Here is a 55,913-nt window from a genome sequence, read left to right on the forward strand (position 1 = left end):
TCCAGATGGACCCGGGAGTCCGCCGAGTTGGAGCGGTGATCACCCATCACGAAGATCCGCCCCTCGGGGACGGTCACCTTGAACTGACGCTGCGAAGGCTCGTTCCCCGGGTGCAGATACGGTTCGTTCAGCGGCGTGCCGTTGACCGTCACCTTGCCGCCCGAGTCACAGCACGCGACGGTGTCACCGCCGACCCCGACCACCCGCTTGATCAGGTCCTGTTCGTCGTCCGACGGCAGCAGACCGATGAAGGTCAGGAACTGCTTGCCCTGCTTGATGACCGGCGGATCGTCCTTGGGCGGCTTGCGCTCGTCCTCCAGCCAGCCGCCGGGGTCCTTGAACACCACCACGTCACCGCGCTCCGGCTTCGAGCCGAACCACGGGGTGAACTTGTCGACCAGCACCCGGTCACCGATGCGGATCGTCTGCTCCATCGACCCGGACGGAATCACGAACGCCTGCACCAGGAAGGTCTTCAGCACCAGCGCGATCACCAGTGCCACACCCACCAGGATCGGTATCTCCTTGGCCTTGGAGCGGCGGCGCCTGCGCTTGATACGGCGCTGGATCTTGCGCCGCTCGGCACGCCCGCCCAGGGGACGCTCCCCCGGACGCGACTCATCCGCCCCCGGCGGCGCGCCCGCGCGGCGCTTTCCGTACCGGGGCCGTCCGCGGCTACCCATGCGCGCCGCCCGGTTCCGCGCCGGGCCCGGGGACCGCCGAGAAGGTCTCCGGCCGCTCCAGCCGGGACCAGCGGCCGACCGGCCAGGCGATCCAGTCGGCCCGGCCGATCACCCGGTCCAGGGGGACGGTGCCCCCGCCGGGTGCGCCGAGGTGGTCCCGTGAATCGCGGGAGGCGGATCGGTGGTCCCCCATCACCCACAGCCGCCCTTCCGGCACCACGATGTCGAACGGCACGCGCGAGGGGCTGTCCCCCGGGTGCAGATAGCGCTCGTCCACCGGTTGACCGTTCACCTCGATCCTCCCCCGCTTGTCGCAGCAGGTGACCCGGTCACCGCCGACGCCCACCACACGCTTGATGTAGTCGGTTTCGGCCGGGGCGGCCAGTCCGACCGCGGCGGCGGCCTTGCGCAGTGCTCCGGTCACAGGGTTCCCCGACGGCTGCTCGCCGCGGAAGGAACCGTTTCCGTCGAACACCACAACGTCGCCGCGCCGCGGATCGTCCCCGAAGCGGTAGGCGAGCTTGTTCACCAGCACCCGGTCCCCGGGTCGCAGGGTGTTCTCCATCGAGCCGCTGGGGATCAGGAACGGCTGGACCACCCAGCCGCTCACCAACAGGACCAGTACGGCGCTGAGCGCCGTGACCACTCCCGCCCTCCGCCAGCGCCCGCCTCCGGTCAGCCACCCGAGCGCCCGCCGGGCGGGCCGGGGCGCGGCGGCGGTCTCTTCCGCGGCGTCACCCGGCGCATGCGAAGAGCGCGACCGGTCCTCCGGCTCCGTGGTGGAGCGGGAGGAGCGATCGCGCTCCGCGAGCTGTCCTTCGGTGTCCATCGGGCCAGAGCCTATCCGCCCCGGCCGGATGATCCGGCGGTAGCTCAGTAGTCGCGCAAAACTCAGTTCTCGCGCTTCTCCTTGATCTTCGCGGCCTTGCCGCGGAGGTCACGCAGGTAGTACAGCTTCGCACGGCGCACATCACCGCGGGTGACGACCTCGATCTTCTCCACGATCGGGGTGTGCACCGGGAAGGTGCGCTCGACGCCGACGCTGAAGCTCACCTTGCGGACGGTGAAGGTCTCACGCACGCCGGAACCCTGGCGGCGGATGACCACGCCCTTGAACTGCTGCACACGGGAGCGGTTGCCCTCGATGACGCGCACGTGCACGTTGACCGTGTCACCCGGGCGGAAGGTGGGGAGGTCGCTGCGCAGCGACGCGGTGTCGACGGTGTCGAGCAGGTGAGACATGATCGTCTGCTTTCCTCGCTGATGCCACAGGTCATCAGCGGCATATTCGGATGCTGATTCGGAGTGCCGCCCTCATCGGGTGGGCGTCGATCCCCCTGTGGCAGGGGCGCCGCGCCCGGACGTACGGCAGCGGCCTATTCTTCCACGGCCCGGTCGCGGCGCCCAAATCCGCCCCCGGGCAGCTCCTCCCAGCCCAGTTCCGCCAGGGTCTTCCGGTCGTGCTTGTCCAGCGCCGCGGGGTCGCAGCGCTCGATCAGATCGGGGCGGTTGGCGCTGGTGCGGCGGAACGCCTCGTCCCGCCGCCAGCGGGCGATCTTGCCGTGGTGCCCGCTGACCAGCACCTCCGGGATGTCACGGCCACGCCATTCGGGGGGCTTGGTGTACACCGGCCCCTCCAGCAGATCGGCCATGGCGCCGGGCGCGAAGGAGTCGTCGCGGTGCGATTCGGCGTTCCCCAGCACTCCGGGCAGCAGCCGGGCGACCGCCTCGGTGATCACCAGCACCGCGGCCTCGCCGCCGGCCAGGACGTAGTCGCCGATGGAGACCTCGTGGACCTCCAGCCGCTCGCCGTACTCCTCGATCACCCGCCGGTCGATGCCCTCGTAGCGGGCGGGCGCGAAGACCAGCCAGGGGCGCTCGGCCAGCTCCACGGCCAGCGCCTGGGTGAACGGGCGGCCGCTCGGCGTCGGCACCACCAGCACCGGCGCGGCCAGCCCCTCGGCCTCCCCCGAGGCGAGGACGGAGTCCAGTGCCTCGCCCCACGGCCCGGGCTTCATCACCATGCCCGGTCCGCCGCCGTAGGGGGTGTCGTCCACCGTGTTGTGCCGGTCGTGCGTCCAGGAACGGAGGTCGTGGACCCGGACGTCGAGCCGCCCGCGGGCGCGGGCCTTGCCGACCAGCGAGACGTTCAGCGGTTCGAGGTACTCGGGGAAGATCGTGACGACATCGAGCCTCATGACGACGCGTCCCCGTCCCGGGAGGCGTCCCCGTCCCGGGAGGCGTCCTCGCGGCCACTGGCGATCTCGGCCTCGGCCTCGTCCAGCAGTCCCGGCGGCGGGTCGATCACCGCGCGCTGCGCCTCGAGGTCGATCTCGGGCACCACCTCGGAGACGAACGGGATCATCGCCTCGCTGCCGTCCGGACGCCGGACGATCAGCAGGTCGTGGTAGGGCAGATGGGAGATCTCGGAGATCCGGCCGACCTCGGTGCCGTCCACGGTCACCACATCGAGGTCGATCAGCTGGTGGTCGTAGAACTCCTCGGGGTCCTCGGGGACTTCCTCCGGATCGACCTCGGCGATCAGCAGGATGTTGCGCAGCGCCTCCGCGCCCGTACGGTCCCGGACGCCCTCGAAGCGCAGCAGCAGCCGGCCGCTGTGGACCCGGCCGGTCTCGATGGTCAGCGGCCCGGCCGAGGCCGGTTCGGTGGCCAGCACGGCGCCCGGGGCGAGCCTCAGTTCCGGCTCGTCGGTACGCACCTCGACGGTGACCTCACCCTTGATGCCATGGGCTCGGCCGATCCTCGCCACAACCAACTGCACGTGTCCGATGTCCCTTCACGACACACGGGCCGGGGACGGCCCCATGGCCCTCCCCGGCCCGTGCCGGTGCTCTCTTTGATCGCCTCAGCGGATCTGGTCCACGTCGACCAGGTCGACGCGGATCCCACGGCCGCCGATGGCGCCCACGACGGTCCGCAGGGCACGCGCGGTCCGGCCGTTGCGGCCGATCACCTTGCCGAGGTCATCGGGGTGCACCCGGACCTCCAGCACGCGCCCACGACGCAGGTTGCGCGAGGCGACCTGCACTTCGTCGGGATTGTCGACGATGCCCTTCACCAGGTGCTCGAGGGCCTCCTCGAGCATCCTCAGGCCTCGGTCGACGCGGTGGACTCGGCGGCCTCGGCAGCGTCGTCCGACTTCTTCTCGGCCTTCTTCGCCTTCTGGGTGATCGCCTCACCCTTCGGCTCGTCACCGGCGTCCTTGGCGGCAGCCTCGAACAGCGCGCGGTGGTCGGCCTTCGGCTCGGCGACCTGCATCGGAGCCGGGGCGGGCAGACCCTTGAACTTCTGCCAGTCGCCGGTGACCTTCAGGATGGCCAGCACCGGCTCGGTCGGCTGCGCGCCGACCTTCAGCCAGTACTGCGCGCGCTCCGAGTCGACCTCGATGCGCGACGGGTTCTGCACCGGGTGGTACAGGCCGATCTCCTCGATGGCCCGGCCGTCACGGCGGGTACGGGAGTCGGCGATGACGATGCGGTAGTGAGGCGAACGGATCTTGCCCAGACGCTTCAGCTTGATCTTGACTGCCACGGGAGTGGTGTCTCCTGGTCTTGACGTGGTTGAGCACGCGAAGTGCCACGTGGGGTTGTGGTACCCGAGTGCCCGATGGACGCGCCAGCCGGAGGAGAGAGGGGTCCTGGTCGACTGTCGAGTACAGCGGACCATTGTGCCACACCGTCGCCGGTCAGCCGACCGCGGCCACCGCCTCCGGGATGCGGAACGGCTTGCCGCAGCCACCGCACATGATCGGCGCCTGCGCCAGCACCGACGGGACGACGCGGACGTTGCGCCCGCAGTCGCACACGGCCTTGACCCGGACGCCGCCGCCGGAGGAACCGTGCCGCGCGGCGGGCCCGCGGAAGGTGCGGGAGGTGTCGGCGGTGGTCGCGACGGTGTGTGCCTTGAGGGCGCGCTGGAGTCTCTCGATCGTGTTCCGGTAGCGCTTTCTCGCCTCGGTACTCAGCGTGACCAGGGAGAAACCACTGCTGGGATGTGGCTCCTCGGGATGGTCCAGCCCGAGCTCCTCGGCGATCGCCAGGAACCGGCGGTTGTGGTAGCGGCCGGCGCGCGAGGTGTCACGGACACCGCGGGCGGCGGCGATGCCATGGACGGCCTCGTGCAGCAGCCGTTCGAAGGAGAGCTCGGCGCCACATGCGGACGACGACTCTCCGATCAGCGATTCGGGCGCGGCGAGATCCGGCAGCTCGGGGTGGTGCCGTTGAATATCGGCCCACGCCTGCGCCAGCTCTGCGGCGAGAACAGGTGGTGTCGTGCTCACGTCGTGCTAACGAGCCGGAGCGGCCCGGTGTTCCGATTCCGGGGCATCCCAAATAATTTGCACGTACCAGTCAGTTCACGATGAGTGCCGCGACGAGGGCGGGTGCGCCGATCTGCGGAGGAGCCGCCCAGCGGGCACCAACCCGGTACGTACCGGTTCCGCGGCACCGGCCCGGCCTCAGTAGGCCCGCGCGACGTAGGCGACGTTACCCGGAGTGTCGTCCGCGTCCGGCACCGACCCGTCCTCGGCGACCAGACAGCGTACGGACACCGCCTGCGCGGCGAGCGCGGCCTCGCCCTCGGGCCCCAGGTCCGCCCACCGGATCCGGGCCCAGCCGCCCGCGGTCGCGGCCTCGGCCGCCTCGGCGATCGTCGCCACGTCCGTGGTCCGCGCCTCACGGCGGTCCCGCGCCTGGCGCAGCAGCAGCGCCTGGTCCTCCTCGAGGATGCCCGGCACCAGCCCGGCGAGCCGCTCGACGGGCACCGGCTCCTTGCCGCCCGGGATCCGGCGCGCCAGCGTCGCGGTGCCGGCCTCCAGGTCGCGCGGACCGATCTCGACCCGGACCGGTACGCCCTTGAGCTCCCAGTCGACCGCGCGGCGGCCGAACGGGGTGTCCGTGCGGTCGTCGACGCGCACCCGCACCCCGGCCGCGGTCAGCCGGTCGCCGACCTCCCGGACCCGCGCGACCACCGCGTCATCGCCCTTGACGGCCATGACGACGGCCTGGACGGGAGCGAGCCGGGGCGGGATCCGCAGGCCCTGATCGTCGCCGTGCATCATCACCAGCGCGCCGATCATCCGGGTGGTGCTGCCCCAGGAGGTCTGCCACACCAGCTCCTGCTCACCCTCCCGGGACAGGTAACGGGTGTTGAAGGCGCGGGAGAAGTTCTGGCCGAGCTCATGGCTGGTGCCCAGTTGCAGCGCCTTGCCGTCGCCCATCATCCCTTCCAGGGTGAGGGTGTTGAGCGCCCCGGCGAACCGCTCGGCCGCGGTCTTCCGGCCCAGCACGACGTCCATGGCGAGCACGTTCTCCATGAAGTCGGCGTAGACGTGGCGGTGGATACGGGCCGCGAAGTCCCGGGCGTCCTCGTAGGTGGCGTGGGCGGTGTGGCCCTCCTGCCAGAGGAATTCGGTCGTCCGCAGGAACAGCCGCGGCCTCAGCTCCCAACGGACCACATTGGCCCACTGGTTGATCAGCAGCGGCAGGTCGCGATAGCTCTGCACCCATTTGGAGAAGTACTCGTTGACGATCGTCTCGGAGGTCGGCCGGACGACGACCGGCTCCTCCAGCTCCTTGCCGCCGCCGTGGGTGACGACGGCGAGCTCGGGCGCGAACCCCTCGACGTGATCGGCTTCCTTCGTCAGGTACGACTGCGGGATGAAAAGCGGGAAGTACGCGTTCTGCGTACCGGTCGCCTTGATACGGGCGTCCATGTCCGCCTGCATCCGCTCCCACAGCCCGTACCCGTACGGCCGGATCACCATGGTGCCGCGCACCGGGCCGTTGTCGGCCAGCTCGGCCTTGTTGATCACGTCCTGGTACCAGCGGGGGAAGTCTTCCGCCCGCGGGGTGAGTACGGGAGCTTTCGCCATGGCGCCGATCGTACGGCGGCGGCGCGCGGAACGGTGAATCGGGCGAAAAGGAACCGGGCGCCGCCGGGGTGGCCCCGGGAGCCGGGCGGGGCGCGGGGGTGCGGGGGCGCACGGAGGGGGCACGCAAGCACGGCCGTGAAACCTCTGGACGCGGGCACGGATGGGGAGTTCCCTGGCTTACGGGGGTGGGACGCCACAGCGCACGACGGCGGACGGAAACCGGATCTGACGACGGCACTTCGCTCTTCGCTGATTGGGGCCCTTTCGATGACATCAACGCTCGTCCGGCGGCACCGCCCGCACCCCTCCTCGTCGCACTCCGCGGATCCCGGCACCCGCACCCGCGACTGGACGGAGATCCAGGAGCGGATGCTGGTGCCGTTGTACGAGGCCGTGTACGAACGGCTGGACGTCGGCGCCGGGACCCGACTGCTGGGCCTGGGCTGCGGCTCGGGGCTGGCCCTCCTCATGGCGGCCGCGCGCGGTGCGGCGGTCTGCGGGACCGACACCGACCCGGACCGGCTGGACCTGGCGCGGGAGCGGCTGACGGCCGCGGGCGGAGCGCGGGGCGAGGACACGCCCCCGGCGCGGCTGAGGCTGGGCGACCCGGACTGCGCCTGGGCGCGGGAGGCCGCGGAGACGGCGGCGGACGCCAGGGCGACGGCGGGGTTCACCGTCGTGACCGCCTTCGAACCGCTGCCCGCCCTGGGGTCGGCCCCGGGAGCCGCGATGGACGCCGCGGTCTCCGCGCTCACGGCGGCCACGGCGCTCACCGAGCGCGGCGGTGCCGTGGTGCTCGCCGGATGGGGTCCACCGGAGCGGTGCGCCACCTCGGCCGTACTGCGGGTGGGCGCACGGCTCGCCGATCCGATGTGCGCGCCGGCCCGCTGGCGGCCGTGCGGCCGGGACGACCTGGAGCGGCTGGCCGAGCGGGCCGGGCTGCGGCCCGACGGCTCGGGCCGGGTGGCCTGCCCGTTCGGCTACGCGGACCTGGACAGCGCGGTGCGCGGGCTGCTGTCGACCGGGCTGTTCGACGCGGCGGAGCGGGCCACGGATCCGACGCAGGTCGCCAAGGAGATCGCCGAGGCGCTCCATCCGCACCAACGGGCGGACGGGACGGTGTGGATGCCGAACGTCTTCCGCTATCTGATCGCGCGCGTCTGACCGTTCGTTCCGCCGACCGTTCGTTCCGCCGACCGCTCGTTTCCGGCCGGGAAACACGCCGGGCCCCTGGCGTACGCGCAAGGGGCCCGGTGAACGGGGCGGTTCTCCGCCCCCATGGGACTCAGCCCATGAACTTCTTGAACTCGTCGGGCAGTTCGAAGTCCTGGTCGCCCTGGCCGTCCGGCATGCCGAACGCGCCGCCCTGCTGGCTCGCCTGCTCACGGCGCGCGGCGGCCGCCTGCTCATCGGCCTTGCGCTTCATGGGGTTGCCGCTGCGCTGCTTGCCCTTGACCTTCTTCTGCTGCTTGCCCTTGCGCTTCTGACCGCCGCCCATGCCCGGCATGCCAGGCATCCCGGGCATACCCGGCATACCGCCCTGGGCCATCTTGGACATCATCTTGCGGGCCTCGAAGAACCGCTCCACCAGATTCTTCACCGCGCTCACCTCGACACCCGAACCACGCGCGATACGGGCGCGGCGCGAGCCGTTGATGATGTTCGGGTCCTGGCGCTCACCGGGGGTCATCGACTTGATGATGGCCGCGGTGCGGTCCACGTCCCGCTCGTCCAGGTTGTTGATCTGCTCCTTCATCTGGCCCATGCCCGGCAGCATGCCGAGCAGCTTGGAGATGGAGCCCATCTTGCGGACCTGCTCCATCTGGGCCAGGAAGTCGTCGAGCGTGAACTCCTTCGGCCCCTTCGCCAGCTTGGCCGCCATCTTCTCGGCCTCTTGCTGGCTGAAGGTCTGCTCGGCCTTCTCGATCAGGCTGAGCATGTCGCCCATGCCGAGGATGCGGGACGCCATGCGGTCCGGGTGGAACGCGTCGAAGTCGTCCAGCTTCTCGCCGTTGGAGGCGAACATGATCTGGCGGCCGGTGACATGCGCGATGGACAGCGCGGCACCGCCGCGCGCGTCGCCGTCCAGCTTGGAGAGGACCACACCGTCGAAGCCGACGCCGTCACGGAACGCCTCGGCGGTGTTGACCGCGTCCTGGCCGATCATCGCGTCGACGACGAACAGGACCTCGTCCGGGCGGACCGCGTCACGGATGTCCGCCGCCTGCCGCATCAGCTCCTCGTCGATACCGAGACGGCCGGCGGTGTCGACGATCACCACGTCGTGCTGCTTGGTGCGCGCGAACTCGATCGAGTCCTGGGCCACCTTGACCGGGTCGCCCACGCCGTTGCCCGGCTCGGGGGCGAAGACCGCGACCTCCGCGCGCTCGGCGACCACCGAGAGCTGGTTGACGGCGTTGGGGCGCTGGAGGTCACAGGCGACCAGCAGCGGGGCGTGGCCCTGGCCCTTCAGCCAGCGGCCGAGCTTTCCGGCCAGCGTGGTCTTACCGGCACCCTGGAGACCCGCCAGCATGATCACGGTCGGCGGCTGCTTGGCGAAGCGCAGACGGCGGGTCTCGCCACCGAGGATGCCGATGAGCTCCTCGTTGACGATCTTGATGACCTGCTGGGCGGGGTTCAGCGCCTGGGAGACCTCGGCACCCGTCGCCCTCTCCTTGACCTGCTTGATGAAGGCCCGGACGACGGGGAGCGCGACGTCCGCCTCGAGCAGGGCGATACGGATCTCGCGCGCCGTGGCGTCGATGTCCGCCTCGGAGAGGCGGCCCTTGCCCCGGAGGTTCTTGAAAGTCGCTGCGAGGCGATCGGAGAGGGTATCGAACACGGTGGTCGCGAATCCTTCGGTCGGCTGTCGGGTCGGCGGTCGGCCTCCAAGGGTATCCGCCCGTCGCGTGAACGGTCTGCCCCCGGGCCGAGGCCGTCACCCCAGGGCCCGCTGGACCTCCCGCGCCACCTCCGCCGCGCGCATGGGCTGCAGCGGCGCCCCGGAGGCATCGGTGACATAGAACGCATCCACCGCGTTGGCGCCGAGCGTACTGACATGGGCACTGCGGACCGTCACGCCCGCGTCCTCCAGGGCGCGGCCGATGCGGTGCAGTAGGCCGGGCGCGTCCTGGGCGCGGACCTCGATCACCGTGGCGAGCTGGGAGCTGCCGGGCGCGACCGTGACGCGCGGCGGCGGGGCGTGCACACCGCGGCGCCGCGGGTACTTGCGGTACGCGGCTTCGCGCTCGGCGAGCCGGGCGACGATGTCCAGCGAACCGTCCAGCGCCCGCATCAGATCGTTGCGCAACCGGGCGGCCTGCGGCAGCGAACCGTACTCGGCCGCCACCCGCCAGCTCAGCAGCAGGACGTCACCGCCCCGGCCGGAGCCGTCCGCCGTCTCCGGCACGCCGTCCAGCTCCGGCGGCAGCTCCACGGCGCGCAGATCCGCCGCGCGCACGGTGAGCCGGTGCAGGGCCAGCACCCCGGCCGCGGTGGCCAGCACACCGGGCTGGTCGGGCACGGCGATCAGCAGCTCGACACCGATCGGCTCCGGCTCCGGCTGATCGCCGGTGTCGGCGTCGGCCGCCTCCGGCTCCGGCGGCGCCTCGGAGCGGGCGTGCAGGGCCAGCACCGGACCGCCGGTGCGCCAGGCCTCGACCGCCAGCCGCTCGTGCTCGGCCGTGGTCTCCTGCGGTGCGATCTGATCCGCGGCGGGCTCCCCGGCCAGCACCGCCGCGACCCGTTTGACCAGGTCGGCGACGAGCGAACCGCGCCAGGCGCTCCAGGCGGCGGGGCCGGTGGCCAGCGCGTCCGCCTCGGTGAGGGCGTGCAGCAGCTCCAGCGTGACGGGGCCGCCGACGGCGTCGGCGACCGACCGCACCGTGGCCGGGTCGTCCAGGTCACGGCGGGTGGCGGTCTCGACGAGCAGCAGATGGTGGCGGACCAGGGTGGCCAGCACGGTGACGTCCGCGCGGTCGAAGCCGATGCGGGCGGCCACGTCCCGCACGATCGTCTCCCCGGCCACCGAGTGGTCGCCGGGCCAGCCCTTGCCGATGTCGTGGAGCAGCGCGGCGACCAGCAGCAGATCGGGGCGGCCCACCCGGCGGCTGAGCGCACTGGCCCGGACGGCCGTCTCGACCAGGTGCCGGTCGACGGTCCAGCGGTGCACGGGGTTGCGCTGCGGACGGCAGCGCACCCGCTCCCAGTCCGGCAGCAGCCGGGTGATCAGGCCCTCGGCCTCCAGCGCCTCCCAGACCGCGACCGTGGACTCACCCGCGCCCAGCAGGGTGACCAGCTGTTCCCGGGCCTCGGGCGGCCACGGCACCGGCAGCGGGCGCGCGGCGGCGGCCAGCCGCCGTACGGCGTGCAGCGAGAGCGGAAGTCCGGCCTGGGCCGCGGCCGCGGCGGTCCGCAACGGAAGCACGGGGTCACGCTCGGGGCGCGCGGTGCGGGCGAGCACCACCTCACCGTCCTGTTCCACGACGCCCTCGGCGAGCGGGCTGCGCTCCCCCGCGTCCGAACCGGCGCCGGCGGCCCGGCCGCGTCCGCCGAGGAGGCCGCGCAGCCGGGGCCGGGACGCGGAGCGGGCGCGCAGCACCCGTTCGACCTCGCGCCAGGTGACATCGCTGGCGTAGCCGATGGTCCGCGCCGACTCGTACACCTGGCGCAGCAGGGTGTCGGCGTCGAGCAGTTGGAGGTCGGCCGCGACCTGGTCCTGTTCCTGGAGCGCGAGCCGGTCGGTGGCACGCCCGGTGGCCAGGTGGAGGGCGTCACGGACGTCCAGCAGCCGCCGCCGCGCGTCGGCGAGGCCCGCACGGGGGGCGTCGGCGAGCCAGGAGGCGGCGATGGCGCGCAGCGCGGTGGCGTCGCGCAGTCCGCCGCACGCCTCCTTCAGATCGGGCTCCAGCAGGAACTGCAGCTCGCCGTGGCGCTCGGCGCGCTCCTGGCACAGTTCGCGCAGTTCGGGCAGGCGCTTGGGGGCCTGGGCCCGCCAGTCGGCGAGGACGGCGGTGCGCAGGCCCGCGGTGAGGGCGGGGTCGCCCGCGATATGCCGGGCGTCCAGCAGGCCGAGCTGGACCTTGAGGTCCTCGCCCGCGGTCGTCCGGGCCTCCTCGGGGGTGCGCACGGAGTGGTCGAGGGCGAGCCCCATGTCCCAGACGGGGTACCAGACCTGGTCGGCGAGGGCTGCGAGGGCGGCGCGGTCCGCGGAGCCGTCGTGGAGCAGCAGCACATCGAGGTCGCTGCGCGGGGACAGCTCCCCCCGTCCATAGCCGCCGACGGCGACCAGGGAGACGCCGGTGCCGGTCCCGGCGGCCCGTGACCCGGTGGTGAGCAGCGCGGTGAGCCACTGGTCGGTGAGATCGGCGAGGGCGGAACGGCGCGGCGGCCCGGACCGCGCCCCCTCCTGGAGGAGTCGCAGCCGGGCCGCCGCGTAGCCGCCGGGCAGCGAGCCGCCGGTCCCGGTCGTGTTCTCGACGGTGCCGGTCGTGGTTCCGGTCCGGTCCGTCGTGGTCTCGACGCTGTCCGTCAACTCGGCTCCCTGTGCGCTGCGTCCGGTCGGTGCGGGCCCCCGGAGGGGCGGTCCTGACCCCTCAGAGGGCGTCCGGGCCGCGTTCTCCGGTGCGGACCCGGATCGCGGTCTCGACGGGGACGCTCCAGACCTTTCCGTCCCCGATCTTTCCGGTGCGGGCCGCCTTGACCACGACCTCGATGAGGTCATCGGCGTCCTCGTCCTCGGCCAGCACCTCGATGCGGACCTTGGGCACCAGGTCGACGGTGTACTCCGCGCCCCGGTAGACCTCGGTGTGGCCGCGCTGGCGTCCGTAGCCACTGGCCTCGGTGACGGTCAGGCCCTGGACGCCGAACGCCTGGAGGGCTTCCTTGATCTCGTCGAGCCGGTGCGGCTTGACCACTGCGGTGATGAGCTTCACGCGTCCACCTTCTTGTCCTGCGACTTCTTGTCCTGCGGCGCGGTGGCGCCGCTCATGGCGTGGCTGACGGCGGGAACCGTACTGCGGGGCGAGCCGCCGACTCCGCTGAAGTCGTAGGCGGTCTCGGCGTGGAACGCCTGGTCGATCCCGCTGACCTCGTCGTCCTCGTCGGCCCGGAGTCCCATGGTCGCGTGGATGAGCTTGGCGAGGACGTAGGAGGCGACGAAGGAGTAGCCGAGCACGGTGAAGGCGCCCAGTGCCTGCTTGCCCAGCTGGGTCATACCGCCGACCCCGTCGGTGGCGAGGACGCCGACCAGGAGGGTGCCGATGAGACCGCCGATCAGGTGGACGCCCACCACGTCCAGCGAGTCGTCGAAGCCCAGCTTGTACTTGAGGCTGACCGCCCAGGAGCAGACGACGCCCGCGACGAGGCCGATCACGATGGCGCCCCAGGGGTCGACCGCCGCACCCGAGGGGGTGATGGCGACCAGGCCCGCCACGGCGCCGGAGGCGGCGCCCAGGGTGGTGAACGCGCCGTGCCGGACGCGCTCGTAGGCGAGCCAGCCGAGCATCGCGACCCCGGTGGCGATCTGGGTGTTGAAGGCCATGTTGGCGGCGGTGCCGTTGGCGGCGAGGGCCGAACCCGCGTTGAACCCGAACCAGCCGAACCACAGCAGACCGGAGCCCAGCATCACCAGCGGCAGGCTGTGCGGACGCATGGGGTCCTTCTTGAAGCCGATGCGCTTGCCGAGCACGAGGGCGAGGGCGAGTCCGGCGGCGCCCGCGTTGATGTGCACCGCGGTGCCGCCCGCGAAGTCGATGACCTCCTGCTTGAACAGCCAGCCGTCGGCCTGCCACACCCAGTGGGCGACCGGGAAGTAGACGACGGAGACCCACAGGGTGATGAACAGCGTCCACGCGCCGAACTTGACGCGGTCGGCCACGGCACCGCTGATCAGCGCGGGGGTGATCACCGCGAACATCAGCTGGAAGAGGGCGAAGGCCAGGACCGGCACGGCGTCCGGCTTCTCGCCCCACAGCGACGTCGGCTCGATGCCCTGGAAGCCGATGTGGTCGAGGTTGCCCAGCAGACCGCCGCCGATGTCATCACCGAAGGCGAGCGAGTAGCCGAACAGCACCCACAGGAGGGATACGACGCCCAGCGAGATGAAGGACATCATCAGCATGTTGAGGGTGCTCTTCACCCGCACCATGCCGCCGTAGAAGAAGGCCAGGCCAGGGGTCATCAGCATCACGAGCGCGGCGCTGATCAATACGAATGCGGTATTTGCGCCATTCAATGTGGACGTCTCCTCGAAGCAACGGCCCGTGCGGGCAGAACATCAAGTGGGCCGGTTATGCGCCACGAGATTGGCGCAGCGCCGTTTCAGTCGATGCCACGCGATGTTTCGCTGCAGTGACGAAGGACGCGGGCGTGTTACGCCCGGGTGAACTGCCGTCGTCGGGCCGGATCGCTCCGTTACCGTCCGGCCACGCGGAAGGTTCAGACGGCCTGGCCGGTGCCCACGCCCTCGGGGGTGTCCGGCAGCAGGGTCACCAGCCGGTCACTGAGCGCGGCGATCTCCGGTACGTCACCGAACTGGCGCACGGCGGTGTCCACGGTCTTGCGCAATCGGTTGTTCACCCGCTCCGAGCGGACCCGCTTGGCCAGGGGCAGCGCCTGGCCGGCGATGGCCGCGCACTGCTCGGGCTCCTTCTGGAGGAGGTGGACGGTGGCCATGCCGATCAGATTGAGCGCATACGAACGCTGGTGGCCGGCGCCCTCGCCATGGTCGGTCTCCTGGCCGAAGAGGTGCACGGCCTTGCGCATCACCGGGTCGGCGAGCTGTGCGTAGGTGGGGCTGCGCCCGGCCACATAGGCGAGGTCCCGGTAGGAGTGGGCGTTCTCCGCGTTGAGCTCGGCTTCGGAGAAGAAGCCGATCCAGTCCGGGTCGCCATCGCCCCCGGCACAGTCGGCGAAGGTGTCCTCGGCCATCTTCACGGCGCGGTGGCACTTGCTGGGCTGGCCCATATTGGCGTACGCCCGGGCCTCCATCGCATACAGCATGGCCTGGGTGCGCGGGGTGGCGCTCTCCCGGCTGCCGTACTGCGCGAGGTGGATCAGCTCCAGGGCGTCGTCGGGCCGCCCTACGTGGATCATCTGGCGGCTCATACTGGAGAGGATGTACGAGCCCAGCGGGCGGTCCCCGGATTCCTTGGCGGCGTGCAGGGCGAGTACGAAGTACTTCTGGGCGGTGGGCTGGAGCCCGATGTCATAGCTCATCCACCCGGCCAGCTCGGCCAGTTCTCCGGCGACCTTGAACAGCCGCTTGGACACCGGCTCCGGATGTGACTCCTGCAGCAGGTCGGTGACCTCGTGGAGCTGGCCGACCACCGCCTTGCGGCGCAGTCCGCCACCGCACTGGGCGTCCCAGGCGCGGAACATCTTGATCGTCGACTCCAGCAGCTCCAGCTCCGGCTCGGAAAGCCGGGAGACGCGCCGCGAGCGCCCCTTGTCCGCCGGACGCGCCCCGCCGGCCGCCCCGCCGGGCGAGGGCACCAGCCAGCGCTGCATCGGCTCGATCAGAGCGGGTCCGGCGGAGAGCGCGAGGGAGGTGCCGAGGAATCCGCGGCGGGCGAGCATCAGATCGCTGCGGGAGAACTCGCCGATCAGCGCGACCGTCTCGGGCCCCGCCCAGGGGAGGTCCACCCCGGACACGGACGGTGACCGGTGGGCGGCACGCAGCCCCAGGTCCTCGATGCCCACGACACAGCCGAAACGCTCGGAGAACAGCTCGGAGAGGATCTGCGGGATCGGCTCGCGCGGCTGCTCGCCATCGAGCCAGCGGCGCACCCGCGAGGTGTCGGTGCTGATGTGATGAGCACCTAACTGACGTGCTCTGCGGTTGACTTGGCGCGCCAGCTCCCCCTTCGACCAGCCGCTGCGCACGAACCACGACCCCAACTGTGCGTTGGGGCGCTTCTCAGCACCGCCGCCGCTGTCGCCCACTGGAAGGCCCCCATCCCACACGTCTGCCCGAACCGCCACCAGAATGCCTTCTGTCACGGTCAGTTGTCCCCTCGATACGGCGCATCAACCGTCGGGGACGCGGATCGCTTCATGCCTCTGGCATGTACCGATCCGCACTCCGCCCATGCTCTGGCCGTGCTCCACCGAGCACCGGGCCCAGGGTTCATGCACTCAAAGTAATCCTACGATCACGCCTCCGGCGAGGCGGTTCGGGAAAACGCCACCATTCGCCACCCCTTCGAATGAACCCCTTTGCCGATTCACACGATTCACTTGACACCGGGACGGCCGGAGACGGTGAAGGGGTGCACACCGGGGCGCATGAGTCGCGCGACACCACCCTGGCCACACCGGAGCGCACCGTCGTCGCGCCCCCGCTGACGACGGAGCGTCATCACCGCGTTCCTGCTCGTAACCATCGAGAGCGCGACCCGTTGGAGGAGGCATGGGCTTCACGATCAGCGGCATCCGGGACATGCGGTCCGGCTCACGGCGCCGCGGCCGTATGTCCGAGTCCACGACGGTGGCGGAGTACACCGGCCTGTGGGGCTGGGACGTGGTGCCGGGCGCACGGGCGGCACGGGGTACGGGCACCGGCAGAAACGAATGTTCTTGCGGAGCGGCCGACTGCGCCTCCCCCGGCGCCCATCCGCTCTCCTTCGCCTCCGTCGTCCCGGCGGGCGCGACCCTCGGTGCCGCCGCGGCGGCGTGGGAGGAGACCCCGGGCGCGGCCGTGCTGCTGCCCGTGGGGCGCGCGTTCGATGTCCTGGAGGTGTCGGAGTACGCGGGGCGCCATGCGCTGGTCCGGCTGGAGCGGATGGGGCTGCCGCTCGGGCCGGTGGCGGTCACCCCGCACGGCCGCGCCCAGTTCTTCGTGGCCCCCGGCGCCGCCCGTGAACTCCCCGGGCTGCTCTACCGGATGGGCTGGGACGACGCGGATCTCGATCTGCGCTGTCTGGGGCCGGGCGACCACATCACCGCGCCGCCCTCCGACTTCGGCGGCCTCGGCCCGGTCCGCTGGCTGCGCCCGCCGGCGCTGGACACCGCGGGGTGTCCGCCGCACGCCCGGCTGGTGCTGGGCACGCTCGCCTATCTGAGCCATCGCGCGGGGGCCTGAGCGCCGCCTCCCGGCGTCCGGGCCGCCCCATGAGCGCGGGGCGGACCGGATCTCTCCGGTCCGCCCCGCGCTCATGGGAACCCTTCGCAAACGTCCCCCACCGATCAGCCGCCGGCTCTCCCGCCGTCAGTCGCCGATCAGCGCGTCGACGAACGCCTCCGGCTCGAACGGCGCGAGATCGTCCGCGCCCTCGCCGAGGCCCACCAGCTTGACCGGGACGCCCAGCTCGCGCTGGACCGCGACCACGATGCCGCCCTTGGCGGTGCCGTCCAGCTTGGTCAGCACGATGCCGGTGATGTCCACGACCTCCGCGAACACCCGGGCCTGTACCAGGCCGTTCTGCCCGGTGGTGGCGTCGAGCACGAGCAGCACCTCGTCCACCGCGCCGTGCTTCTCCACGACCCGCTTGACCTTGCCCAGCTCGTCCATGAGACCGGTCTTGGTGTGCAGCCGCCCCGCGGTGTCGATCAGCACGACGTCCGCGGCCTCGGCGATGCCCTCCTTGACGGCGTCGAAGGCGACCGACGCCGGATCGCCGGCCTCGGGGCCGCGGACGGTCCGGGCGCCGACCCGCTCGCCCCAGGTCTGGAGCTGATCGGCGGCGGCCGCGCGGAAGGTGTCGGCGGCGCCCAGCACCACCGACTTGCCGTCGGCGACCAGCACCCGGGCCAGCTTTCCGGTGGTGGTGGTCTTGCCGGTGCCGTTGACGCCGACGACCAGGACGACGCCCGGCTTCTCCTCGCCGTTCGCGCCCACCCCGCTCTCGGTGTGCACGGTGCGGTCCGCCTCGGTGCCGATGAGGTGCAGCAGCTCCTCGCGCAGCAGACCGCGCAGCTCCTCGGGGGTACGGGTGCCGAGCACCTTGACGCGCTCGCGCAGCCGCTCGACCAGCTCCTGGGTCGGGGTGACGCCGACGTCGGCGGTCAGCAGGGTGTCCTCGATCTCCTCCCAGGTGTCGTCGTCGAGGTGCTCCCGGGACAGCAGCGTCAGCAGTCCCTTGCCCAGGGTGTTCTGGGAACGGGACAGCCGGGCGCGCAGCCGGACCAGCCGTCCGGCGGTCGGCTCCGGAACCTCGACCGGCGGGACCTCGGGAGCGGCGGGCGCGGGCGCCTCCGCCGTCGCGGCCGGGGCGCCGGACCCCGGCAGGTCCACCTCCTCGATGGTCCTGCGCGGTTCCTCGCGCGGGGTTTCGGCCTCCTCGCCGACATGCGGTTCGGCGGGCGGCGCGGTGACGGACGGGCTGCTCGGCGGGGCCGTGGGCAGCCGCTTCTTCTTGCGGCTGGTGACCACGAACCCGCTGATCGCGGCGACCGCGACCACAGCGATGACTACGGCAAGGATGACGAATTCCATAACCCACCCAGTATCAGCCACGAGCCCGGGAAGTCATTCGCCCCCGAGCCCGGCTTCCCGCGCACGGACGATCGCCTGCGCACGATCACGCACCTGGAGCTTGGCGAAGATGGACCCGACGTGATTGCGCACGGTCTTGTCGGTGACCACCAGCCGCTGGGCGATCTGGCGGTAGCCGAGCCCGCGCGCCAGCAGGTCCAGCACCTCGCGCTCACGTGCGGTGAGGGTGGGGAACGCCTCCTTCGCGGACGCCGACGCGGAGGCGCCCAGCAGCGCCCCGAGCCGCTCGGCCATCCGCGGGCTGAACACCGCGCCGCCGCGGGCCACGGTGTGCAGCGCCCTGAGGATCTCGTCACGTCCCGCGCCCTTGAGCAGATATCCCCGGGCCCCGGCGCGCACGGCGGCCAGCAGGCTGTCGTCGTCCTCGGACATCGTCATGACCATCACCCGCGCCTCGGGACGCCCGCACAGGATCCGGCGCGTGGCTTCCAGCCCGGACCGCCCCGGCAGCCCGAGGTCCATCACCACCAGATCGGGTCCGGTGCGCACGGCCTCGGCGACGGCCTCGTCCGCGCAGGCGGCCTGTCCGACGACGCGGAACGCCTCATCGAGGTTGACGGCCGCCGCCAGCCCCTCGCGGAACAGCGGATGGTCGTCCACCAGGAGAACCCGCCACTGCGGCCCCTCCGTCTCATCGGTCACCGTCCCGGCGTCCTCTCTCCACGTGGTGCGGACTCATGGGCTCCCACGGATGCCCGCCCGGGCGCTCTGTGTCGTCCGCCGCGGGTGCCCGTCGCGATGGGGTGTCCGCCGGTGTCGTCGGCGCGCGCCGCGGCGCGTCCACCGCGGCGCGCTCCCCCGCAGCCGTCGAAGCGCCGGGCGCCCTGGGCGACGCGGGCGCCGGAGCCGGAGCCGGTCGCGGTGGCTCCGGCGGGAGCGGAGGCGGAGGCAGGGGCGGGGGCGGGACTGGCCTCAGCGCGGCGCAGGTCTCATGGCCCGTGGCGTTCCCGCGGTGCGCCTCGGGGTTGCCGTGTTCCCCGGGACCGGCCAGCGGGAGCACCGCGTGCACCACCGTGCCCGTGGCCGAGCCGGTGACCGTGCAGGAGCCGCCGATCTCCTCGGCGCGTTCGGTCACGGAGGCCAGGCCGATGCCGGGGACCGCGGTCTCCCGCAGACCGCTGCCGTCGTCGGTGACCTTGACCTGGAGGGTGTCCGGGCCCGCGGTCAGTTCGACGTGCACCTGGCGTGCCCGGGCGTGCCGTACCGCGTTGGTGAGCGATTCGGCGGCGATGCGGTAGGCGGCCGTCTCGACGCCGGGCGACAGCGGCGGCAGGGCGAGTGGGCGGCTGGCCACGCCGACCCGCAGCCCGTCGACGCCCAGCCGGTGCCCCAGGTCCCGTACCGCACCGGCCAGTCCGCGGTCGGCCAGCGCGGCGGGCGCGAGACCGGAGGTGATCCGGCGTACCTCGACCAGCGCCTCGGCGAGGGTTTCGGCGGCCTCACGCAGCTGCGCCCGGGCGGGGTGGCCGGGGGCGCAGGAGGTCTGGGCGATGTCCAGACGCAGCCGTACGGCGGCCAGTTGGGGGCCGAGGCCGTCGTGGATCTCACGGCGCAGCCGCCGGCGTTCCTGTTCGCGGGCGAGCACCAGCCGTTCCCGGGCCGCCTGGGCCTCCTCGGCCAGCCCCAGCGCGGCGAGCGCGGGGGCGGCCTGGTCGGCGAGGAGGGAGAGCAGCCCGCTGTCGCGCTCGGCGGGGGTGCCGGACGCGTCGCGGGAGACGTCGAGACGACCGACGGGACGGCCGTGGTGGCGCAGTACGAACGTCTGGACCGGGCCGGTGAGCGGTGCTCCGGCGGCGGCCAGCCGCCGTGGCCCGGCGCGGGTGTCGACGCTGACGGCGGCGCCGGAGACACCGAGGTCCTCCACCGCGCTGCGGCAGATCTGCTGGGGCACCTCGCCCGGGTGCGGCGCCTGCTGGAGGCGTACGGCCAGGGCGCTGACGGCTTCGTGCGGGCGGGCGCGCGGCCCGTAGAAGGCGCGTTCGACGCGGAGGGTGAGCCATCGGGCGCCGGGCCGCAGGGCCCAGCCCAGCAGCAGGGCGCCGCCCGCGGTGAGGGTGGTGGCGCCGCTGCGGACGGAGGGGATCCCGGCCTGGACGGCGACGACGGCACAGACCACCACGGCGGCCAGGGAGGTCAGGACGAAAGCGCGGGCGAGCCGGTGGCTGGTGGAGCGGTCCAGCCGCCATATCCCGGTGCGGGCGACGCCCAGGCAGATGGCCGCGGCCCAGACCGCGCTGCCCAGGGTGCGGGCGACGATGGTCGGCACGCCCTCGCCCCATTCGGTGAGCAGGAGGGAGACACAGGCGGGGTAGGCGGCGGCGAGCAGCGCCCAGTCACGGCGTTCGGCACCGTGGGAGACGGTGGCGTGCCAGCACAGGGCGGCGGTCACGGCGAAGGCCACGGTGCGCAGCACCCAGGGTTCGGCCTCGGCGTAGGTGCCCAGGTGCTCGAAGGCCCACTGTCCGCAGCCGGTGCCGAAGGCGGGGTTGGGGACGGTGCCCACCAGAGGTTCGCTGATGACCCACAGCACCGCGTAGCCCAGCCAGTAGGCGGAGGCGCCGACGCTCATGGCCCACCACTGCCATCTTCGCCGGGCGCCGCGCGGGAACAGCCACAGCGGCAGCAGCAGGACGGTCAGCGGACGGCAGGCCATCTTGGCCGCGGCCAGCAGCAGTGACACCACGGCACCGGTGGTGCCGAGGTCGGCGATGCCCAGCAGCTGGGCCACGGCGGACGGCAGCAGCCACAGCGCCCCGGCCACCAGCAGCACACTGCCGTAGCGCCGGGCGGACCGCTCGGCGAGCAGCAGCACCCCGACGCCGAGCACCGGGATACCGACGGCGACCCGGGTCAGGACGGCGGCGCCGCGCGGCCGCGGGTAGGTCAGCGAGAGCCACTGGTCGTTGACGCGCAGCAGTCCGGCGAGCCAGCCCGCCGCCACCACCACGAACAGCGCCGACACCCCGCCCGCGGCCTGGACCGCCCGGTCCTTGGGCAGTGCGGCACGCCTCATGTCAGCGCGCGGGCGCGTGGTGCGCGCCCGCGCGGGACCGGCCGCCCCTGACCCACAGCGTGACGTAGGCGTCACCGCGTCCGGGGCGGCACTTGTACTCATCCCACCGGTGTTTGCGGATCCCTTCCTTGCCCGCGCGCTGGCACGCCCCGCTGGTGTCGAAGTGCCCCTCCTCGCGCCAGGAGGTGCTCCCGGAGGCAGTGGCCGGGAATGCGGCGGCGTTCCACAGGACGGCTCCTGCGAGCAGGCCGAGCGCGATGGTCGCGCGGGTCGGGAAAGGGCGCATGGTCGGTCTCCTTGTTCTCGCCCCCGAGCACTACCCGCCGTCACGGCGCTGAAGTGCGAGGACGCCCCAGCCCACCCGAACCGGTGACCTCCTAGTACCCGCGTTCCGTTCGGAGCGTGGGGAGTTGGGGGCGGGCGGGGCTCACCAGACGAACATCAGGACGGTGACGGCGATGTCCTCCGCCTCCGCGTAGCACAGGCCGATCCGCATCAGATGGAGCATGATCGGCTGGGCGGCCCAGTTCTCCGGCGCGTCGAGGAAGTTGGCGAGCCGGTGGGCGTACCGGCGGACCATGGCCGTCTCCCGGGCGGTGAGCCGGGTGAGGAGTTTGGCCAGCAGCGCGCCGCCGTGGCGCAGCGCGATCACCACCAGCCGCCGGCGGACCAGCCGGGCGACGGCGGGGTCGGGGTCCCCGGGCGAGCAGAGGAAGGCACGAGCGGCATCGAGTTCGGCCGCGAGGGCCGCGCCGTGCTCCGGGCCGCGGGGGCCGTCGAGCCGGACCCGGGCGACAAGATCGTCGATATCGGATCCGGTGATGAGGTGTGGCTCCCCCGTGCTGATCATCACGCGCCGCTCCTTGGTGTGGGGATGTGCGGCCCGCGGAGCGGGCCGTGTCCCACGATGGGCCGCCCCGCGTCCCAGGCGCATGAGTCATCCGCCCCGGTCCGCCCGTGTGCCGGGGAGGGCGCGGGCGGGTCCCTCCACCCGCCGCACACCGATGGATATTTGACGGATCGTCAGTTACCGTCGCACTCCCCCGGGGGGCCCGCCCAGGACGAAGGGGAGTTCCGCCATGCCCGTCACGGTCGTACGGCTGAATCTCGTCGATCCCGCCGCCGCCCCCGGCTCCCTGTCCGCCCGCTACCGCGCCGCCGTGGAGATGGCGGCCTACGCGGACGAACGGGGCGTCGACACCGTCCAGACCGAGGAGCACCACGGCTCCGCCGACGGCTGGCTGCCCGCACCGCTGGTGTTCGCGGGCGCGGTGCTGGGCGCCACTCGCCGGATCACGGTGACGGTCTCCGCGCTGATCACCCCGCTGTACGACCCGCTGCGGCTGGCCGAGGACATCGCGGTGCTGGACCTGGTGAGCGGTGGCCGGCTGGTGACGGTGGCGGGGATCGGCTACCGCCCGGAGGAGTACGCGGCACACGGCCGGGACTGGGCGGGGCGCGGGGCGCTCCAGGACGAGGCGCTGGAGACGCTGCTCGCGGCGTGGACGGGCGAACCGTTCCGCCACCGCGGCCGTACGGTGCGGGTGACCCCGCGCCCCGCCACCCGGCCGCATCCGCCGCTGCTGGTGGGCGGCAGTTCCCGGCCCGCGGCGCGCCGGGCGGCCCGGCTGGGGCTGCCGTTCTTCCCCAGCGCCCATCTGCCGGAGCTGGAGGAGTACTACCACGCCCGGCGGGCGGAGTACGGCACCGACGGCTGGTGCCTGATGCCACCGGAGTCCACACCGCTGCTGCACGTGGCGGAGGATCCGGACCGGGTCTGGGCGGAGTACGGCCACCATCTGCTGCACGAGGCGCGGACGTACGCCTCCTGGCAGCCGGAGGGGGTGCGGTCGGCGGTGCGCTCCCGGGCCGCGGACGCCGCGGCCCTGCGCGCGGAGGGGGTCTACCGCGTCCTGACGCCCCGGGAGTGCCTGGCGTACGCGGCGGAGGACGGCGGCCGGACGAGTCTGGTGCTGCATCCGCTGTGCGGCGGGATGCCGGTGGAGGAGGGCCGACGTTCGCTGCGGCTGTTCGCGGAACGAGTACTGCCCCGCCTCGAGGACTCGGGGCGGGGCAGCTCTCCTGTGCGAGGAGCGGGCGGCGGGGGGATTTAGCCCATCTCCTCCAACGCCTTGCCCTTGGTCTCCGGCACCCACTTGAGGATGAACGGGATCGAGAGCAGGGCGAAGGCCGTGTAGATGATGTACGTCGCGGACAGGTTCCAGTCCGACAGGCTCGGGAAGCTGGCCGTGATGGCCCAGTTGGCGATCCACTGGGCGGAGGCGGCGACACCGAGCGCCGCGGCGCGGATCTTGTTCGGGAACATCTCGCCGAGCAGGACCCAGACCACCACACCCCACGAGAGGGCGAAGAAGAGCACGAACGCGTGGGCGGCGACCAGGGCCACCACACCCTCGGTGTGCGGCAGCTTGCCGTCCACCAGGCTCGCGGAGAAGGCCCAGGCGACCAGGCCGAGCGAGACCGCCATGCCGACCGAGCCGATGAGCGCCAGCGGCTTGCGGCCGATCCGGTCGACGAAGATCATCGCGATCACGGTGCCGAGGATGTTGATGATCGACGTGGTGAAGGAGTAGAAGAACGAGCTGCTCGGGTCGACGCCGACGGACTGCCACAGCGTCGAGGAGTAGTAGAACGCCACGTTGATGCCGACGAGCTGCTGGAACACCGACAGGCCGACACCGATCCACACCACCGGCAGCAGACCGAAGCGGCCGCCCATCAGGTCCTTGAAGGTCGACTTGTGCTCACTGCGCATCGCCCGGTCGATCTCGTCGACCCGGACGTCCAGGTCGACGGTCTTGCCCTCGACCTCCCGCAGGACCTCCTTCGCGCGGTCGAGACGGCCGACGGAGATCAGGAAGCGGGGCGACTCGGGGATCGCGAAGGACAGCAGACCGTAGAGGACGGCCGGGACGACCATGACGCCGAGCATCCACTGCCACGCCTCGAGACCGGCGATGGTGCCGCGCTGGTCACCGTCGGCGAGGTTGAGGATGCCCCAGTTGACGAGCTGGGACAGGGCGATGCCGATGACGATCGCGGCCTGCTGGAAGGAGGCGAGACGGCCGCGGTACGCGGGCGGGGCGACCTCGGCGATGTAGGCCGGGCCGATCACGGAGGCCATACCGATGCCGATACCGCCGAGCACCCGCCACATGGCGAGGTCCCACAGCGAGAACGGCAGGGCGGAGCCGACCGCGCTGACGGTGAAGAGCGCGGCGGCGATCTGCATGACGCGGATGCGGCCGATGCGGTCGGCTATCCGGCCGGCGGTGGCCGCGCCGATCGCCGAACCGATCAGGGCGATGGCGACGACCTGGGCCAGGGCCGCGGAACCGATGTCGTACTTGCCGCGGATGGCTTCGACCGCTCCGTTGATCACCGAGCTGTCGTAGCCGAAGAGGAAGCCGCCCATCGCGGCGGCGGCGGTGATGAAGATGACGTGGCCGAGGTGGTCCGGCTGGGCCTTACGGCCCTCGGATCCCTTCTGGGCCTGCGCGGTGGTGGTCAACGTGAACTCCTGTGGCCCGCCCGGCAACGCTGCCGGACGTCGGGGCTGGCTGGCTCTTCCAGCGGAGGCGAGCCGAGCGGTCGGCCACCACTTGAAGGTAAAAGCAACGTTGCAGAGACTATTCCTTCAAGTTTCGAAGTCAATAGGGTGTGGCAAAGAAATTCGCCGCACGTGGTGACAGGCTCCCTGGAGCACTTGACTTCAAGTGTTGAAGTGGTCACCGCAGGCGCTGGCTGATGACCTTCGATACACCGTCGCCCTGCATGGAGACGCCGTAGAGGGCGTCGGCGACTTCCATCGTCCGCTTCTGGTGCGTGATCACGATCAACTGGGAGGACTCCTGGAGTTCCTCCATGATCCGGATCAGCCGCTGGAGATTGGTGTCGTCCAGCGCCGCCTCGACCTCGTCCATCACATAGAACGGGCTCGGCCGCGCCTTGAAGATCGATACCAGCAGCGCCACCGCGGTCAGCGACCGCTCACCTCCGGACAGCAGCGACAGCCGCTTGACCTTCTTGCCCGGGGGTCTGGCCTCCACATCCACCCCGGTGGTCAGCATGTTCTCGGGGTCGGTCAGGATCAGCCGCCCCTCCCCGCCGGGGAACAACCGGGAGAAGACGCCCTCGAACTCCCGGGCGGTGTCCCGGTACGCCTCGGTGAAGACCTGCTCGACCCGCTCGTCGACCTCCCTGACCACCTGAAGCAGATCGGCCCGGGTCTTCTTCAGGTCCTCGAGCTGCTCACTGAGGAACTGGTGCCGCTCCTCCAGCGCCGCGAACTCCTCCAGCGCCAGCGGATTGATCTTGCCGAGCTGCTGGTACGCGCGCTCCGCCGCCTTCAGCCGCTTCTCCTGCTGCGCCCGGACGTACCGCACGGGCTGGTTGCGGGGGTGCTCACCCGCGGCGGAGCCGCTATCGGAAGCGGTCTCCGGCGGCTCCTCCCCTTCCGCAGGAAGGGACGGCGGCACCAGCTGGTCCGGGCCGTACTCGGCGATCAGCCCGGCCGGTTCGACGCCCAGCTCCTCCAGCGCCTTGGCCTCCAGCTGCTCGATCCGCAGCCGCTTCTCCGCGCCCAGCACCTCGCCCCGGTGCACCGAATCGGTCAGCTTGTCCAGCTCGCCCTTGAGGTCACGGCCCTGGTTGCGCTCGGCGACCAGCTCCCGTTCACGCTCGGCCTTGGCGCGCTCCGCCGCGTCCCGCTCCTCCCCGGCCCGCACCAGCGACACCTCGACATGGGCCAGCAGCTGACGGGCGCCCGCCGCCACGGCCGAGGCCACCTCCGCCTCCCGGCGCAGCCGGGCGCGCCGCTGCTCGGCGCGCGCCCGTGCCTCGCGCTCGGCGCGCGCACCCCGGTCCAGCGCGTCCGCCCGCCCCGCGAGCCCCTTGACACGCTCCTCATGGGTACGGACCTGGAGCCGCGCCTCCATCTCGGTCTGCCGGGCGTTCGCCCCGTCCGCCGCGAGGCGGTCCCGTACCGAGGTGTCCGGCTCCTCCTCGCCGGGTTGCTCCTCGGCCACCGCGAGCCGCTCGGCGAGCTCCTCGGCCTCCTCGACCGCACGCTCCAGCGCCTCCTCGGCGCGGGCGGCCGCCGCGGTCGTGCGCTCGGCCTCCCCGGCCGCTCCGCGCGCCTGTCCACCCAGCCGTCCGAGGGACTGCGCGACCTGCGACTTCTCCCGGTCGGCCGCACTGCGCCGGGCCGCCAGTTCCTCGACGAGGGCCGCACACGCGGTACGCCGCTCCGCCGCGGCGCGCTGCGCCCCGGCCAGTTCCTCGCACCGTACGGCCAGCTCCGCCAGGTCCGCCGCGGCCTCGTCGACGGATGCCTGCACCTCCAGCAGGCTGGGCGCCCCGGCGGACCCTCCCTGGGCGAAGTGGGCCCCGAGCAGATCGCCCTCGGCGGTCACCGCCGTCATCTCCGGCGACCGCCCCACCAGGTGCTCGGCGTCCTCCAGCGTGGGCACCACGACCATGCCGTCGAGCAGCCGCCGCAGCGCCGGCAGCAGCTCCTCGGGACCGCCCACCAGATCGACCACCCTCTGTGGACCCCCGGAACCGTCCGGCCCGGTCCGCGCCCCGGGCACGTTGATGTCTTCTCCGGCACCGCCGCCGTGCGCGGCGGGATGCGGTACCCGGACGACCTCGTCCGGCCCTCCGCCGTTCCCGGACCGCGTCCCGGGAACGACGGGCGCGCCGGAGCTCGACCCGCCCGGCCCCCGGCCGGGGGCCGGGGCTTCGCCGGAGGCCGCGGGACCCCGTGCGGCGGAGCCGGCGGGTGACGGCCCGGGGGCGGTACCGGCCGCGCCGGGATCGCCGGCCCCCGGCCCTCCCTGATCGGCGCCGGTGGCCCCGTGGACGGACGGTCCCCGGGCCGAACCGGCCGCGGGGTACGACACCGCCCCTGCGGAGCCGGAGGCGGACGGCCCCTGCGGGGCCGGGACCGCCGGATGGCCGGGCGCGGCTGCGTCCGGGGCGGAGGTGGTGCCGGGCCCGGTCGCCCCGTGGGTACTGGCATCCGCCGTCGCGGAGACGCCGTGGGACTCCCGGGCGGCGGCCAGCGGGGCCGGGGCGGCCGGGGGCATGCCCAGGAGGAGGGCGGCGCGGCCCGCGTCCCGGGCGCGCAGCAGCCGCAGCGCGTCCGCCGCCGCGGTGGGGTCGGTGACGGCGAGGGCGTCGGCGGCGGCGCCCAGGGCCGCGGCGACCGGGACCTCGAAGCCCGGGGTGACGGTGAGCAGTTCGGCGGCGGGGCCGAGGAGGCCGGTGAGCCGGTCGGAGGCGGCCAGCAGCGCGCCGGTGCCGTCCTTCCGGCGCAGTCCGAGTGCGAGTGCGTCATGCCGGGCCGCGGTGGCCGCCCGCTCGCGCTCGGCGGCGGTGACGGCCTCACGGGCGGTGCTCAGGGCCGCTTCCGCCCCGGCCAGCTCCCGTTTGGCCGTCTCATGGCGCTCCGCCAGTTCCGCGTCACCCGCGTCGAGTCCGTCCACTTCGGCCCGGAGCTGCTCGTACTCCTCCTGTGCGGCGACGGCCCGGGCCTGGGCCTCGTCCCGGGCGGTGGCCAGCCGTTCGATCTCGGCACGGGCGGAACCGGCGCGGCCGCGGGCGGCGTTCACCTGGCCCTGGAGCCGGGCGAGCCCTTCACGGCGGTCGGCGATGGCACGGGCCACGTCCTTGAGCCGGCGCTCCTCCTGGGCGAGGGCGCGCTCCAGCTCGGCCCGGTGGGAGACGGTGTCCTCCAGGGCCCGGCTGGCCGCCTCCAGGGCCGCTTCGAGCTCGGCCTCCTGCTCCCGGATCCGGGCTGCCTCGCGCTCCATGTCCTCCGGGTCACGGCCGCGCCGCTCCTCGGCCGGGGCGGAGGTCGCGCTGGTGACCCGGGCGTCCGCGAGACTGATGGTGCCGCGCACCCGTTCGGCCAGCTGGGAGAGCTCGTACCAGGTCGCCTGCGCGTCGCGCAGCCGCGGCGCGAGCTGCCGGACCTGCTCCTCGAGTGCCGCCTCACGCGCCTGTGCGGCCCGCAACTCGGTCTCGGCGGCCTCCTTGCGCTCCTTGAGCGCCGCCTCGTCGGCGACCTCGGCCCGCAGCGCTTCGCGCAGGGACACCAGGTCATCGGCGAGCAGCCGAAGCCGGGCGTCGCGCAGATCGGCCTGGATGACGGCGGCCCGCCGGGCGACGGCGGCCTGACGGCCGAGCGGTTTGAGCTGGCGCCGCAGTTCGTCGGTGAGGTCCTGGACACGGGCGAGGTTGGCCTGCATCGCGTCCAGCTTCCGCAGCGCCTTCTCCTTGCGCTTGCGGTGCTTGAGGACGCCCGCGGCCTCCTCGATGAAGGCGCGGCGGCCGGTGGGGTCGGCGTGCAGAACGCCGTCGAGCTGGCCCTGGCCGACGATGACGTGCATCTCACGGCCGATACCGGAGTCGGACAGCAGGTCCTGGATGTCCAGCAGCCGGCAGGTGTCGCCGTTGATCTGGTACTCGCTGCCGCCGTTGCGGAACATGATCCGCGTGATCGTCACTTCGGCGTAGTCGATGGGGAGCGCGCCGTCGGCGTTGTCGATGGTGAGGGAGACCTCGGCACGGCCCAGCGGCGGGCGGCCGGTGGTCCCGGCGAAGATGACGTCCTCCATCTTGCCGCCGCGCAGGGATTTCGCGCCCTGTTCACCCATGACCCAGGAAAGGGCGTCCACGACATTGGACTTGCCCGAACCATTGGGGCCGACGACGCAGGTGATACCCGGCTCGAACCGGAGTGTCGTGGCGGAGGCGAAGGATTTGAAGCCTCGGAGGGTCAGGCTCTTCAGGTGCACGCCGTTGGACTCTACCCGCCGCCTTCCGCCCGGCACCGTCCCCGGCACGGGGCGGCGCGGGCGCGTCCGGGCTTTTTCCGGGTTTCAGGAAAGATCGGTTTCACCGATGAGAGGGAGGGGCACATCAGTCGGTAAGGAAAACCCGAAAGAACGCGGGGGACACGACGAAGGGACGCCGAGGCGTCCCTTGAAGATTCTCAAGCGGCTGACGATGCAGCCCGACCGGCCCTGGGGCTGGGTCAGGCGAGCGCAGGCTCCGCCTGGGATACGTCGATGCTTTCGAGCAGCGAGTCGTGTCGAGCGGCGGCCGACAGGGCGTCGTTCTCGGCCTGAATCCGAATGATCTCGGATTCAAGATCCTGAACGCGCTGCTGAAGCCGTCGCATCTCGGCGAGGACTCGGGGGTCGGAGCCGCCGACGTAACCGAGAAGCGCCTTTGCCATGATGGATGGTCCTCCACAATGAGTGACCGACCGAAGCGGTGTGGGTCGTGAGGGATCGCACCCGCGATGTCTGCCCGTACTACCGTGCTGCCTGGCGGACAAGTTAAGGTGCGCGGGGACTTCCAGCGTCTCACCAATTGGTTTGAGGGTCAACACGATCACACGTCGCCCAGGCCGCGGGGGACGAGAGCACACCGGCGGAACAGAATGCCGCCCTCTCCAGAAGAGCCCCGCGGTGACGAAGATCTTCCGTGACTCCGCAGCCTTCCACGGAGCGGCGCCGTTGGCAACCATCAGCCGATTTCTGCTCACAGGCGGCGAGGACGGCACGGCCGGAGCGGCCTTCGGAGGATCATTCCGGTGGGTCCGTCAGCGGATCTCGAAGGTCTCGTAGCCGCCTCGCGGTGTGTCCCAGATCTCTGTCACACCGTCGACCCGGCCGGGCGTGTCGCCGTCCCGCAGCCAGTCGAGCAACTGTTCGCACTCCGGTCGCGGGCCCTCGGCGACGACCTGAACCCGGCCGTCGGAGAGGTTGGAGGCGAAGCCGACGAGGCCCCCGATACGCAGTGCGTTGGCCCGGGTGTACCAGCGGAACCCCACCCCCTGGACCTGGCCGCGGACCCACACGGTGAGACGGACTCTTTCGTTCATGCGTGCACGCTAACCGTCCAATTAGCCGGTCAGCACGCCAGACAGGGGCCTCATGGCGTACAGTCCGGCGTCAACAAGGCTCACCCACACGAGTGGTTCATGAGTCGCCCACACGAGTGACACAATTCCCATCGAGCACATAAGGAAGGCAGGAGATGGGCCGCCATCGACGATCTGCCCCCGGTCCCGCGGTAGTTCCCCCGCGCGCCGGACGCCACCGGGGGGCGCACCGCAGCGCCTTCGCACCGGTGCGGACCGGACTGTTGGGCATGTCCGCCGCCGTCGCCGTGGGCGCGGTGGCGATGGCCTCCGGCCTGCTTCCCGGCGGCGGTCACCAGGTCGGCGGAGGCAATGATCCCGCCGGTCAGGTCCAGGCGGGAGGCCCGGTCGACTCCGGCCTGGGGCCCCAGGGCACCCAGTCGCCGTCCCCCTCGCTGCCGGGTCAGGCCCCGGCCGGAGGGGGCGACAGCGGTGCCGGGGCACCGTCCAGCGGCCCGTCGAAGCCCTCGCAGCCGTCCAAGCCCTCCACCCCGTCCACTTCGCCGTCCGACCGGCCGGGCTCGCCCGGCTCCTCGGACCGCGGCGGGGACGAGGACCGCGGCCGCGGCGGCAGCGACAAGGGCAGTGGCAGCGGCAAGGGCTCCTCGGACAAGGAGCGGGACACCCGCCCGCCGGCCAAGCCCGCCGATCCGCCGACCGCGGCCGAGGACCCGGACGACGAGCGCGGCGGCCGGGAGGCCGCGGTCGAGAAGCAGGTGCTCAAGCTGGTCAACAAGGAGCGGGGGAAGGTCGGCTGCTCACCGGTGACCGCCGATCCCAAACTCTCCCAGCTGGCCGACGACTTCAGCGACGACATGGCGCTGCGCGACTTCTTCGACCACGTCAACCCGGACGGCGAGAGCCCCTGGGAGCGTGCCGAGCGGGCGGGCATCATCGACCTGGGCGGCGAGAACATCGCCCGCGGCCAGTCGACCGCACAGGAGGTGATGGACACGTGGATGGACAGCTCCAGCCACCGCGCCAACATCCTCAACTGCGACTACACGACCATGGGCGTCGGCGCGCACTTCGACGGCGACGGCCCCTGGTGGACCCAGGACTTCGGCTACTGAGGCCGTAAGGGTCCATCCGGATCCACGCTCACGACCCGGCGGCCCGGGGCGCGTCCACTGCGCCCCGGGCCGCCGTCTCGCCGTACCCCGCCGCCGGATCAGGCCGCGACGGGCCGGCCCGTCGCGAAGCTGCGCGCGGTCTCGGTGACCCGGCGCCCGAGGTGTGCCGCGGTCTCCACATCCGCCTTGTGCACTCCCTCCACGCCCTGGTCGGCGTTGGACTGGGCCGCGGCGCCGAGCGAGAAACCGAGCCGGTTGAGGTCGTTCTCGGACGCGGTACTGGCGTTCCACCCCGGCTGGAGCCCCAGGTTCACCCAGTGCATGCCCAGCTGCGCGGCGAGCACGGTGAAGAACTGGAGGGTGTGCAGCTTGTCCCCGCTCTTGGAGGCGGAGTTGGTGAACCCGGCGGCCAGCTTGTCCTTCCACGCCTGACTGAAGAAGCGCGACGAGGTGGACTCGGCGAAGACGTGGAAGGCGCCGGACGCGGTGCCCATATAGGTGGGCGAGCCGAAGATGATCGCGTCCGAGGCGTCCAGCAGCTCCCAGTCCTGGTCGGTGATGGTGTCGACCTTGATCAGGTGAACGGTGGCCCCGGCGGAGGCCGCGCCCTCGCGGACGGCCTCGGCGAGGACGGCGGTGTGGCCGAAGCCGGAGTGGTAGGCGATGGAGACAACAGGGGTGGTCACGGTGGCGCGCTCCTCAGGCGTCGTAACTCGGTGCTGACGCAACAAGAGAAGCACTAACTTTTAGAAAGCGCAACCTCAGAGTTAGCGCTGCGGACGAGTATGGTTGCGCCATGGACCGTGAACACACTGGTACGGCATGTCCCGCGACGGGGACCGGGGACCAGGCCTTCGACGTGTTCGCCCGTGCCTGCCCGTCACGCGCGACGCTGGAGCACGTCACCGGGAGGTGGGGCAGTCTCACCCTGGGCGCGCTGCGCGAGGGCACGCTGCGCTTCAACGAGCTGCGGCGCCGGATCGACGGCGTCAGCGAGAAGATGCTGTCCCAGACGCTGCACGCGCTGGAGCGCGACGGACTGGTGCACCGCGACGCGCAGCCGACCAACCCCCCGCGCGTGGACTACCGGCTCACCCCGCTGGGCGCCGCGGTCGCGGAGCGGCTGCTGGCCCTGATCGACCTGGTCGAGGAACGGATGCCGGAGGTGCTGGAGGCCCGGACGGCCTACGACGGCACCCGCGCGGACAGCGGCGGTACGGCGGCCGGGCGCGGCGGGCGCTGACAGCGCGGGCAGAAGTAGCTGGAGCGGTTCATCCAGGGGCGGCGGCGCATCGGGGTGCCGCAGCGGCGGCAGGGCTCGTTCTCCCGGCCGTAGGCGTCCAGGGAGCGCTCGAAGTACCCGGACTCGCCGTTCACATTGACGTAGAGGCTGTCGAAGCTGGTGCCGCCGACCGCCAGCGCCGCGGTCATCACCTCGCGTACGTGGCCGAGGAGTTCGGCACTGCGCGGACGGGTGAGGGTCGCGGTCGGCCGGTCGTAGTGCAGCCGGGAGCGCCACAGCGCCTCGTCCGCGTAGATGTTGCCGACCCCGCTGATCAGCGACTGGTCGAGCAGGGCGCGCTTGACTGTGGTCCGGCGGCGGCGCAGCGCGGTGTGGAACGCCGCCTCGTCGAAGGCGGGGTCCAGCGGGTCCAGGGCGATATGCGCGATGGCGTCGGGCAGTCCGTCCGCGGCGCCGGGCACGGTGTCGTGCAGGGAGAGGCCGCCGAAGGTGCGCTGGTCGACGAAGCGCAGCTCGGTGCCGGTGTCATCGGCGAAGCGCATCCGGACGCGCAGATGCTTCTCGTCCGGAGCGGTGTGCGGCTGGACCAGCAGCTGACCGCTCATCCCGAGATGGGCCAGGACCGATTCGGCGGCGTCCTCGAACGGCAGCCACAGATACTTGCCGCGGCGGCGGGCCACGGAAGTGGTGCGGCCGGTCAGCCGGGCCGCGAAGTCCTCCGCGCCGCCGAGGTGGCGGCGGACCGCACGGGGGTGCAGCACCTGGACCTCGGCGACCGTACGGCCGCTGACCCAGCGCTCCAGTCCACGGCGGACCACCTCGACCTCGGGCAGCTCGGGCAACGCGGGCCTCCTTGAGCCTGAAGCCCTCCCGCCCCGCGGGGAACGGCCTGAGCCGTCCGCCGCGGGGCGGGAGGAGCCGTATCGACAGTACGGACGGTGCGGAAGGAGATCAGCGTGCCGTGGAGGCCGTGTCGGCGGCGGCTCCGCCGTCCGCCGCGGTGGCGGACGCGGCGTCCGCCGCGGTGGCGGACGCGGCGTCCGCCGCGGCCTTCGCCGAGGCTTCGGCCTTCGCCTTGGCCTCGTCGGCAGCGGCGCGGATGGCGCGCCAGGCGGCCTCGGCCGCCTGCTGCTCGGCTTCCTTCTTGCTGCGGCCGGTGCCGGTGCCGTACGCGACACCACCGACGCGGGCGGCAGCCGTGAAGGTCTTCTCGTGGTCGGGCCCGGTCTCGGAGACCAGGTACTCGGGAACCCCGAGACCCTCGGTGGCGGTCAGCTCCTGGAGGCTGGTCTTCCAGTCCAGGCCGGCGCCGAGATTCGAGGACTTCTCGATCAGCGGGTCGAAGAGCCGGTGCACCAGTTCGGCGGCGGCGTCGAGCCCCTGGTCGAGATAGACGGCGCCGATCACCGCTTCGAGGGTGTCGGCGAGGATGGATGCCTTGTCCCTGCCCCCGGTGCCCTCTTCGCCCCGGCCGAGCCGGATGAAGGCGCCGAGATCGAGCCCACGGCCCACCTCTGCCAGCGCACGCGAGTTGACCACCGCGGCCCGCAACTTGGCCAGCTGGCCTTCCGGCAGGTCCGGGTGGATGCGGTACAGCGTGTCGGTGACCACCAGGCCGAGCACGGAGTCCCCGAGGAACTCCAGCCGCTCGTTGGTGGGCAGCCCGCCGTTCTCGTAGGCGAAGGAGCGGTGGGTGAGCGCACGCACCAGAAGGGCGGACTCGAGCTGGTACCCGAGCCGCCCTTCCAGGATCGTGTGGGACGAGGCCGTGTCCGCCTGGACCGCTTCACCGCCGCGCGGATGACCCCCGCGAGGTTCACCCCCGCGCTTGCGGGGAGGCGTAGTGGCGTCTGACATAGAGCCTGTCACCCGCCGATCAGACCTCGAGGACCTGGCGGCGGTTGTAGGTGCCGCAGCTCGGGCACGCGATGTGCTGCTGCTTCGGCTCGTGGCAGCGCTCGCACGCCACCAGGGTGGGGACCGCAGCCTTCCACTGCGACCGGCGGTGGCGCGTGTTGCTGCGCGACATCTTCCGCTTCGGAACAGCCACGGCTACTTCTCCTGTGGGTCATCCCCGCGCTCGCGGGGTGCGTTGTCCTTCTCGCCGTCCCTGATGGTGTCGGCAAGTCCCTGCAGCGCCGCCCAACGGATGTCGGCGGCGTCGTGGTGGTGGTCCGGGTCGTCCGCGAGCCGCGCACCGCATTCGGCACACAGCCCCGGGCAGTCCTCCCGGCACACCGGCTGCAGCGGCAGTGTGAGCACCACCGCGTCCCGCAGCACGGGCTCGAGGTCGAACAGGTCGGCCTCGAGGAAGAGTGTCTCCTCTTCCTCGGCGTCGTCGCCGGTGTCCGCTTCGCGGCTCCGGTCGTCGGCGTCGGGGTAGGAGTACATCTCCTGGAAATCCGCTTCGAGCTCATGCTCCAGCGGCTCCAGACACCTTACGCACTCCCCCGTGAGCGGCGCACGGGCGGTGCCTGTGACGAGCACCCCTTCCATGACCGACTCAAGACGGAGGTCGAGCTCCACGGTCGCACCCTCCCGCACCCCGATGACCTCGATACCGAGGTCCTTGGGTGCCGCCACGGAGCGGGAGATCCTTTTCAGCGCGCCGGGACGACGACCCAGCTCGCGTGTGTCGAACACGAGGGGGGCACGGTGGTCGAGGCGGGCGTTCAGGGCTTCCTGCTTTCTACGCTGCGGCGGGCCGCCCGGAGCTGGTGCAAGGTGGGCAGCCGAGATCGCGGACGTACGCGCGACCGAAGAGCCAGGATACTGGACGGCCCGCCGTAGACCCAATCCGGCCGGTGAGGGCGGACCGGGGCCGGACTAGCGGCCCTGTTCGTACTGACGGAGCTGATCGAGGTCGATCATGCTCGTGTCGAACAGGCTGGTCTCGTCCAGCGCCGCGCCCTGCTGCGCCTGCGGGTGCTGCTGGGGGTGCTGGTGCTGCTGGTGCTCCGGGGCGGCGTATCCGGCGGCCGGGTCGTACCCCTGGGCCTGCTGCGGCCAGCCGTAGGCGTCCTGCTGCCCGTAACCGGACTGCGCGGCCGCGGCGTAAGGGTCCTGCTGGGGCATGGGCGGCACGTACTGCTGCGGGTAGCCGTAGGCGTCGACCTGCGGCGGTGACTGCGGCTGGCCCTGGGCCTGCTGCGGATAGCCCGCGGTGGCGGCGTAGTACCCGGCGTCGGCTGCGGCGTGCTCCGGCTGCGCGACGGGCACCTCGGCCGGGGCGACCGGGACGTCCGGGGCGAGCCCCATCCCGGACCGGGCGAGGTCCGCGAGGTAGTCGTCGTCGCTGGTGTGCAGACCGCCGGCGGCCGCGTCCTGGGCTGCCATATGGGCGCCCAGCTCATCGGCCGGACGCGCGCCCAGCAGCTTCTGACGGCCGCGGCCGACCGCCTCCAGCGTCTTGGCGAGCACCGCCGAGACCGCGCCCAGCTTGGTGTCCACGTAGTCGTCGGCCCGCTGGCGCAGGGTGTGCGGATCGGCGCTGCGCTCGGGTGCCTCCTCCGGCTGTCCGGCCGCGGCCGTCCCCTCGCCGTAGGGGTCCGCGGGGGCGCGGCCGAGCAGCTTCTCCCGGCCGCGGTCCACCGAGCCGATGGTCTTGGTCAGCACGACCTCGAAGTTGGCCAGCTTGCTGTCGACGTAGTCGTCGGCCTCCGCGCGGATCTCCTCGGCCTCCCGGCGGGCCTCCCCCAGGATCCGGTCCGCCTCCTCCTGGGACTGCCGGGCCACCTCGGTGCCGGAGATCAGCGAGGTGCGCTGGGTGTGCGCGGCCTCGATGATCCGGTCGGCCTCCTGACGGGCCTCCTCGACCATCTGGTCACGGCCGCCGATCAGCTCCTGGGCGTGGGCGAGCGAGTCCGGGAGCGCCGCCCGCACCTCTTCGAGCATGGCGAGCAGCTCGGCGCGGTTGACCACGCACGAGGCCGACATGGGCATGGACCGGGCGCTGCCGACGGCCTTGACGATCTCGTCGAGCTTCTTCTGCACGTCCACTGTGACTGCTCGCAGACTGATCGGATGCGGATGGGCACGAACGGGGACGACTGTACGGCCAGCGGGCCCCTCCCGGACACCCGCTGACACCCCGTCAGCGGCTACTTCCGTCCGAGCCTCTCGGTCAGGGCCTCCAGCACCAGCGGGGGCACCAGATGGGCGACGTCGCCGCCCCAGGCCGCGACCTCCTTGACCAGGCTGGAGGAGAGGAAGCTGTAGGTGGGATTGGTGGGGACGAACAGCGTCTCCACGCCCGACAGGCCGTTGTTCATCTGCGCCATCTGCAACTCGTAGTCGAAGTCGCTGACGGCTCGCAGCCCCTTGACGATCGCGGGGATCTCACGCTGCTTGCAGAAGTCGACCAGCAGTCCGTGGAACGCCTCCACGGAGACGTTCCCGTACTCCGCGGTGGTCTGGCGGAGGAGGTCCATGCGCTCCTCCACCGTGAACAGCCCCTGCTTGGACTTGTTGATCATCACGGCGACGTACACCTCGTCATAGAGCTTCGAGGCGCGGCCGATGATGTCGAGGTGTCCGTTGGTGACGGGGTCGAAGGACCCCGGACAGACTGCGCGGCGCAACAGTGGTTCCTCGCTCTCGGGTCCGGTCATGACGCGTTGTCGCACGTCGAGGCGGCGCGACCGTACCAAAGCGTGCCCTCGCCGTAACGACGGGCCCGCAGTCCCTCGTAACCGTCCGGCCACCCGAACTCCCCGCCTCGTGTGCTCCGCTCCACGGTGACCAGCGCGTCCGGCGCGAGCCAGCCCTTGTGGCGGAGTGTGAGCAGGATCTCGCGGAGATCGTCGTCGGTCACGGCGTACGGCGGGTCCAGGAAGACCACGTCGTACGGGCCGGTGGCGGGCGCCGGTCCGGCCAGGGCCTGTTCGGCCTTCGCGGTGCGCAGCTCGGCCCCGGGCAGGCCGAGGGCACGGATGTTCTCGCGGATGGTGCGGGCCGCGCGCTGGTCGGATTCCACCAGCAGTACGTGGGCCGCGCCCCGGGACAGCGCCTCCAGGCCGACCGCGCCCGAACCGCCGTACGGATCCAGGACCCGTGCCCCGTCGAGGGAGCCGAGCATCGACTCCCAGGTGGAGAACAGGCCCTCGCGCGCCCGGTCCGAGGTGGGTCGGGTGCCGTTTCCGGGGGGCACGGCCAGCCGTCGGCCGCCGGCCGCTCCGGCGATCACGCGGGTCATGGGTCAGGCAGTCCTTCGGGGTGGTCGGGGCAGCGGAGGCCGCGTGGTCACGCGGCGCCGCCCCTCCACGATATGGCGTCCCGGGCGGCCGGGGGCCGCCGAGCTCCCGCCGGCGGCCGTCAGCCCTTGTCGAGGAACTCCTCGCGCTCCTCGTCCAGCAGGGCGTCCAGCGCGGTGCGCAGCTCCGGATAGCCGGTGAGCTCCGGATCGGCCGTGACCAGGGCGGTGGCCTCCTCCCGGGCCGCGGCGATGACCTCCTCGTCGTCGATGACCGCGAGCACCCGCAGCGAGGAGCGGGCGCCGGACTGGGCCTGGCCGAGCACATCGCCCTCGCGGCGCTGCTCCAGGTCGATCCGGGACAGCTCGAAGCCGTCCAGGGTGGCGGCGACCGCGCCGAGCCGGGTCCGCGCGGGACTGGCCTCGGGCATCTCGGTGACCAGCAGACACAGCCCGGGGGCCGAGCCACGGCCCACCCGGCCGCGCAGCTGGTGCAGCTGGGAGACGCCGAACCGGTCGGCGTCCATGATCACCATGGCGGTGGCGTTCGGCACGTTGACGCCGACCTCGATGACGGTGGTGGCCACCAGGACGTCGACGGCACCCGCGGCGAAGCGGCGCATCACCTCGTCCTTGGCCTCCGGCTGCATCCGGCCGTGCAGCACCTCCACCCGCAGATCGGCCAGCGGGCCCCTGGCGAGCTGCTCGGCGATGTCCAGCACGGCCAGCGGGGGCCGCTTCTCGGCCTCGGCCGCCTCGGCTCCCTCTTCCCCGGACGTCTTCTGCTTCGCGGCCTTGGTCTCGTCCTCCTCGTCACCGATGCGCGGACAGACGACGTACGCCTGGTGGCCGCCCGCCACCTCCTCGCGCACCCGCTCCCACGCGCGGGCCAGGAAGTGCGGCTTGTCCTTGGCGGGCACCACATGGGAGGCGATCGGGGAACGTCCGGCGGGCAGCTGGTCCAGGACGGAGGTCTCCAGATCGCCGAAGACGGTCATGGCCACGGTGCGCGGGATGGGGGTGGCCGTCATCACCAGCAGATGCGGGGGCTGCTTGCCCTTGGAGCGCAGGGCGTCCCGCTGCTCGACGCCGAAGCGGTGCTGCTCGTCGACGACCACCAGCCCCAGGTCGTGGAACTGGACCTTGTCCTCGATCAGCGCATGGGTGCCGATCACGATCCCGGCCTCGCCGGTGACCAGGTCCAGCAGGGCCTGACGGCGGGCCGCGGCGCCCATGGAGCCCGTGAGCAGCACCACCTTGGTGCCCTGTTCGGCGCCGCCCAGCATGCCGCCCTCGGCCAGCTCGCCCATCATCTCCGTGATCGAGCGGTGGTGCTGCTGGGCGAGCACCTCGGTGGGCGCGAGCATCGCCGCCTGTCCCCCGGCGTCCACCACGCCGAGCATCGCCCGCAGCGCCACCATGGTCTTGCCCGAGCCCACCTCGCCCTGGAGCAGCCGGTGCATGGGATGTTCGGTGGCGAGGTCGGCGAAGATCTGCTCGCTGACCCGGCGCTGGCCGTCGGTGAGGGTGAACGGCAGCCGGGCGTCGAACGCGGTGAGCAGACCGTCCTCGACCGGACGGCGCGGGGCCGCGGGCAGTTGGGCCTCGGCCCGGCGGCGCCGGGCCAGGGCGACCTGGAGGACGAACGCCTCGTCCCACTTCAGCCGGTCCCGGGCGGCGGCGATGTCCGCCTTGGTGCGGGGCCGGTGGATCTTGCGCAGCGCCTCGGGCAGGGTGGCCAGGCCCCGGCCTTCCCGCAGCGCCCCGGGCAGCGGGTCCACCAGCTCGGCCAGGACGGCGTCCTCGCTGCCCGCGGGGCCCAGCACGGTGTCCACGGCCTGCTGGATCTGCCAGGACTCCATCTGCTTGCACGCCGGGTACAGCGGCAGCAGCTGGTTGGCGAACGCCTCGACGGCGTCCGCGCCGCTCCCGGCGCCCAGGGGCTTGAACTCCGGGTGGGCCAGCTGGCGCTTGTGGTTGAAGACCGTGACCTTGCCCGCGAACATGCCGCGGGTGCCGGGGACCAGCTGGGTACGGGGCTTGTGGACGCCCTTGCCGAAGAAGACGAGCTGGAGACGGCCGCTGCCGTCGGTGATGGTGACCTCCAGGCGCTGTCCGCGCCCCCCGTTGAACTTCAGCACCCGGGCGTCCGCGACCTGCGCGACCACGGTCACATGCTCGTCCAGGGGCAGATCGGACAGCCGGGTCAGCTCACCCCGCTCCGCGTACCGCCGCGGGTAGTGGTGGAGCAGATCGCCGACCGTGTGCAGGCCGAGGTGCTCGGCCATCACCTTCGCGGTGTTGCCGCCGAGGACCTTCTTCAGGGGTTCTTCGAGCACGGGCACGGAGTCCATTGCACACCACCGCACCGACAGACGGCGCCAGGCGAGGGGACACGGCACCGTCCCACGGGGTCATTCGATGCCTATGATCAGCGGCACGGAGGGCTGGCCGCCCCGGTAGACGACCGTGTCGACGGCGAAGTGCACATCACGCACATGGCGTTCCAGCCGCTCGGCGAGGTCGTCCGGCAGATCCTCGCCCAGCACCAGCGTCACCATCTCGCCGCCCGCGGCCAGCATCCGGTCCAGCACGGTCTCCGCGGTGTCCGCCAGTCCGGCCCCGATCACCGCCACATCGCCGTCGATCAGCCCGAGGACGTCCCCGGCCTGGCACACCCCGGCCATCGTCCAGGACTGGCGCTCGGCGACGGCCAGTTCGGCGTAGCGGGTGGCGCCCGCGGCCGAGGTCATGGCGACGACGTCCTCGTCGAAGCTGCGCGCGGGCTCGTGCACGGCGAGCGCGGCGATGCCCTGGACCGCGGAGCGGGTGGGGATGACGGCGACCCGTACGCCCTCGGTCCGGGCCTGGGCCGCGGCGGCCGCGGCGGGGTGGCGCAGTCCGGCGTCGTTGGGCAGCAGGACGACCTCGCGGGCGTGCGCCCGCCGGACGGCCTCGGCCAGCTCACCGCTGGGGGGCGGCTCCCCGGGGCGGGCGGTGACCACGGTGGCCCCGGCACTCGCGCACAGGGCGGCCAGCCCGTCGCCGGGGACGACGGCGACCACCGCGCGGGCCGCGAGCGGGGTGCCCGGTGGCTCCTGGTCGCGCGGTTCCTCCGGGCGCCGCCCGGCGGTGTCCGCACTCAGCCGGTCCGGGTGTCCGGTGGCGCCGAAGTGGGTGATGCGGATCCGGTACGGCCGTCCGGCCTGGATACCCGCCTCCACGGCCGCGCCCGCGTCGTCCACATGGATGTGGACGTTCCACAGACCGTCGCCGCCGACGACCACCAGGGAGTCACCGAGGGTGTCCAGCCGCTCGCGCAGCCGGGCCACGGCGGCGTCGTCCGCCTCCAGCAGATAGATCACCTCATAGCCGGGTCCGTCGGAGGAGGACGCCTCTGCGGCGCAGTCCCCGGCGTCCGGAAGTCCCGGGGGCCGCGGTGGCGTGGCGGACGCGCGCTCGGCGGTGCGGGGCCGTCCCGGGGCGGCGGGGGCCGCGGGGGCCTCGCCCGACAGGGTCTCGGCCAGTCCGCCGAGCACGGTCACCAGGCCGTAGCCGCCCGCGTCCACGACGCCCGCGCGGGCGAGCGCGTCGAGTTGTCCGGGGGTGGCCTGAAGCGCGGCGCGCGCCCCCTCGTACGCGGCCCGCGCCACCGTGCCCACATCGCCGGTGGCCCGTTCCGCGCCCTCGGCGGCGGCCACCGCGACGGTCAGCACGGTGCCCTCGACGGGGTGCGCGACGGCCAGGTAGGCCAGCTCGACCGCGCGCCGCAGAGCCCGGCGCAGCCCGTCGGCCTCGTCGGTCCTCCCGCCCCGGTCCCCCTCGCCGGGGCGGTCGTCGGCCAGCACATCGGCCATCCCGCGCAGCAGCTGCGCCAGGATGGTCCCGGAGTTGCCCCGGGCGCCGATCAGCGCGCCATGGGCCATGGCGCGCACCACATCGGCGAGGGTGGGGCGGGAGGCGGCGGCCGAGGCGGCGTGGCCGTCGAAGGCGGCGTCCACGGCCCGCGCGGCGGATTCGACGGTCAGGTAGAGATTGGTGCCGGTGTCCCCGTCCGCGACCGGGTAGACGTTGATCGCGTCGATCTCCTCGCGGGCCCGGCCCAGTGCGTCCAGTGCCAGCCCGCACCAGGTCCGTACCGCATCGGCGTCGAGCGTGTGCGGCACGTACGTCCTCCTCGGGAGGGCTGGGGCGGGGTCCGTCATCGGATCATCGCAGGGTAGTCGCCGCCCTCGGCGGGTGCCGGGGCAGCCATGATAGTTTCGTTGTACGGGAGTGGCCGTTGTATGCTGCTCCGGTTGCCCGATGAGAATCGGGCCATTCCCCCAGGCGCCGCCGGTCCCCCAGGATCTTGGCAACGTCCGGGGTTCCCGTAAGTGTCTGTCTCCTCGCGAGAAGCGAGGCTGACCCGTCTTTGGAGTAACCCGTGGCTGCCAACTGCGACGTCTGCGGCAAGGGGCCGGGCTTCGGCAACAACATCTCGCACTCGCACCGCCGCACCCGCCGTCGTTGGAACCCCAACATCCAGACGGTGCGCGCTGTGGTCGGTCGTACCCCGAAGCGGCTCAACGTCTGCACCTCGTGCATCAAGGCCGGCAAGGTCTCGCGCTAGGCGCACGGCCTCCCCGCTCACGCGGGATACCGGTGCTCAGGCCGGTCCACCGATGACGTGGACCGGCCTTTTCGCATGCCCTCAGACGGCCTTCCGGCGGTCTGAGGGCGCTTCCCCGTCCCGGTTCACGGCCCGGTTCACAGCCAGCCGTGGTCGACCGGGCCGATACCGCCGCCCAGGGGGAATCCCGCCGCGATGGCGCCGGTGACGTACTGCTTGGCGGCCGTGACGGCGCGCGGGACGTCCTCGCCGCCCGCGAGATAGGTCGCCACGGCCGAGGCGAGGGTGCAGCCCGTGCCGTGCGTATGGCGGTTGTCGTAGCGCGGCGCCCGCAGCCAGTGCTCCTCGCTGCCGTCGGTGAGCAGATCCACCGCGTCGCCCGCCAGATGACCGCCCTTGATCAGCGCCCAGCGCGGCCCGAACGCCAGCACCGCCTCCGCCGCTCGCCGCAGATCGTTCTCCGACTCCACCTGGACACCGGTGAGCTGGGCCACCTCGTCCAGGTTGGGCGTGGCCACCGTGGCGGTCGGCAGCAGCTTGGTACGGACCGCGTCGAGCGCGTCGGAGGCCAGCAGCGCATCACCGTGCTTGGAGACCCCGACCGGGTCGACCACCACCGGAACGGTCAGTTCAGCCAACAGCGCGGCGACGGTCTCGACCAGTCCGGCGGTGGCCAGCATCCCGGTCTTGACCGCCTGGACGCCGATGTCGTCCACCACACTGCGGAACTGGGCCCGGACGGCCTCGGCGGGCAGCTCCCAGGCGCCCTGTACCCCCAGGGAGTTCTGCGCGGTCACCGCGGTGATCACACTCATCCCGTGGGCGCCCAGGGCCAGCATCGTCTTCAGATCGGCCTGGATGCCCGCCCCGCCGCCGGAGTCGGACCCTGCGACGGTGAGCACCCGGGCGGGCGCCCCGGTGGTGCGCGCCATCCGCGGCGGACGGGCGGGCGGCTGGGGACGGGAGGAGAACGGCATACGCCCGAATCTACTCGGCGTCCTGGTCGTCACCGAAGTGGTCCCACCCCGCGTGCAGCCAGGGAGCGCCGTCCACCGTCACCTGCGGCAGCGCCGAGGGGTTGAGCACCCCGCCGATCACCTTCCAGCGGGCGGGCAGCTTCACGTCCGGCGGGAAGGTGGCCACGATCGCGTGGTCCTCTCCCCCGCTGAGCACCCACTGCAACGGATCGACGCCCACCGCCTGTCCGATGTCCGACATCTGCGAGGGGATGTCGATGTCCCCCGAGCGCAGGTCGATCCGGACGCCACTGGCCTCCGCGATATGTCCGAGATCGGCGACCAGGCCGTCGCTCACGTCGGTCATGGCGGTCGCGCCGAGCCCGGCGGCCGCGGGGCCCGCGTGGTACGGCGGTTCCGGACGGCGGTGCGCCTCGACGAAGGCCCGCGGGGAGCGGAACCCCCGGGAGAGCACCGCGTGTCCGGCCGCCGACCAGCCCAGCCAGCCGGTGACCGCGACAACATCGCCCGGCTGGGCACCGGATCGGGTGACCGGCTCGTGGTTGCGCAGATCGCCCAGGGCGGTGATCGCGACCGTGATGGTGTCCCCGCGCACCACATCGCCACCGGCCACCGCGGCGCCCGCCACCTGGCATTCGTCCCGGATGCCGTCCATCAGCTCGGCCGGCCAGGTCACCGGCAGATCGGCGGGGACCACCAGCCCGAGCAGCAGGGCGGTCGGCACCGCGCCCATCGCCGCGATGTCGGCCAGGTTCTGTGCCGCGGCCTTGCGGCCCACGTCGTACGCGGTGGACCAGTCCCGGCGGAAGTGGCTGCCCTCCAGCAGCACATCGGTGCTCGCCACCACCCTGCGGTCGGGTGCGGCCACGACCGCGGCGTCGTCACCGGGCCCCAGCTTCACCGCCGGGGTGGTGGTGAGCCGTGAGGTGAGCTCCCTGATGAGCCCGAACTCCCCCAACTCGCCCACGGTGCCCTTCATCCCATTGCCCCTTCGTACCGATGGCTCATTGCCCGCCGCGGCGCGCACCGAGCGCGGGTCTCCCCGAGCCGCCTGGCGACGCGGTACCGTGGCGTCCCTTCTCCCCACATGATCCTCGTAGGCGCCCTGGAGGTTCCGTGGTACAGGCGTACATCCTGATCCAGACCGAGGTCGGCAAGGCATCGACCGTGGCCGACGTCATCGCCAAGCTCTCGGGAGTGATCCAGGCCGAGGACGTCACCGGACCGTACGACGTGATCGTGCGGGCCCAGGCCGACACAGTCGACGAGCTGGGACGCATGGTCGTCGCCAGAGTCCAGCAAGTGGAGGGCATCACGCGCACCCTCACCTGCCCGGTGGTCCATCTGTAGTCCCCCGTATCATCGAGCGGTGAATTCCGCACACCGTACTTCCACCCGAAGGTCCGTCCCGCTGGTCGCCACCGCGGCGCTGGTCCTGTGCTCGGTGGCCGGCTGCTCGTTCACCAACGACTCCGACGACACCGGGGCACCGGCGGTTCCCAAACCGACGAAGCAGGCCGCCGCCTTCTGCCGGGCACTGCACAAGGAGCTTCCCCGCACCGTGAACGGGCTGAAGCGGGGCACCGCCGATCCCGTCTCGGACTTCACGGCCGTCTGGGGTGACCCCGCCGTACAGCTGCGCTGCGGGGTCTCCCGGCCGGCCGCCGCGGCCACCTCGACCCGCTCCGCCGGGGTCAACGGCGTGGAGTGGCTGCCCGAGGAGCAGGACGACGGCTATCGCTTCACCACGGTACTGCGCCGGGCGTACGTCGAGGTGACGGTGCCGGAGAAGTACGCGCCGGAGGTCGATCCGCTGATCGACCTCGCCGACGCCGTCAAGAAGACCGTGCCCGAGGGCGTGGCCTAGACCGTGTCGTTCGGATCTTCGCGGGTCCGCGAAGATCCGAACGACACGGCCCAGCGCCTCAGCGCAGTCCGGTGGAGCGGCGCAGCGCGGCCTGGATCAGCCGGTCGACCAGCTCGGGGTAGCCGACCCCGCTCTCCTGCCACATCCGCGGGTACATCGAGATCGGGGTGAACCCGGGCATGGTGTTCACCTCGTTGATCACGAACTCGCCGTTCTCCAGCAGGAAGAAGTCGGCGCGCACCAGGCCCTCGCAGGACACCGCGTCGAACGCCCGCACCGCGAGCTCCTGGACCCGCCGGGTCTCCTCCTCGGTGAGCGGTGCGGGCACCACGCCGTCGGCGGAGTCGATGTACTTGGCCTCGAAGTCGTAGAAGTCATGGGCGGAGACCGGCGGGATCTCGGCGGGCACACTGGCGCGCGGGCCGTCCTCGAACTCCAGCACCCCGCATTCGATCTCGCGGCCGCGCAGCAGCGCCTCCACGATGACCTTGGGGTCGTGGGCCCGTGCCTCCTCGATCGCGGCGTCCAGCCCGGCGGCGTCGTCGACCTTGGTGATGCCGATGGACGAACCGGCCCGGGAGGGCTTCACGAAGAGCGGCCAGCCGTGCTCCCCGGCGAAGTCCACGATCCTGCGGCGGGCGGCAGCGGGGTCCTTCTCCCATTCGCGGGGGCGGATCACCTCGTACGGGCCGACCGGCAGCCCGAAGGAGACGAACACCCGCTTCATGTACTCCTTGTCCATGCCGACGGCCGAGGCGAGCACACCCGCGCCCACGTAGGGCACCCCGGACAGCTCCAGCAGCCCCTGGAGGGTGCCGTCCTCGCCGTAGGGGCCGTGCAGCATGGGGAAGACCACGTCCACGTCGCCCAGGGCCTTGGGCACCGATCCGGGCTCGCTGTAGACGACCTCACGGTTGCCCGGGTCGACGGGGAGCACGACCGAGCCCTCCACGGACTCGGCGAGCCCCGCGACGGTCGGCAGCTCGCGGTTGGCGATGGCCATCCGCTCGGGCTCGTCGGCGGTCAGGGCCCAACGGCCGTCCGAGGTGATGCCGATCGGCAGCACGTCGTACTTCTCGCGGTCGATCGCCCGCAGCACGGCGCCCGCGGTGACCACGGAGATGGCGTGTTCCGAGCTGCGCCCGCCGAAGACGACGGCGACGCGCGGCTTCCGCGGCTCACCTTCGGAGGAGGCCGGGACAGGGCGTGGGGAAGGGGTCTGGCTGCTCATATCGCGTTGAGGTTACCTTGCGGTTCCGGCGCCGTCAGTGCCGCTCGGCCTTGGCGCTGCGCGACATCAGCTCTTTGAGTGCGACGAGCGGCTGTTTGCCGTCGTGCACGATGCCGACCACGGTCTCGGTGATGGGCATGTCGACATCGTGGCGCCGGGCGAGATCGGCCACGGACTCGCACGACTTGACGCCCTCCGCGGTCTGCCGGGTGACCGCGATGGTCTCCTCCAGCGTCATCCCGCGGCCCAGATTGGTGCCGAAGGTGTGGTTGCGGGAGAGCGGCGAGGAGCAGGTCGCGACCAGGTCGCCCATGCCCGCGAGCCCCGCGAAGGTGTGGGCGTCGGCGCCCATCGCGAGTCCGAGCCGGGTCGTCTCGGCCAGTCCGCGGGTGATCAGCGATGCCTTGGCGTTGTCACCCAGGCCCATGCCGTCGGCGATACCCACGGCCAGCGCGATCACGTTCTTCACGGCGCCGCCCAGTTCACAGCCGACCACGTCGGTGTTGGTGTACGGGCGGAAGTACGGGGTGTGGCAGGCGGTCTGGAGGCGGCGGGCCACCTCCTCGTCGCGGCAGGCCACGACGGACGCGGCGGGCTGCCGGGCGGCGATCTCCCGGGCCAGGTTGGGGCCGGTGAGCACGGCCACCCGTCCGGCCACCTCGGCGCCGGGGGACGCCTTGCCGACGACCTCCTCGATCACCTCGCTCATCCGCTTGGCGGTGCCGAGTTCGACGCCCTTCATCAGGGAGACCAGCACGGTGTCGGCGGGCAGCAGCGGCGCCCAGCCGGCGAGGTTCTCGCGCAGCGTCTGGGAGGGCACCGCGAGCACGGTGAACTCCGCGTCCCGGGCGGCCTCGGCCGGGTCGGTGGTGGCCCGCACCCCGCGCGGCAGCTCGGTGCCGGGGAGATAGTCGGGGTTGACGCGGTCGCTGTTGATCGCGTCCACCAGCCCGGCGCGGCGGCCCCACAGCGTCACCTCGCATCCGGCGTCGGCGAGCACCATCGCGAACGCGGTGCCCCAGGAGCCGGTGCCGAAGACGGCGCAGCGCGTCACTTGCTCTCCTCTTCGGCCACGGGGCGCGGCTGGTCGGCGGAGTGGGGGCGGGCGGCGGGGATGTCCGTGGCGGCGCGGACGGGCGCGGCCTCCCCGCGCACCTCGGCGAGGAGGTCGGTGATGGCGGCCATGATGGTGTCGGTGGCGGCCCGCAGCACCTCGGCGGTGGGCTCCTGGCCGTAGTACGCCGACAGGTCCACCGGCGGTCCGGCGTGCACCTTGAGGGTCTTGCGCGGGAAGAGGCGGACCTTCTTCTCCTTGGCGTACGGCGGCACGGCCTCGTTGGCGCCCCACTGGGCGACGGGGATGACGGGCGCCTTGGTCAGCAGGGCGACCCGGGCCGCGCCGGTCTTGCCCCGCATCGGCCACATCGCGGGGTCGCGGGTGAGGGTGCCCTCGGGATAGAAGGCCACGCACTCGCCCTTGTTGATGGCGTCCACGGCGGCCCGGAAGGCGTTGGCCGCGTCGGTGGACTCGCGGTAGACCGGGATCTGGCCGGTGCCGCGCAGGAAGGTTCCGACGAAGCTGCCCTTGAAGAGCGCGGCCTTGGCCAGGAAGCGCGGCACCCGTCCGGTGTTGTACTGGAAGTGCGCGTAGGAGAGCGGGTCGAGATACGAGTTGTGGTTGATCGCGGTGATGAATCCACCGTCGGCGGGAATGTGCTCCATTCCGTGCCAGTCCCGCTTGAACAGAACCACCATGGGCGGTTTGACCAAGACCGCTGCCATGCGGTACCAGATGCCGATTCTGCGGCCGGACACTCGGAACATCCTCCTCTTTGACCCTGCTGACCTGCTGGCTTGCTGCCGTCCGGGCAGCCGCACAAGTGTCGCTCCAGGTACCCGGTCTGTCGAGGACACCGTAACCCCGCCCGTCCCGGCGGAGCCTGGCAGCGGGTGAGAATGAGGCCCGTGGGAACAAACGGAGCCCGTGTGGCGTGGACGCTGGTGGTGCCGCTGAAACCCCTGGCCCGGGCCAAGAGCCGGCTGTCCGAGGCCACCGGGGACGAGCTGCGGCCCGGACTGGCGCTGGCGTTCGCGCTGGACACCGTGGCGGCGGCGCTGTCGGCCGGGCTGGTACGGGGGGTGACCGTGGTCACCGACGACCCGCTCGCCGGGAGCGAGCTGTCGGCGCTGGGCGCCCGGATCCTGCCCGACCCGCCGGGAAGCGGACTGAACGCGGCGCTCGCGCACGCCGCGCGCGCGGTCCGGGAGGACCGCCCAGGAGCCGCCGTAGCGGCACTCAACGCCGATCTCCCGGCCTTGCGGCCCGCCGAGCTCGACAGGGTGCTCGAGGTCGCTTCCGGCCTCTCACGCGCCTTTCTGGCGGATGCGGCGGGGGTGGGCACCACCCTTCTCTCCGCGGCACCGGGCACCGCGCTCGCCCCGGCCTTCGGCGGCGCCTCCCGCACCCGGCACCGGGCGTCGGGGGCCCGGGAGATCGAACTGACCGGTGTGGACTCGGTACGCCGCGACGTGGACACCGGCGAGGACCTGCGCGCCGCGCGGGCGCTGGGCGTGGGTCCGCACACCGCCCGGCGGCTGGGCCCGGTGGCCGCGTCCGGCCCCGCGCCGGGACCCGTTCCCGGCCCCGGAGCCCGGCCCGCCGCCCCGGAACGGGCGTGCGGCGGCAGCCCCCTCCCGGCCGACCAGGGCTGACCCGGCGGACGGGGCACGGCGGGTGCGGCACCCGTGCCGCGCCGGTGGCGGTGCACCCAGTGGCGTCCCACCCGGTGGCGAGACGTCCCGGGGCGGTCGGCCCGAGGCGCCGGACCGGCCCGGTGCCGGGGCGGCGGGCGGGGCGAACCCCGGCCGGCCGCGGCGCATAGGGTGGCGGTCATGCAGGGAACCGCGTACACCTACGACCCCGAGACCCGTGCCGGGAGCGTGCTGCTCGACGACGGCACCCCACTCCCCTTCGACGCGGCGGCCTTCGACGCCGGGGGGCTGCGGATGCTGCGCCCGGGGCAGCGGGTGCGGATCGAGGTGGCGGGCGAGGGCGACGACCGCCGCGTGGTCTTCGTGACCCTCCAGACCTTCTGAACACCCCGGACACACCACGCACCCGGGGAAACACCGCGGGCCGGGCTCCCCGAGGGAGCCCGGCCCGGCGCGTGACGTAACGGCGGTGCGCCGCTGACTAGCGCTTCCTGGCGGTGGTCTTCTTGGCGGTCTTACGCGCGGCGGTCTTGCGCGCGGGAGCCTTCTTCGCCGTGGCCTTCTTGGCGGTGGTCTTCTTGGCCGCCGTCTTCTTGGCCGTGGTCTTCTTCGCGGTGGTCTTCTTGGCGGTGGTCTTCTTCGCCGCCGTCTTCTTCGCGGTGGTCTTCTTGGCCGTGGTCTTCTTCGCCGTGGCCTTCTTGGCGGCCGCCTTCTTGGCGGCGACCTGGAGGCTGCCCTTGGGAGCCTTCTTCACGGCGACCTCGCCACCGCGCGGAAGCTTCTTCGAGCCGCTCACCAGGTCCTTGAAGCCCTGGCCCGCGCGGAAGCGGGGCACAGAGGTCTTCTTGACCCGGACCCGCTCACCGGTCTGCGGGTTCCGGGCGTACCGGGCAGGACGCTCCACCTTCTCGAACGAGCCGAATCCGGTGACCGAAACTCGATCCCCGCCGACGACCGCGCGGACGATGGCGTCCAGGACCGCGTCGACCGCCTCGGCGGCGTTCTGCCGGCCGCCGAGCTTGTCGGCAATCGCTTCTACGAGCTGCGCCTTGTTCACGTCTTCCCCTTCGGAGACATTGCCAGAACGAATCTGTCCAGGCTTTTTCGCACGTTAGGCAGATATATACCGCAAATCAACCACGAAACGGGCTAATCACCCTTGTGCCGCAACGCACTCGGTCACGGACTTCCGTCGGAGTCGGGATCTTCGGGGAAACGCCCCTCGTCGAGGTCGTTCATCAACCGCTCCAGACGCCTTGCCGCGTCTGCGAGATCGTGTTTCGCCGCTGACGTGATGACCAGCAGCTTCCGGGACAGCGCCATCCGTACGCCCTCCGGGACTTGCAGTGTGCGCACCCTTGTGTGCGCTTCCTTGAGCCGGGCGGCGACAAGACCGTAGAGCTCGAGTTGGCCGTCGCGTTCCATGCACTGATTGTGCCATCTGAGGCGAGTTGTCGCTTCACGGGGCCTCAACATGCCGATGCGCCGCCGGTCCGAGGACCGGCGGCGCATCATGCCAAACCTGCTCTGTACAGGGAGAACCGGGGGGTCAGAGCTGCACCGTGCGGGGCTTGAAGGAAGGACGACCCGCCTCGTACGCGGCGATGTCGGCCTCCTCCCTGAGGGTGAGACTGATGTCGTCCAGACCCTCCAGCAGTCGCCAGCGGGCGTTCTCGTCAAGCTCAAATTCAGCCGTGATGCCTTCGGCACGCACCTGGCGGTCGACGAGGTCCACGGTGACCTCCGCGGCCGGGTCGGATTCCACCAGCTGCCACAGCCGGTCCACCGTCTCCTGCGGCAGCACCACGGTCAGCAGCCCGTTCTTGAGGGAGTTGCCACGGAAGATGTCGGCGAAGCGGGACGAGATCACGGCCTGGAAGCCGTAGTTCTGCAACGCCCACACCGCGTGCTCGCGGGAGGAGCCGGTACCGAAGTCCGGACCGGCCACCAGGACGGTCCCGCCCTTGTGCTCGGGGCGGTTGAGCACGAACTCCGGGTCCTTGCGCCAGGCCTCGAACAGCCCGTCCTCGAATCCGTCGCGGGTGACCTTCTTGAGCCAGTGCGCAGGAATGATCTGGTCGGTGTCGACGTTGCTGCGGCGCAGCGGTACGGCCCGGCCGGTGTGCGTGGTGAATGCTTCCATGACTGCTCAGGCCCCCACGGGAACGGTTGCGTCGACGTCGGACAGATCGGCGGGCGAGGCCAGATGGCCCAGTACCGCGGTGGCGGCGGCCACCTGTGGTGAGACCAGATGGGTGCGGCCGCCCTTGCCCTGCCTGCCCTCGAAGTTGCGGTTGGAGGTGGACGCCGAGCGCTCACCGGGCGCGAGCTGGTCGGGGTTCATGCCCAGGCACATCGAGCAGCCCGCGTGGCGCCACTCGGCACCGGCCGCGGTGAACACCTTGTCCAGCCCTTCCTCGACGGCCTGGAGGGCGACCCGCACCGAGCCGGGGACCACCAGCATCCGCACCCCGTCGGCCACCGAACGGCCCTGGAGGATCGAGGCGGCGGAGCGCAGGTCCTCGATCCTCCCGTTGGTGCAGGAGCCGACGAAGACGGTGTCGACCGCGATGTCCCGCAGCGGCTGACCCGCCGTCAGACCCATGTACTCCAGCGCCTTCTCGGCGGCCAGCTTCTCGCTCGCGTCCTCGTAGGAGGCGGGGTCGGGCACCGAGGCCGACAGGGGCGCGCCCTGACCGGGGTTGGTGCCCCAGGTGACGAACGGGGCGAGCTCGGAGGCGTCGATGACGACCTCGCGGTCGAAGACGGCGTCGTCGTCGCTGCGCAGGGTGCGCCAGTACGCGACGGCCTCGTCCCAGTCGGCGTCCCGGGGGGCGTGGGGACGGCCCTCCAGGTAGCGGAACGTGGTCTCGTCCGGTGCGATCATGCCCGCGCGGGCACCCGCCTCGATGGACATGTTGCACACGGTCATCCGGGCCTCCATCGAGAGTTTCTCGATGGCGGGGCCGCGGTACTCGATCACATAGCCCTGGCCGCCGCCGGTACCGATCCTCGCGATGATCGCCAGGATCAGGTCCTTGGCGGTGACGCTCTCCGGCAGCTCACCCTCAACCGTGATCGCCATGGTCTTGAACGGGGCCAGCGGCAGCGTCTGGGTGGCGAGCACATGCTCGACCTGGCTGGTGCCGATACCGAAAGCGAGCGCGCCGAACGCGCCATGGGTGGAGGTGTGGCTGTCACCGCACACCACGGTGGTGCCGGGCTGGGTCAGTCCCAGCTGCGGTCCCACCACGTGGACGACGCCCTGCTCGACATCGCCGAGCGGGTGCAGCCGTACGCCGAACTCCGCGCAGTTCTTGCGCAGCGTCTCCAACTGGGCACGGGAGACGGGGTCGGCGATCGGCTTGTCGATGTCGAGGGTCGGGGTGTTGTGGTCCTCGGTGGCGATGGTGAGATCGGTACGACGGACCGGGCGCCCGGCCTTGCGCAGGCCGTCGAACGCCTGCGGGCTGGTCACCTCGTGCAGCAGGTGCAGATCGATGAAGAGGAGGTCGGGCTCGCCTTCGGCGTGCCGGACGACGTGGTCGTCCCAGACCTTCTCCGCGAGTGTCCGTCCCATCGCTTTCCCTCCGGCCGGCGTCGCTGCACGGCCCAAACTCGTGCCGAGTGCGTGCCCTGGTCTGCGGGCCCGCCATTCCAGAGTGGCGGGTCTCCCGGAAAATTGAACTTGCGTTTCACACTGTGAGACGCGAGTATCGTTGCATGGACAACTCTAGCGGCGTCGGCGTTCTCGACAAGGCGGCTCTGGTTCTGAGCGCTCTGGAGTCCGGTCCGGCCACCCTCGCCGGGCTGGTCGGGGCGACGGGCCTCGCGCGGCCCACGGCACACCGGCTGGCGGTGGCTCTTGAGCACCACCGGATGGTGGCGCGTGACATGCAGGGCCGTTTCATCCTGGGCCCGCGCCTGGCCGAGCTGGCCGCGGCGGCGGGTGAGGACCGGCTGCTCGCGACGGCCGGCCCGGTGCTCACGCACTTGCGGGACGTGACGGGCGAGAGCGCGCAGCTCTACCGGCGCCAGGGCGATATGCGGATCTGTGTGGCGGCGGCCGAGCGGCTGTCCGGACTACGGGACACCGTGCCGGTCGGCTCCACGCTGCCCATGAAGGCGGGCTCGGCCGCCCAGGTACTGATGGCCTGGGAGGAGCCGGAGCGGCTGCACCGCGGGCTCCAGGGGGCCCGCTTCACGGCCACCGCCCTGTCGGGCGTGCGGCGGCGGGGCTGGGCCCAGTCGATCGGCGAGCGCGAGCCGGGCGTGGCGTCGGTCTCCGCCCCGGTGCGCGGGCCGTCCAACCGCGTGGTCGCCGCCGTATCGGTCTCCGGACCGATCGAGCGACTGACCCGCCACCCGGGCCGGATGCACGCCCAGGCCGTCATCGACGCCGCCGCGCGCCTCAGCGAGGCCCTCCGCCGGGGCAACTGACCGCCCGCCCCCCGCGGGCCCGGGCCCCACCGCACGACCGGGCCGCCGGACGCCCCCGGGGGGCGTCCGCACGCATCCCGGCCGGCCCGGCCCGGGGTGGGACACACGCCCGGGCCGTGGTCGACGCCACCGCGTGACCCAGCAGGGCCGTCCGCCGAGGCGGCCACCCCTGACCGGGGGCGCCCGGGCCCGGCCGCCCCGTCAGGGCGCGAAGCGCTGATGGCACCCCGGGGCCGTGCCCGCCCGGCGCGGAGTCCGACCCGCGGTGTTCAGGCGCCCTTGAGTGACAGACGGTCCGCGGCGCGCTCGCCGCGGCGGCCGACCGGCACCACGCCGGTGGCCTTTCCGAGCCCGAATTCCGGCATGTTGATGTACACCGACTCATGGGCCCCGGCCGGGACCACATAGGTCTCGTGCCAGAAACCGACCTTGCCCCGGCCCTCCCGTATCCGGCGGTTGAACGCCGCCCAGGCGGGCCGGTGCTCCTTGTCCTGGGCCACGGAGTACTCCAGCAGCCGCTCGTGCGAGGCCCAGTACTGGACCACGTAGATCACCCGCGGCGGTCCGAACAGCAGCTGGTAGCCCAGCATCCCGCTCCCCTCGTCCTTCGACAGCTCGCGCAGCATCCTCGGCATCGCCTTGAACACCGGCAGCCAGCTGCGCAGCGCCCGGAAGCGGTTGATGCGCATGCCGATCAGGAAGAGCGTCACGTCCCCCTCAGCCTCGGCGGTCATACGTCCCGCAAGCAGCTCGGCACCCATGGTGATCCCCCTCGTTCCTCGCCCTGTACGATTGGATAGCGCCACTATCCATGGGTTAGATAGTGCCACTCTCCAAGGGAAGGTGCAACCGGTATGCGACTGGCGGAGCTCAGCGAACGCAGCGGAGTGTCCACCGCGACGATCAAGTACTACCTGCGCGAGGGGCTACTGCCGCAGGGCGAACGGATCACCGCCACCAAGTCCGAGTACGGCGAGGAGCATCTGCGCAGACTGCGGCTGGTCCGGGCGCTGATCCAGGTCGGCCGGATGCCGGTGGCCACCGCCCGTCAGGTGCTGGAGGCCGCCGAGGACGAGTCGCTCAGCGAGAACACCCGGATGGGGGCCGCGGTCTGGGCGCTGCCGCACGGCCCGGAGCCCGATGAGGGCGACCCCGTGACGGCGTCCGCCCGGGAGCAGGTGGACATCCTGCTGGAGCGGCTGGAGTGGAGGCACTGCCAGGAACTGGGCGACATCGCCCCCGCGTACCGGATGCTGGTGTCGGCCGTCGCGACCCTGGACCGCCTCGGATATCCGCATGAGACCGGCCACTTGCAGCTGCACGCCCGGCTCGCGGCCGAACTGGCCGTCGCGGACCTGGATCTGGTGGAGACCTACACCCCGCAGGAGCGGATCGAGGCGGTCGTCGCCCTGACCGTGCTGTACGAGCCGGTGCTGCTGAGCCTGCGACGGCTGGCGGAGACAGAGGAGTCCCACCGGCGCTTCGACGGCTGAGGGGACGCGCCCCGGGGCATCGGCCCCGGGACCGGGAAAGCGAAAGGCCCTCCGCGCATACGCGGAGGGCCTTTTCTCTGTACCCCCGACCGGATTCGAACCGGCGCTACCGCCTTGAGAGGGCGGCGTGCTAGGCCGCTACACAACGGGGGCCTGTATCAGCACGAGCTGTACTGCGCTGGGCTACCAGGACTCGAACCTAGACTAAATGAACCAGAATCACTCGTGCTGCCAATTACACCATAGCCCATGGTATAGACCAGTACCCCCGACCGGATTCGAACCGGCGCTACCGCCTTGAGAGGGCGGCGTGCTAGGCCGCTACACAACGGGGGCCCTAGCGACCCCTCCGTTTCCGAAGGAATCCGTACCCCCGACCGGATTCGAACCGGCGCTACTGCCTTGAGAGGGCAGCGTGCTAGGCCGCTACACAACGGGGGCTTGTCCTGCTTGATCAAGAGATTTCCGGAAATCCGAGAAGATCTCTTGCTGGGGTACCAGGACTCGAACCTAGACTAAGTGAACCAGAATCACTCGTGCTGCCAATTACACCATACCCCACCAAAACGCTACCCCTGTAGGGGTTTTGTTTGGGTTGCGTCTCCGGCCCGGCCTCTCGGCCCGCCCGTCCGGCGCAGGAAGAACATTACCCGATGGTGGACGGGCCACCAAAACGGATTCGCCGTGCGGGGGCGCCGCGTGCCGGGCACCCGGCGCCCCGCGGCACTACACCGCCAGCTTCGCCAGCGCCGCGTCGATCCGGGCGAGCGTGCGCTCACGTCCGAGGATCTCCAGCGATTCGAACAGCGGCAGGCCGACCGTACGGCCGGTGACCGCGACCCGCACCGGAGCCTGGGCCTTGCCCAGCTTCAGACCGTGCTCCTCACCCGCCGCGAGGACCGCCTCCTTGAGCGGCTCGGCCGCCCACTCCGCCTCGGCCAGCTTGGCCCGCGCGGTGGTGAGCAGGGCGTCCGCGCCCGGCTTCATCGCCTTCGCCCAGGACGCCTCGTCGGCCACCGGCTCGTCCAGGAAGAG

Annotated in this window: 54 protein-coding genes, 5 tRNA genes and 2 pseudogenes (2 of these 61 running past the window's edge); 12 read left to right on the forward strand and 49 right to left on the reverse strand. The window is 72.0% G+C overall.

Annotated elements, in window-relative coordinates; genetic code table 11:
* The 9 genes and pseudogenes from lepB (AC07FT_RS26370) to proS form a co-directional block, all read right to left on the reverse strand.
* A pseudogene (gene lepB, locus AC07FT_RS26370) lies at positions 1-683 on the reverse strand (signal peptidase I) (its annotated part extends 349 nt beyond the left edge of the window); the annotation flags it as partial.
* On the reverse strand, positions 676-1,512 hold the full coding sequence (lepB, locus tag AC07FT_RS26375; protein WP_479178342.1) for a signal peptidase I: 837 nt from the start codon (positions 1,510-1,512) through the stop codon (positions 676-678). The pseudogene lepB (AC07FT_RS26370) and the gene lepB (AC07FT_RS26375), both read right to left, overlap by 8 nt.
* A 62-nt stretch (positions 1,513-1,574) precedes the next feature.
* A complete protein-coding gene (gene rplS / locus AC07FT_RS26380) occupies positions 1,575-1,925 on the reverse strand; it encodes a 50S ribosomal protein L19 (protein WP_176180403.1) in 351 nt (116 codons plus the stop codon).
* A gap of 134 nt (positions 1,926-2,059) precedes the next feature.
* Positions 2,060-2,881: a tRNA (guanosine(37)-N1)-methyltransferase TrmD gene (gene trmD / locus AC07FT_RS26385; RefSeq protein WP_479178343.1), complete on the reverse strand. Its 822-nt coding sequence runs from the start codon at positions 2,879-2,881 to the stop codon at positions 2,060-2,062.
* A complete protein-coding gene (gene rimM, locus AC07FT_RS26390) occupies positions 2,878-3,465 on the reverse strand; it encodes a ribosome maturation factor RimM (RefSeq protein WP_479178344.1) in 588 nt (195 codons plus the stop codon). Before rimM ends, trmD begins: the two co-directional genes overlap by 4 nt.
* Positions 3,466-3,549: 84 nt before the next feature.
* Entirely contained in the window at positions 3,550-3,789 is a 240-nt protein-coding gene (locus AC07FT_RS26395) for an RNA-binding protein (protein ID WP_254745164.1), read from the reverse strand.
* A gap of 2 nt (positions 3,790-3,791) precedes the next feature.
* Positions 3,792-4,235, reverse strand: coding sequence for a 30S ribosomal protein S16 (gene rpsP / locus AC07FT_RS26400; RefSeq protein WP_254745166.1), 444 nt, complete (start codon positions 4,233-4,235; stop codon positions 3,792-3,794).
* 154 nt (positions 4,236-4,389) lie between these two features.
* Entirely contained in the window at positions 4,390-4,983 is a 594-nt protein-coding gene (locus AC07FT_RS26405; protein ID WP_471202016.1) for a hypothetical protein, read from the reverse strand.
* Between the two features lie 177 nt (positions 4,984-5,160).
* Positions 5,161-6,576, reverse strand: a complete 1,416-nt coding sequence (gene proS, locus AC07FT_RS26410) for a proline--tRNA ligase (RefSeq protein ID WP_479178345.1) — start codon at positions 6,574-6,576, stop codon at positions 5,161-5,163.
* A gap of 267 nt (positions 6,577-6,843) precedes the next feature.
* On the opposite strand from proS, the gene AC07FT_RS26415 reads away from it, so the two are divergent.
* Positions 6,844-7,740, forward strand: coding sequence for a methyltransferase domain-containing protein (locus AC07FT_RS26415; RefSeq protein WP_479178346.1), 897 nt, complete (start codon positions 6,844-6,846; stop codon positions 7,738-7,740).
* Positions 7,741-7,861: 121 nt separating this feature from the next.
* Here AC07FT_RS26415 and ffh read toward each other — a convergent pair whose 3' ends face one another.
* The 5 genes from ffh to nsdA form a co-directional block, all read right to left on the reverse strand.
* Positions 7,862-9,418: a signal recognition particle protein gene (ffh, locus tag AC07FT_RS26420; RefSeq protein ID WP_471202010.1), complete on the reverse strand. Its 1,557-nt coding sequence runs from the start codon at positions 9,416-9,418 to the stop codon at positions 7,862-7,864.
* A gap of 96 nt (positions 9,419-9,514) precedes the next feature.
* The gene (locus AC07FT_RS26425) at positions 9,515-12,109 is read right to left on the reverse strand and encodes a [protein-PII] uridylyltransferase (RefSeq protein WP_479178347.1); all 2,595 of its coding nucleotides are present in this window, start codon (positions 12,107-12,109) and stop codon (positions 9,515-9,517) included.
* Between the two features lie 61 nt (positions 12,110-12,170).
* On the reverse strand, positions 12,171-12,509 hold the full coding sequence (locus AC07FT_RS26430; protein WP_176180413.1) for a P-II family nitrogen regulator: 339 nt from the start codon (positions 12,507-12,509) through the stop codon (positions 12,171-12,173).
* Positions 12,506-13,810 carry an ammonium transporter gene (locus AC07FT_RS26435; RefSeq protein ID WP_479178348.1) on the reverse strand — a complete coding sequence of 435 codons (1,305 nt, stop codon included), beginning with the start codon at positions 13,808-13,810 and terminating at the stop codon, positions 12,506-12,508. The genes AC07FT_RS26430 and AC07FT_RS26435 overlap by 4 nt, the downstream gene beginning before the upstream one ends.
* Positions 13,811-14,013: 203 nt before the next feature.
* Complete coding sequence (gene nsdA / locus AC07FT_RS26440) at positions 14,014-15,519, reverse strand: transcriptional repressor NsdA (RefSeq protein WP_479178349.1); 1,506 nt, start codon at positions 15,517-15,519, stop codon at positions 14,014-14,016.
* 466 nt (positions 15,520-15,985) lie between these two features.
* On the opposite strand from nsdA, the gene AC07FT_RS26445 reads away from it, so the two are divergent.
* A complete protein-coding gene (locus tag AC07FT_RS26445; RefSeq protein WP_479178350.1) occupies positions 15,986-16,657 on the forward strand; it encodes a bifunctional DNA primase/polymerase in 672 nt (223 codons plus the stop codon).
* Between the two features lie 126 nt (positions 16,658-16,783).
* Here the strand turns inward: AC07FT_RS26445 and ftsY are convergent, their stop codons facing one another.
* From ftsY to AC07FT_RS26470, 5 genes are all read right to left on the reverse strand, one after another.
* Complete coding sequence (ftsY, locus tag AC07FT_RS26450) at positions 16,784-18,010, reverse strand: signal recognition particle-docking protein FtsY (protein ID WP_471201999.1); 1,227 nt, start codon at positions 18,008-18,010, stop codon at positions 16,784-16,786.
* A 33-nt stretch (positions 18,011-18,043) separates the two neighbouring features.
* Positions 18,044-18,712: a response regulator gene (locus AC07FT_RS26455; protein WP_479178351.1), complete on the reverse strand. Its 669-nt coding sequence runs from the start codon at positions 18,710-18,712 to the stop codon at positions 18,044-18,046.
* Complete coding sequence (locus AC07FT_RS26460; RefSeq protein WP_479178352.1) at positions 18,702-21,083, reverse strand: sensor histidine kinase; 2,382 nt, start codon at positions 21,081-21,083, stop codon at positions 18,702-18,704. The genes AC07FT_RS26455 and AC07FT_RS26460 overlap by 11 nt, the downstream gene beginning before the upstream one ends.
* A 1-nt stretch (position 21,084) precedes the next feature.
* Complete coding sequence (locus AC07FT_RS26465) at positions 21,085-21,369, reverse strand: hypothetical protein (protein ID WP_471201994.1); 285 nt, start codon at positions 21,367-21,369, stop codon at positions 21,085-21,087.
* A 141-nt stretch (positions 21,370-21,510) separates the two neighbouring features.
* The gene (locus AC07FT_RS26470) at positions 21,511-21,933 is read right to left on the reverse strand and encodes a hypothetical protein (RefSeq protein WP_479178373.1); all 423 of its coding nucleotides are present in this window, start codon (positions 21,931-21,933) and stop codon (positions 21,511-21,513) included.
* A 229-nt stretch (positions 21,934-22,162) separates the two neighbouring features.
* On the opposite strand from AC07FT_RS26470, the gene AC07FT_RS26475 reads away from it, so the two are divergent.
* Positions 22,163-23,197, forward strand: a complete 1,035-nt coding sequence (locus AC07FT_RS26475) for an LLM class flavin-dependent oxidoreductase (RefSeq protein WP_479178353.1) — start codon at positions 22,163-22,165, stop codon at positions 23,195-23,197.
* Here AC07FT_RS26475 and AC07FT_RS26480 read toward each other — a convergent pair.
* The 4 genes from AC07FT_RS26480 to AC07FT_RS26495 all read right to left on the reverse strand — a co-directional run bounded on the left by AC07FT_RS26480 (position 23,194) and on the right by AC07FT_RS26495 (position 30,000).
* The gene (locus AC07FT_RS26480; protein ID WP_479178354.1) at positions 23,194-24,615 is read right to left on the reverse strand and encodes a sugar porter family MFS transporter; all 1,422 of its coding nucleotides are present in this window, start codon (positions 24,613-24,615) and stop codon (positions 23,194-23,196) included. The genes AC07FT_RS26475 and AC07FT_RS26480 overlap by 4 nt on opposite strands.
* Before the next feature lie 217 nt (positions 24,616-24,832).
* A complete protein-coding gene (locus AC07FT_RS26485; protein WP_479178355.1) occupies positions 24,833-28,906 on the reverse strand; it encodes an AAA family ATPase in 4,074 nt (1,357 codons plus the stop codon).
* A gap of 239 nt (positions 28,907-29,145) precedes the next feature.
* Positions 29,146-29,349 carry a hypothetical protein gene (locus tag AC07FT_RS26490; RefSeq protein WP_479178356.1) on the reverse strand — a complete coding sequence of 68 codons (204 nt, stop codon included), beginning with the start codon at positions 29,347-29,349 and terminating at the stop codon, positions 29,146-29,148.
* Between the two features lie 369 nt (positions 29,350-29,718).
* The gene (locus AC07FT_RS26495) at positions 29,719-30,000 is read right to left on the reverse strand and encodes an acylphosphatase (protein WP_254745197.1); all 282 of its coding nucleotides are present in this window, start codon (positions 29,998-30,000) and stop codon (positions 29,719-29,721) included.
* 269 nt (positions 30,001-30,269) lie between these two features.
* Here AC07FT_RS26495 and AC07FT_RS26500 point away from each other — a divergent pair, with 269 nt between their 5' ends.
* Positions 30,270-31,112 carry a CAP domain-containing protein gene (locus AC07FT_RS26500; RefSeq protein WP_479178357.1) on the forward strand — a complete coding sequence of 281 codons (843 nt, stop codon included), beginning with the start codon at positions 30,270-30,272 and terminating at the stop codon, positions 31,110-31,112.
* 98 nt (positions 31,113-31,210) lie between these two features.
* Here AC07FT_RS26500 and AC07FT_RS26505 read toward each other — a convergent pair whose 3' ends face one another.
* The gene (locus AC07FT_RS26505; RefSeq protein ID WP_479178358.1) at positions 31,211-31,798 is read right to left on the reverse strand and encodes a flavodoxin family protein; all 588 of its coding nucleotides are present in this window, start codon (positions 31,796-31,798) and stop codon (positions 31,211-31,213) included.
* Positions 31,799-31,908: 110 nt separating this feature from the next.
* On the opposite strand from AC07FT_RS26505, the gene AC07FT_RS26510 reads away from it, so the two are divergent.
* The gene (locus AC07FT_RS26510; RefSeq protein ID WP_479178359.1) at positions 31,909-32,355 is read left to right on the forward strand and encodes a winged helix-turn-helix transcriptional regulator; all 447 of its coding nucleotides are present in this window, start codon (positions 31,909-31,911) and stop codon (positions 32,353-32,355) included.
* On the opposite strand, the gene mutM is transcribed toward AC07FT_RS26510, so the two are convergent.
* The 9 genes from mutM to AC07FT_RS26555 form a co-directional block, all read right to left on the reverse strand.
* Positions 32,298-33,197 carry a bifunctional DNA-formamidopyrimidine glycosylase/DNA-(apurinic or apyrimidinic site) lyase gene (mutM, locus tag AC07FT_RS26515; protein ID WP_471201981.1) on the reverse strand — a complete coding sequence of 300 codons (900 nt, stop codon included), beginning with the start codon at positions 33,195-33,197 and terminating at the stop codon, positions 32,298-32,300. The genes AC07FT_RS26510 and mutM overlap by 58 nt on opposite strands.
* A 109-nt stretch (positions 33,198-33,306) precedes the next feature.
* Positions 33,307-34,212 (reverse strand): ribonuclease III, encoded by a 906-nt coding sequence (rnc, locus tag AC07FT_RS26520; protein WP_479178360.1) that lies wholly within the window; start codon positions 34,210-34,212, stop codon positions 33,307-33,309.
* Between the two features lie 19 nt (positions 34,213-34,231).
* Positions 34,232-34,405 (reverse strand): 50S ribosomal protein L32, encoded by a 174-nt coding sequence (rpmF, locus tag AC07FT_RS26525; RefSeq protein ID WP_009714764.1) that lies wholly within the window; start codon positions 34,403-34,405, stop codon positions 34,232-34,234.
* A 2-nt stretch (positions 34,406-34,407) separates the two neighbouring features.
* Positions 34,408-34,998 (reverse strand): YceD family protein, encoded by a 591-nt coding sequence (locus AC07FT_RS26530; RefSeq protein ID WP_479178361.1) that lies wholly within the window; start codon positions 34,996-34,998, stop codon positions 34,408-34,410.
* 183 nt (positions 34,999-35,181) lie between these two features.
* The gene (locus tag AC07FT_RS26535) at positions 35,182-36,354 is read right to left on the reverse strand and encodes a DivIVA domain-containing protein (protein WP_479178362.1); all 1,173 of its coding nucleotides are present in this window, start codon (positions 36,352-36,354) and stop codon (positions 35,182-35,184) included.
* A gap of 101 nt (positions 36,355-36,455) precedes the next feature.
* Positions 36,456-36,935, reverse strand: a complete 480-nt coding sequence (gene coaD / locus AC07FT_RS26540) for a pantetheine-phosphate adenylyltransferase (protein ID WP_254745211.1) — start codon at positions 36,933-36,935, stop codon at positions 36,456-36,458.
* A gap of 26 nt (positions 36,936-36,961) precedes the next feature.
* Positions 36,962-37,549, reverse strand: a complete 588-nt coding sequence (gene rsmD, locus AC07FT_RS26545) for a 16S rRNA (guanine(966)-N(2))-methyltransferase RsmD (RefSeq protein WP_479178363.1) — start codon at positions 37,547-37,549, stop codon at positions 36,962-36,964.
* Between the two features lie 119 nt (positions 37,550-37,668).
* A complete protein-coding gene (gene recG, locus AC07FT_RS26550) occupies positions 37,669-39,900 on the reverse strand; it encodes an ATP-dependent DNA helicase RecG (RefSeq protein ID WP_479178364.1) in 2,232 nt (743 codons plus the stop codon).
* Positions 39,901-39,960: 60 nt separating this feature from the next.
* Positions 39,961-41,751 carry a DAK2 domain-containing protein gene (locus tag AC07FT_RS26555; protein ID WP_479178365.1) on the reverse strand — a complete coding sequence of 597 codons (1,791 nt, stop codon included), beginning with the start codon at positions 41,749-41,751 and terminating at the stop codon, positions 39,961-39,963.
* A 221-nt stretch (positions 41,752-41,972) separates the two neighbouring features.
* Here AC07FT_RS26555 and rpmB point away from each other — a divergent pair.
* Positions 41,973-42,083 (forward strand): annotated as a pseudogene (gene rpmB / locus AC07FT_RS26560) (50S ribosomal protein L28); the annotation flags it as partial.
* 212 nt (positions 42,084-42,295) lie between these two features.
* On the opposite strand, the gene thiD reads toward rpmB, so the two are convergent.
* Positions 42,296-43,135, reverse strand: coding sequence for a bifunctional hydroxymethylpyrimidine kinase/phosphomethylpyrimidine kinase (gene thiD / locus AC07FT_RS26565; RefSeq protein ID WP_479178366.1), 840 nt, complete (start codon positions 43,133-43,135; stop codon positions 42,296-42,298).
* Between the two features lie 10 nt (positions 43,136-43,145).
* Positions 43,146-44,114 (reverse strand): thiamine-phosphate kinase, encoded by a 969-nt coding sequence (locus AC07FT_RS26570; protein WP_254745219.1) that lies wholly within the window; start codon positions 44,112-44,114, stop codon positions 43,146-43,148.
* A gap of 137 nt (positions 44,115-44,251) precedes the next feature.
* On the opposite strand from AC07FT_RS26570, the gene AC07FT_RS26575 reads away from it, so the two are divergent.
* Both AC07FT_RS26575 and AC07FT_RS26580 read left to right on the forward strand, forming a co-directional pair.
* Positions 44,252-44,485 (forward strand): Lrp/AsnC ligand binding domain-containing protein, encoded by a 234-nt coding sequence (locus tag AC07FT_RS26575; RefSeq protein WP_254745221.1) that lies wholly within the window; start codon positions 44,252-44,254, stop codon positions 44,483-44,485.
* A 19-nt stretch (positions 44,486-44,504) separates the two neighbouring features.
* Positions 44,505-45,002: a DUF3515 domain-containing protein gene (locus AC07FT_RS26580; RefSeq protein WP_471201967.1), complete on the forward strand. Its 498-nt coding sequence runs from the start codon at positions 44,505-44,507 to the stop codon at positions 45,000-45,002.
* A 58-nt stretch (positions 45,003-45,060) separates the two neighbouring features.
* On the opposite strand, the gene AC07FT_RS26585 is transcribed toward AC07FT_RS26580, so the two are convergent.
* Genes AC07FT_RS26585 through AC07FT_RS26595 form a run of 3 tightly spaced genes read right to left on the reverse strand, consistent with a single transcriptional unit; the run spans position 45,061 to position 48,048 of the window.
* Positions 45,061-46,233, reverse strand: coding sequence for a D-alanine--D-alanine ligase family protein (locus tag AC07FT_RS26585; RefSeq protein WP_254745225.1), 1,173 nt, complete (start codon positions 46,231-46,233; stop codon positions 45,061-45,063).
* Between the two features lie 34 nt (positions 46,234-46,267).
* Complete coding sequence (locus AC07FT_RS26590) at positions 46,268-47,287, reverse strand: NAD(P)H-dependent glycerol-3-phosphate dehydrogenase (protein ID WP_254745227.1); 1,020 nt, start codon at positions 47,285-47,287, stop codon at positions 46,268-46,270.
* The gene (locus AC07FT_RS26595; RefSeq protein ID WP_471201964.1) at positions 47,284-48,048 is read right to left on the reverse strand and encodes a lysophospholipid acyltransferase family protein; all 765 of its coding nucleotides are present in this window, start codon (positions 48,046-48,048) and stop codon (positions 47,284-47,286) included. Before AC07FT_RS26595 ends, AC07FT_RS26590 begins: the two co-directional genes overlap by 4 nt.
* A 171-nt stretch (positions 48,049-48,219) precedes the next feature.
* Here AC07FT_RS26595 and cofC point away from each other — a divergent pair, with 171 nt between their 5' ends.
* Together cofC and AC07FT_RS26605 are read left to right on the forward strand one after the other, a co-directional pair.
* Positions 48,220-48,945 carry a 2-phospho-L-lactate guanylyltransferase gene (gene cofC / locus AC07FT_RS26600; protein ID WP_479178367.1) on the forward strand — a complete coding sequence of 242 codons (726 nt, stop codon included), beginning with the start codon at positions 48,220-48,222 and terminating at the stop codon, positions 48,943-48,945.
* Between the two features lie 180 nt (positions 48,946-49,125).
* A complete protein-coding gene (locus tag AC07FT_RS26605; RefSeq protein WP_254745233.1) occupies positions 49,126-49,329 on the forward strand; it encodes a hypothetical protein in 204 nt (67 codons plus the stop codon).
* Between the two features lie 97 nt (positions 49,330-49,426).
* Here the strand turns inward: AC07FT_RS26605 and AC07FT_RS26610 are convergent, their stop codons facing one another.
* The 4 genes from AC07FT_RS26610 to leuC form a co-directional block, all read right to left on the reverse strand.
* Positions 49,427-50,002: an HU family DNA-binding protein gene (locus AC07FT_RS26610; protein WP_431777022.1), complete on the reverse strand. Its 576-nt coding sequence runs from the start codon at positions 50,000-50,002 to the stop codon at positions 49,427-49,429.
* A gap of 122 nt (positions 50,003-50,124) precedes the next feature.
* On the reverse strand, positions 50,125-50,370 hold the full coding sequence (locus AC07FT_RS26615; protein WP_176180444.1) for an SCO5555 family protein: 246 nt from the start codon (positions 50,368-50,370) through the stop codon (positions 50,125-50,127).
* A gap of 124 nt (positions 50,371-50,494) precedes the next feature.
* On the reverse strand, positions 50,495-51,088 hold the full coding sequence (leuD, locus tag AC07FT_RS26620) for a 3-isopropylmalate dehydratase small subunit (protein WP_471201956.1): 594 nt from the start codon (positions 51,086-51,088) through the stop codon (positions 50,495-50,497).
* Positions 51,089-51,094: 6 nt separating this feature from the next.
* Complete coding sequence (gene leuC, locus AC07FT_RS26625; RefSeq protein WP_254745239.1) at positions 51,095-52,525, reverse strand: 3-isopropylmalate dehydratase large subunit; 1,431 nt, start codon at positions 52,523-52,525, stop codon at positions 51,095-51,097.
* A gap of 143 nt (positions 52,526-52,668) precedes the next feature.
* Between leuC and ndgR the strand changes: the two genes are divergently transcribed.
* Positions 52,669-53,385 (forward strand): IclR family transcriptional regulator NdgR, encoded by a 717-nt coding sequence (ndgR, locus tag AC07FT_RS26630; RefSeq protein ID WP_254745241.1) that lies wholly within the window; start codon positions 52,669-52,671, stop codon positions 53,383-53,385.
* A gap of 269 nt (positions 53,386-53,654) precedes the next feature.
* On the opposite strand, the gene AC07FT_RS26635 is transcribed toward ndgR, so the two are convergent.
* The gene (locus AC07FT_RS26635; protein ID WP_471201954.1) at positions 53,655-54,146 is read right to left on the reverse strand and encodes a DUF4188 domain-containing protein; all 492 of its coding nucleotides are present in this window, start codon (positions 54,144-54,146) and stop codon (positions 53,655-53,657) included.
* 93 nt (positions 54,147-54,239) lie between these two features.
* Here AC07FT_RS26635 and AC07FT_RS26640 point away from each other — a divergent pair, with 93 nt between their 5' ends.
* The gene (locus tag AC07FT_RS26640) at positions 54,240-54,878 is read left to right on the forward strand and encodes a MerR family transcriptional regulator (RefSeq protein WP_479178368.1); all 639 of its coding nucleotides are present in this window, start codon (positions 54,240-54,242) and stop codon (positions 54,876-54,878) included.
* 80 nt (positions 54,879-54,958) lie between these two features.
* Here AC07FT_RS26640 and AC07FT_RS26645 read toward each other — a convergent pair.
* The 6 genes from AC07FT_RS26645 to gltX all read right to left on the reverse strand — a co-directional run.
* Positions 54,959-55,031: transfer RNA gene (locus tag AC07FT_RS26645), tRNA-Glu, on the reverse strand.
* Between the two features lie 25 nt (positions 55,032-55,056).
* A tRNA-Gln gene (locus tag AC07FT_RS26650) sits at positions 55,057-55,128 on the reverse strand.
* 13 nt (positions 55,129-55,141) lie between these two features.
* Positions 55,142-55,214 (reverse strand) — tRNA-Glu (locus tag AC07FT_RS26655).
* A gap of 32 nt (positions 55,215-55,246) precedes the next feature.
* A tRNA-Glu gene (locus AC07FT_RS26660) sits at positions 55,247-55,319 on the reverse strand.
* A 48-nt stretch (positions 55,320-55,367) separates the two neighbouring features.
* Positions 55,368-55,439: transfer RNA gene (locus AC07FT_RS26665), tRNA-Gln, on the reverse strand.
* A 165-nt stretch (positions 55,440-55,604) separates the two neighbouring features.
* On the reverse strand, positions 55,605-55,913 hold the final stretch of the coding sequence (gene gltX / locus AC07FT_RS26670) for a glutamate--tRNA ligase (protein ID WP_479178369.1). The gene runs 1,179 nt beyond the window's last position; the window shows 309 of its 1,488 coding nt (coding positions 1,180-1,488); its start codon lies off the right edge, out of view; its stop codon occupies positions 55,605-55,607.

The organism is Streptomyces sp. NPDC045899, from assembly GCF_056431485.1.

Bases quoted from the DNA above. Each gene is read 5' to 3' on its own strand.
- lepB (WP_479178342.1), bottom strand. From the start codon at position 1,512: ATGGACACCGAAGGACAGCTCGCGGAGCGCGATCGCTCCTCCCGCTCC.
- rplS (WP_176180403.1), bottom strand. From the start codon at position 1,925: ATGTCTCACCTGCTCGACACCGTCGACACCGCGTCGCTGCGCAGCGAC.
- trmD (WP_479178343.1), bottom strand. From the start codon at position 2,881: ATGAGGCTCGATGTCGTCACGATCTTCCCCGAGTACCTCGAACCGCTG.
- AC07FT_RS26395 (WP_254745164.1), bottom strand. From the start codon at position 3,789: ATGCTCGAGGAGGCCCTCGAGCACCTGGTGAAGGGCATCGTCGACAAT.
- proS (WP_479178345.1), bottom strand. From the start codon at position 6,576: ATGGCGAAAGCTCCCGTACTCACCCCGCGGGCGGAAGACTTCCCCCGC.
- AC07FT_RS26415 (WP_479178346.1), top strand. From the start codon at position 6,844: ATGACATCAACGCTCGTCCGGCGGCACCGCCCGCACCCCTCCTCGTCG.
- AC07FT_RS26445 (WP_479178350.1), top strand. From the start codon at position 15,986: ATGGGCTTCACGATCAGCGGCATCCGGGACATGCGGTCCGGCTCACGG.
- ftsY (WP_471201999.1), bottom strand. From the start codon at position 18,010: ATGGAATTCGTCATCCTTGCCGTAGTCATCGCTGTGGTCGCGGTCGCC.
- AC07FT_RS26460 (WP_479178352.1), bottom strand. From the start codon at position 21,083: ATGAGGCGTGCCGCACTGCCCAAGGACCGGGCGGTCCAGGCCGCGGGC.
- AC07FT_RS26465 (WP_471201994.1), bottom strand. From the start codon at position 21,369: ATGCGCCCTTTCCCGACCCGCGCGACCATCGCGCTCGGCCTGCTCGCA.
- AC07FT_RS26470 (WP_479178373.1), bottom strand. From the start codon at position 21,933: ATGATCAGCACGGGGGAGCCACACCTCATCACCGGATCCGATATCGAC.
- AC07FT_RS26475 (WP_479178353.1), top strand. From the start codon at position 22,163: ATGCCCGTCACGGTCGTACGGCTGAATCTCGTCGATCCCGCCGCCGCC.
- AC07FT_RS26490 (WP_479178356.1), bottom strand. From the start codon at position 29,349: ATGGCAAAGGCGCTTCTCGGTTACGTCGGCGGCTCCGACCCCCGAGTC.
- AC07FT_RS26495 (WP_254745197.1), bottom strand. From the start codon at position 30,000: ATGAACGAAAGAGTCCGTCTCACCGTGTGGGTCCGCGGCCAGGTCCAG.
- AC07FT_RS26500 (WP_479178357.1), top strand. From the start codon at position 30,270: ATGTCCGCCGCCGTCGCCGTGGGCGCGGTGGCGATGGCCTCCGGCCTG.
- AC07FT_RS26510 (WP_479178359.1), top strand. From the start codon at position 31,909: ATGGACCGTGAACACACTGGTACGGCATGTCCCGCGACGGGGACCGGG.
- rnc (WP_479178360.1), bottom strand. From the start codon at position 34,212: ATGTCAGACGCCACTACGCCTCCCCGCAAGCGCGGGGGTGAACCTCGC.
- rsmD (WP_479178363.1), bottom strand. From the start codon at position 37,549: ATGACCCGCGTGATCGCCGGAGCGGCCGGCGGCCGACGGCTGGCCGTG.
- recG (WP_479178364.1), bottom strand. From the start codon at position 39,900: ATGGACTCCGTGCCCGTGCTCGAAGAACCCCTGAAGAAGGTCCTCGGC.
- AC07FT_RS26555 (WP_479178365.1), bottom strand. From the start codon at position 41,751: ATGACGGACCCCGCCCCAGCCCTCCCGAGGAGGACGTACGTGCCGCAC.
- thiD (WP_479178366.1), bottom strand. From the start codon at position 43,135: ATGCCGTTCTCCTCCCGTCCCCAGCCGCCCGCCCGTCCGCCGCGGATG.
- AC07FT_RS26570 (WP_254745219.1), bottom strand. From the start codon at position 44,114: ATGAAGGGCACCGTGGGCGAGTTGGGGGAGTTCGGGCTCATCAGGGAG.
- AC07FT_RS26585 (WP_254745225.1), bottom strand. From the start codon at position 46,233: ATGAGCAGCCAGACCCCTTCCCCACGCCCTGTCCCGGCCTCCTCCGAA.
- AC07FT_RS26605 (WP_254745233.1), top strand. From the start codon at position 49,126: ATGCAGGGAACCGCGTACACCTACGACCCCGAGACCCGTGCCGGGAGC.
- AC07FT_RS26615 (WP_176180444.1), bottom strand. From the start codon at position 50,370: ATGGAACGCGACGGCCAACTCGAGCTCTACGGTCTTGTCGCCGCCCGG.
- leuD (WP_471201956.1), bottom strand. From the start codon at position 51,088: ATGGAAGCATTCACCACGCACACCGGCCGGGCCGTACCGCTGCGCCGC.
- leuC (WP_254745239.1), bottom strand. From the start codon at position 52,525: ATGGGACGGACACTCGCGGAGAAGGTCTGGGACGACCACGTCGTCCGG.
- ndgR (WP_254745241.1), top strand. From the start codon at position 52,669: ATGGACAACTCTAGCGGCGTCGGCGTTCTCGACAAGGCGGCTCTGGTT.
- AC07FT_RS26635 (WP_471201954.1), bottom strand. From the start codon at position 54,146: ATGGGTGCCGAGCTGCTTGCGGGACGTATGACCGCCGAGGCTGAGGGG.
- AC07FT_RS26640 (WP_479178368.1), top strand. From the start codon at position 54,240: ATGCGACTGGCGGAGCTCAGCGAACGCAGCGGAGTGTCCACCGCGACG.